The 57,671-nt window shown below is 31.0% G+C and carries 57 protein-coding genes and 1 tRNA gene (1 of these 58 only partly in view); 41 read left to right on the top strand and 17 right to left on the bottom strand.

From position 1 onward, the window contains the following. The 13 genes from mraY to EG240_RS04810 form a co-directional block, all read left to right on the top strand. Positions 1 to 56 carry the 3' end of a phospho-N-acetylmuramoyl-pentapeptide-transferase gene (mraY, locus tag EG240_RS04870; protein ID WP_125018017.1) on the top strand. It extends 1,153 nt beyond the left edge of the window, so the window shows 56 of its 1,209 coding nt (coding positions 1,154-1,209); the start codon falls outside the window, past its left edge; its stop codon occupies positions 54 to 56. A gap of 1 nt (position 57) precedes the next feature. Next, on the top strand, positions 58 to 1,389 hold the full coding sequence (murD, locus tag EG240_RS04865; protein WP_125018015.1) for a UDP-N-acetylmuramoyl-L-alanine--D-glutamate ligase: 1,332 nt from the start codon (positions 58 to 60) through the stop codon (positions 1,387 to 1,389). A 9-nt stretch (positions 1,390 to 1,398) separates the two neighbouring features. Further along, positions 1,399 to 2,667, top strand: a complete 1,269-nt coding sequence (locus EG240_RS04860; RefSeq protein WP_125018012.1) for an FtsW/RodA/SpoVE family cell cycle protein — start codon at positions 1,399 to 1,401, stop codon at positions 2,665 to 2,667. A gap of 4 nt (positions 2,668 to 2,671) precedes the next feature. Further along, the gene (murG, locus tag EG240_RS04855) at positions 2,672 to 3,763 is read left to right on the top strand and encodes an undecaprenyldiphospho-muramoylpentapeptide beta-N-acetylglucosaminyltransferase (RefSeq protein ID WP_125018010.1); all 1,092 of its coding nucleotides are present in this window, start codon (positions 2,672 to 2,674) and stop codon (positions 3,761 to 3,763) included. A gap of 1 nt (position 3,764) precedes the next feature. Beyond that, positions 3,765 to 5,120 carry a UDP-N-acetylmuramate--L-alanine ligase gene (gene murC / locus EG240_RS04850; protein WP_125018008.1) on the top strand — a complete coding sequence of 452 codons (1,356 nt, stop codon included), beginning with the start codon at positions 3,765 to 3,767 and terminating at the stop codon, positions 5,118 to 5,120. A gap of 4 nt (positions 5,121 to 5,124) precedes the next feature. Further along, positions 5,125 to 5,850, top strand: coding sequence for a cell division protein FtsQ/DivIB (locus EG240_RS04845; protein WP_125018006.1), 726 nt, complete (start codon positions 5,125 to 5,127; stop codon positions 5,848 to 5,850). Between the two features lie 7 nt (positions 5,851 to 5,857). Beyond that, positions 5,858 to 7,270 (top strand): cell division protein FtsA, encoded by a 1,413-nt coding sequence (gene ftsA / locus EG240_RS04840; protein WP_125018004.1) that lies wholly within the window; start codon positions 5,858 to 5,860, stop codon positions 7,268 to 7,270. A gap of 15 nt (positions 7,271 to 7,285) precedes the next feature. After that, complete coding sequence (gene ftsZ / locus EG240_RS04835; protein WP_125018002.1) at positions 7,286 to 9,253, top strand: cell division protein FtsZ; 1,968 nt, start codon at positions 7,286 to 7,288, stop codon at positions 9,251 to 9,253. 91 nt (positions 9,254 to 9,344) lie between these two features. Next, entirely contained in the window at positions 9,345 to 9,794 is a 450-nt protein-coding gene (locus EG240_RS04830) for a GatB/YqeY domain-containing protein (RefSeq protein ID WP_125018001.1), read from the top strand. Between the two features lie 5 nt (positions 9,795 to 9,799). Further along, a tRNA-Arg gene (locus EG240_RS04825) sits at positions 9,800 to 9,872 on the top strand. 321 nt (positions 9,873 to 10,193) lie between these two features. Continuing rightward, positions 10,194 to 10,397: a hypothetical protein gene (locus EG240_RS04820; protein ID WP_125017998.1), complete on the top strand. Its 204-nt coding sequence runs from the start codon at positions 10,194 to 10,196 to the stop codon at positions 10,395 to 10,397. 194 nt (positions 10,398 to 10,591) lie between these two features. After that, the gene (locus EG240_RS04815) at positions 10,592 to 11,146 is read left to right on the top strand and encodes an REP-associated tyrosine transposase (protein WP_125017996.1); all 555 of its coding nucleotides are present in this window, start codon (positions 10,592 to 10,594) and stop codon (positions 11,144 to 11,146) included. A 69-nt stretch (positions 11,147 to 11,215) separates the two neighbouring features. Next, positions 11,216 to 11,755 carry a hypothetical protein gene (locus tag EG240_RS04810; protein WP_125017994.1) on the top strand — a complete coding sequence of 180 codons (540 nt, stop codon included), beginning with the start codon at positions 11,216 to 11,218 and terminating at the stop codon, positions 11,753 to 11,755. 142 nt (positions 11,756 to 11,897) lie between these two features. Here the strand turns inward: EG240_RS04810 and EG240_RS04805 are convergent, their stop codons facing one another. After that, the gene (locus EG240_RS04805) at positions 11,898 to 13,007 is read right to left on the bottom strand and encodes a DUF4407 domain-containing protein (RefSeq protein ID WP_125017992.1); all 1,110 of its coding nucleotides are present in this window, start codon (positions 13,005 to 13,007) and stop codon (positions 11,898 to 11,900) included. A gap of 189 nt (positions 13,008 to 13,196) precedes the next feature. Between EG240_RS04805 and EG240_RS04800 the strand changes: the two genes are divergently transcribed. The 4 genes from EG240_RS04800 (at position 13,197) to EG240_RS04785 (ending at position 15,626) form a co-directional block, all read left to right on the top strand. Then, positions 13,197 to 13,667, top strand: coding sequence for a hypothetical protein (locus EG240_RS04800; RefSeq protein ID WP_125017990.1), 471 nt, complete (start codon positions 13,197 to 13,199; stop codon positions 13,665 to 13,667). 128 nt (positions 13,668 to 13,795) lie between these two features. Continuing rightward, entirely contained in the window at positions 13,796 to 14,179 is a 384-nt protein-coding gene (locus EG240_RS04795; RefSeq protein WP_125017988.1) for a hypothetical protein, read from the top strand. Between the two features lie 186 nt (positions 14,180 to 14,365). Then, the gene (locus tag EG240_RS04790) at positions 14,366 to 15,139 is read left to right on the top strand and encodes a zinc-dependent peptidase (RefSeq protein ID WP_125017986.1); all 774 of its coding nucleotides are present in this window, start codon (positions 14,366 to 14,368) and stop codon (positions 15,137 to 15,139) included. 61 nt (positions 15,140 to 15,200) lie between these two features. Then, positions 15,201 to 15,626 carry a CBS domain-containing protein gene (locus EG240_RS04785; protein WP_125018107.1) on the top strand — a complete coding sequence of 142 codons (426 nt, stop codon included), beginning with the start codon at positions 15,201 to 15,203 and terminating at the stop codon, positions 15,624 to 15,626. Positions 15,627 to 15,824: 198 nt separating this feature from the next. Here EG240_RS04785 and rpe read toward each other — a convergent pair whose 3' ends face one another. After that, entirely contained in the window at positions 15,825 to 16,487 is a 663-nt protein-coding gene (gene rpe, locus EG240_RS04780) for a ribulose-phosphate 3-epimerase (RefSeq protein WP_125017984.1), read from the bottom strand. A 362-nt stretch (positions 16,488 to 16,849) separates the two neighbouring features. On the opposite strand from rpe, the gene EG240_RS04775 reads away from it, so the two are divergent. The 3 genes from EG240_RS04775 to EG240_RS04765 all read left to right on the top strand — a co-directional run bounded on the left by EG240_RS04775 (position 16,850) and on the right by EG240_RS04765 (position 20,295). Further along, the gene (locus EG240_RS04775) at positions 16,850 to 17,308 is read left to right on the top strand and encodes a LexA family protein (protein WP_235830332.1); all 459 of its coding nucleotides are present in this window, start codon (positions 16,850 to 16,852) and stop codon (positions 17,306 to 17,308) included. 3 nt (positions 17,309 to 17,311) lie between these two features. Then, entirely contained in the window at positions 17,312 to 18,574 is a 1,263-nt protein-coding gene (locus EG240_RS04770) for a Y-family DNA polymerase (RefSeq protein ID WP_125017980.1), read from the top strand. Between the two features lie 119 nt (positions 18,575 to 18,693). After that, on the top strand, positions 18,694 to 20,295 hold the full coding sequence (locus tag EG240_RS04765) for a fumarate hydratase (protein ID WP_125018105.1): 1,602 nt from the start codon (positions 18,694 to 18,696) through the stop codon (positions 20,293 to 20,295). A gap of 79 nt (positions 20,296 to 20,374) precedes the next feature. Here the strand turns inward: EG240_RS04765 and EG240_RS04760 are convergent, their stop codons facing one another. Further along, positions 20,375 to 21,754, bottom strand: coding sequence for a hypothetical protein (locus EG240_RS04760; protein ID WP_125017978.1), 1,380 nt, complete (start codon positions 21,752 to 21,754; stop codon positions 20,375 to 20,377). Positions 21,755 to 21,959: 205 nt separating this feature from the next. Here EG240_RS04760 and EG240_RS04755 point away from each other — a divergent pair, with 205 nt between their 5' ends. The 11 genes from EG240_RS04755 (at position 21,960) to EG240_RS04705 (ending at position 34,243) form a co-directional block, all read left to right on the top strand. Then, positions 21,960 to 23,126: a serine hydrolase domain-containing protein gene (locus EG240_RS04755; RefSeq protein ID WP_125017976.1), complete on the top strand. Its 1,167-nt coding sequence runs from the start codon at positions 21,960 to 21,962 to the stop codon at positions 23,124 to 23,126. Position 23,127: 1 nt separating this feature from the next. Next, complete coding sequence (locus EG240_RS04750) at positions 23,128 to 23,841, top strand: 3'-5' exonuclease (RefSeq protein ID WP_125017974.1); 714 nt, start codon at positions 23,128 to 23,130, stop codon at positions 23,839 to 23,841. Between the two features lie 388 nt (positions 23,842 to 24,229). Then, entirely contained in the window at positions 24,230 to 24,691 is a 462-nt protein-coding gene (locus tag EG240_RS04745; protein WP_125017972.1) for an OsmC family protein, read from the top strand. Between the two features lie 133 nt (positions 24,692 to 24,824). Beyond that, positions 24,825 to 26,510, top strand: a complete 1,686-nt coding sequence (locus EG240_RS04740; protein WP_125017970.1) for an ABC transporter ATP-binding protein — start codon at positions 24,825 to 24,827, stop codon at positions 26,508 to 26,510. Positions 26,511 to 26,612: 102 nt separating this feature from the next. After that, positions 26,613 to 27,212 (top strand): CDP-alcohol phosphatidyltransferase family protein, encoded by a 600-nt coding sequence (locus EG240_RS04735; protein ID WP_125017968.1) that lies wholly within the window; start codon positions 26,613 to 26,615, stop codon positions 27,210 to 27,212. After that, positions 27,205 to 28,008, top strand: coding sequence for a phosphatidate cytidylyltransferase (locus EG240_RS04730; protein WP_125017966.1), 804 nt, complete (start codon positions 27,205 to 27,207; stop codon positions 28,006 to 28,008). The genes EG240_RS04735 and EG240_RS04730 overlap by 8 nt, the downstream gene beginning before the upstream one ends. A 3-nt stretch (positions 28,009 to 28,011) precedes the next feature. Then, the gene (locus EG240_RS04725; RefSeq protein ID WP_125017964.1) at positions 28,012 to 29,058 is read left to right on the top strand and encodes a patatin-like phospholipase family protein; all 1,047 of its coding nucleotides are present in this window, start codon (positions 28,012 to 28,014) and stop codon (positions 29,056 to 29,058) included. A 7-nt stretch (positions 29,059 to 29,065) separates the two neighbouring features. Further along, on the top strand, positions 29,066 to 29,824 hold the full coding sequence (locus EG240_RS04720; RefSeq protein ID WP_125017962.1) for an SDR family NAD(P)-dependent oxidoreductase: 759 nt from the start codon (positions 29,066 to 29,068) through the stop codon (positions 29,822 to 29,824). Further along, complete coding sequence (locus EG240_RS04715; RefSeq protein WP_125017960.1) at positions 29,806 to 31,116, top strand: phosphatase PAP2 family protein; 1,311 nt, start codon at positions 29,806 to 29,808, stop codon at positions 31,114 to 31,116. Before EG240_RS04720 ends, EG240_RS04715 begins: the two co-directional genes overlap by 19 nt. Further along, positions 31,113 to 32,810, top strand: coding sequence for a bifunctional alpha/beta hydrolase/class I SAM-dependent methyltransferase (locus EG240_RS04710; protein ID WP_125017958.1), 1,698 nt, complete (start codon positions 31,113 to 31,115; stop codon positions 32,808 to 32,810). The genes EG240_RS04715 and EG240_RS04710 overlap by 4 nt, the downstream gene beginning before the upstream one ends. Before the next feature lie 71 nt (positions 32,811 to 32,881). Next, the gene (locus tag EG240_RS04705; protein WP_125017956.1) at positions 32,882 to 34,243 is read left to right on the top strand and encodes a TlpA family protein disulfide reductase; all 1,362 of its coding nucleotides are present in this window, start codon (positions 32,882 to 32,884) and stop codon (positions 34,241 to 34,243) included. Positions 34,244 to 34,292: 49 nt separating this feature from the next. Here the strand turns inward: EG240_RS04705 and EG240_RS04700 are convergent, their stop codons facing one another. Next, positions 34,293 to 34,496 carry a hypothetical protein gene (locus EG240_RS04700; RefSeq protein ID WP_125017954.1) on the bottom strand — a complete coding sequence of 68 codons (204 nt, stop codon included), beginning with the start codon at positions 34,494 to 34,496 and terminating at the stop codon, positions 34,293 to 34,295. A 157-nt stretch (positions 34,497 to 34,653) separates the two neighbouring features. Next, on the bottom strand, positions 34,654 to 36,009 hold the full coding sequence (locus EG240_RS04695; RefSeq protein WP_125017952.1) for a saccharopine dehydrogenase family protein: 1,356 nt from the start codon (positions 36,007 to 36,009) through the stop codon (positions 34,654 to 34,656). Between the two features lie 128 nt (positions 36,010 to 36,137). Here EG240_RS04695 and EG240_RS04690 point away from each other — a divergent pair, with 128 nt between their 5' ends. Together EG240_RS04690 and pckA are read left to right on the top strand one after the other, a co-directional pair. Beyond that, on the top strand, positions 36,138 to 36,530 hold the full coding sequence (locus tag EG240_RS04690; RefSeq protein ID WP_125017951.1) for a DUF423 domain-containing protein: 393 nt from the start codon (positions 36,138 to 36,140) through the stop codon (positions 36,528 to 36,530). Between the two features lie 63 nt (positions 36,531 to 36,593). Further along, positions 36,594 to 38,207 (top strand): phosphoenolpyruvate carboxykinase (ATP), encoded by a 1,614-nt coding sequence (gene pckA / locus EG240_RS04685; protein ID WP_125017949.1) that lies wholly within the window; start codon positions 36,594 to 36,596, stop codon positions 38,205 to 38,207. Positions 38,208 to 38,293: 86 nt separating this feature from the next. Here the strand turns inward: pckA and EG240_RS04680 are convergent, their stop codons facing one another. Together EG240_RS04680 and EG240_RS04675 are read right to left on the bottom strand one after the other, a co-directional pair. Next, positions 38,294 to 39,037 (bottom strand): uroporphyrinogen-III synthase, encoded by a 744-nt coding sequence (locus tag EG240_RS04680; RefSeq protein WP_125017947.1) that lies wholly within the window; start codon positions 39,035 to 39,037, stop codon positions 38,294 to 38,296. Between the two features lie 12 nt (positions 39,038 to 39,049). Next, positions 39,050 to 39,718 (bottom strand): DUF4271 domain-containing protein, encoded by a 669-nt coding sequence (locus tag EG240_RS04675; protein WP_162497956.1) that lies wholly within the window; start codon positions 39,716 to 39,718, stop codon positions 39,050 to 39,052. Between the two features lie 103 nt (positions 39,719 to 39,821). Between EG240_RS04675 and EG240_RS04670 the strand changes: the two genes are divergently transcribed. Genes EG240_RS04670 through EG240_RS04660 form a run of 3 tightly spaced genes read left to right on the top strand, consistent with a single transcriptional unit; the run spans position 39,822 to position 42,285 of the window. Continuing rightward, positions 39,822 to 40,544, top strand: a complete 723-nt coding sequence (locus EG240_RS04670; RefSeq protein ID WP_125017945.1) for a polyprenol monophosphomannose synthase — start codon at positions 39,822 to 39,824, stop codon at positions 40,542 to 40,544. After that, positions 40,545 to 41,882: a dihydroorotase gene (locus EG240_RS04665; RefSeq protein ID WP_125017943.1), complete on the top strand. Its 1,338-nt coding sequence runs from the start codon at positions 40,545 to 40,547 to the stop codon at positions 41,880 to 41,882. Position 41,883: 1 nt separating this feature from the next. After that, positions 41,884 to 42,285, top strand: a complete 402-nt coding sequence (locus tag EG240_RS04660) for a DUF4296 domain-containing protein (protein ID WP_158611985.1) — start codon at positions 41,884 to 41,886, stop codon at positions 42,283 to 42,285. Here EG240_RS04660 and EG240_RS04655 read toward each other — a convergent pair. Both EG240_RS04655 and EG240_RS04650 read right to left on the bottom strand, forming a co-directional pair. Beyond that, the gene (locus tag EG240_RS04655; protein WP_125017939.1) at positions 42,266 to 43,264 is read right to left on the bottom strand and encodes an NAD-dependent epimerase/dehydratase family protein; all 999 of its coding nucleotides are present in this window, start codon (positions 43,262 to 43,264) and stop codon (positions 42,266 to 42,268) included. The genes EG240_RS04660 and EG240_RS04655 overlap by 20 nt on opposite strands. 48 nt (positions 43,265 to 43,312) lie before the next feature. Then, the gene (locus EG240_RS04650; RefSeq protein ID WP_125017937.1) at positions 43,313 to 43,921 is read right to left on the bottom strand and encodes a hypothetical protein; all 609 of its coding nucleotides are present in this window, start codon (positions 43,919 to 43,921) and stop codon (positions 43,313 to 43,315) included. Between the two features lie 97 nt (positions 43,922 to 44,018). On the opposite strand from EG240_RS04650, the gene tyrS reads away from it, so the two are divergent. After that, positions 44,019 to 45,311, top strand: a complete 1,293-nt coding sequence (tyrS, locus tag EG240_RS04645; protein WP_125017935.1) for a tyrosine--tRNA ligase — start codon at positions 44,019 to 44,021, stop codon at positions 45,309 to 45,311. A gap of 42 nt (positions 45,312 to 45,353) precedes the next feature. On the opposite strand, the gene EG240_RS04640 is transcribed toward tyrS, so the two are convergent. From EG240_RS04640 to EG240_RS04620, 5 genes are all read right to left on the bottom strand, one after another. Beyond that, positions 45,354 to 46,337 (bottom strand): LuxE/PaaK family acyltransferase, encoded by a 984-nt coding sequence (locus EG240_RS04640; protein ID WP_125017933.1) that lies wholly within the window; start codon positions 46,335 to 46,337, stop codon positions 45,354 to 45,356. Between the two features lie 79 nt (positions 46,338 to 46,416). Next, positions 46,417 to 47,274 carry a T9SS type A sorting domain-containing protein gene (locus tag EG240_RS04635; protein WP_125017931.1) on the bottom strand — a complete coding sequence of 286 codons (858 nt, stop codon included), beginning with the start codon at positions 47,272 to 47,274 and terminating at the stop codon, positions 46,417 to 46,419. A 141-nt stretch (positions 47,275 to 47,415) separates the two neighbouring features. Next, entirely contained in the window at positions 47,416 to 47,754 is a 339-nt protein-coding gene (locus EG240_RS04630) for a T9SS type A sorting domain-containing protein (protein ID WP_125017929.1), read from the bottom strand. Between the two features lie 107 nt (positions 47,755 to 47,861). Continuing rightward, positions 47,862 to 49,034 (bottom strand): hypothetical protein, encoded by a 1,173-nt coding sequence (locus tag EG240_RS04625; RefSeq protein ID WP_125017927.1) that lies wholly within the window; start codon positions 49,032 to 49,034, stop codon positions 47,862 to 47,864. Between the two features lie 172 nt (positions 49,035 to 49,206). Continuing rightward, positions 49,207 to 51,954, bottom strand: a complete 2,748-nt coding sequence (locus EG240_RS04620) for a TonB-dependent receptor (protein WP_125017925.1) — start codon at positions 51,952 to 51,954, stop codon at positions 49,207 to 49,209. Between the two features lie 180 nt (positions 51,955 to 52,134). On the opposite strand from EG240_RS04620, the gene EG240_RS04615 reads away from it, so the two are divergent. The 4 genes from EG240_RS04615 to EG240_RS04600 all read left to right on the top strand — a co-directional run bounded on the left by EG240_RS04615 (position 52,135) and on the right by EG240_RS04600 (position 55,232). Further along, positions 52,135 to 52,818, top strand: coding sequence for a response regulator transcription factor (locus tag EG240_RS04615; RefSeq protein WP_125017923.1), 684 nt, complete (start codon positions 52,135 to 52,137; stop codon positions 52,816 to 52,818). Continuing rightward, positions 52,818 to 53,867 carry a sensor histidine kinase gene (locus tag EG240_RS04610; RefSeq protein WP_125017921.1) on the top strand — a complete coding sequence of 350 codons (1,050 nt, stop codon included), beginning with the start codon at positions 52,818 to 52,820 and terminating at the stop codon, positions 53,865 to 53,867. Before EG240_RS04615 ends, EG240_RS04610 begins: the two co-directional genes overlap by 1 nt. 70 nt (positions 53,868 to 53,937) lie before the next feature. Beyond that, on the top strand, positions 53,938 to 54,612 hold the full coding sequence (gene trmB, locus EG240_RS04605; RefSeq protein WP_125017919.1) for a tRNA (guanosine(46)-N7)-methyltransferase TrmB: 675 nt from the start codon (positions 53,938 to 53,940) through the stop codon (positions 54,610 to 54,612). Next, on the top strand, positions 54,612 to 55,232 hold the full coding sequence (locus tag EG240_RS04600) for an amino acid permease (protein ID WP_125017917.1): 621 nt from the start codon (positions 54,612 to 54,614) through the stop codon (positions 55,230 to 55,232). The genes trmB and EG240_RS04600 overlap by 1 nt, the downstream gene beginning before the upstream one ends. Before the next feature lie 55 nt (positions 55,233 to 55,287). Here the strand turns inward: EG240_RS04600 and EG240_RS04595 are convergent, their stop codons facing one another. The 3 genes from EG240_RS04595 to EG240_RS16800 all read right to left on the bottom strand — a co-directional run bounded on the left by EG240_RS04595 (position 55,288) and on the right by EG240_RS16800 (position 57,544). After that, positions 55,288 to 55,602, bottom strand: coding sequence for a hypothetical protein (locus EG240_RS04595; protein ID WP_125017915.1), 315 nt, complete (start codon positions 55,600 to 55,602; stop codon positions 55,288 to 55,290). A gap of 124 nt (positions 55,603 to 55,726) precedes the next feature. Then, the gene (locus EG240_RS04590; RefSeq protein WP_235830330.1) at positions 55,727 to 56,656 is read right to left on the bottom strand and encodes a hypothetical protein; all 930 of its coding nucleotides are present in this window, start codon (positions 56,654 to 56,656) and stop codon (positions 55,727 to 55,729) included. A gap of 84 nt (positions 56,657 to 56,740) precedes the next feature. Next, positions 56,741 to 57,544, bottom strand: coding sequence for a hypothetical protein (locus tag EG240_RS16800; RefSeq protein ID WP_125017911.1), 804 nt, complete (start codon positions 57,542 to 57,544; stop codon positions 56,741 to 56,743). Positions 57,545 to 57,671: the final 127 nt, after the last annotated feature.

Below are 57,671 nucleotides of genomic sequence, written 5' to 3'. Positions count from 1 at the left end.
GGATTGTGGCTATTTTCTTAGCAATTTTTTGTGTGATTTCATTAAAATTAAGATAGTATGAAGTTAGTTGTACTAGGTGGAGGCGAAAGCGGTGTTGGAACGGCAATTCTTGGAAAACAAAAAGGATTTGAAGTTTTCTTGTCAGATGCAGGTTCGATTAAAGAACATTATAAAAATGTTTTGAACGGACAAGGTATTGAGTGGGAAGAGAATCAACATTCAGTTGATCGAATTCTTCAAGCCGATGTGGTTATGAAAAGTCCTGGAATTCCTGATAAGGTTCAGATTGTAAAAGATTTGTTGTCTAAAGGAGTTAAAGTGATTTCTGAAATCGAATTTGCTTTTCCGTTTGCTAAAAATATTTCAATTGGAATAACCGGTAGTAATGGAAAAACAACAACTACTTTGCTAACACATCACGTTCTTAAACAAGCCGGATTAGATATCGGAATTGCTGGAAACATTGGAGATAGTTATGCACAACAAATTGCAGAAAATCCTGACCGAGCTTATGTACTTGAATTAAGTAGTTTCCAATTAGATGGAATCGAAAATTACAAACCACATATTGCAATTATTACCAATCTAAGTCCAGATCATTTAGATAGATACAATTACGAATATCAAAATTATATCGATGCCAAGTTCAGAATCACTATGAATCAAACCGAAGAAGATTATTTGATTTATGATGCTGATGATGTCGAAATTCAGAAATGGTTAAAAAATAATAAAACAAAAGCACAATTAGTACCTTTTTCATTAACACAAGTTTTAGAGCAAGGTGCATTTTTAAAAGATAACAACATAATAGCGATGATAAAAGAAGAAAACGTTACAATTCCAACTAATGAAATTGCTATAGAAGGAAAACATAATGTAAAAAATGCTATGGCAGCAACATTAGTAGCGCAGATGATGCGTGTACGTAAACAAACTATTCGTGAGAGTTTATCAAACTTTGACGGAGTTCCGCATCGTTTAGAAAAAGTAAATCGTGTAAACAAAGTTTTATATATCAACGATTCAAAAGCAACAAACGTAAACGCAACTTATTTTGCTTTAGAAAGTGTAAATGCGCCAACGATTTGGATTGTTGGAGGAGTTGATAAAGGAAACGATTACGATGAATTGATGTCGTTCGTTAACGAAAAAGTAAAAGCGATTATTTGTTTAGGTTTGGATAACGAAAAAATAAAACAAGCATTTTCAAGTGTTGTTGATGTGATGTTAGAAACAGCTTCTATGAAAGATGCGGTTTCGTTAGCAAGCAAAATGGCAGAACAAGGAGATACGGTTTTATTATCACCTTGTTGCGCAAGTTTCGATTTGTTCAAGAGTTATGAAGATCGTGGAGATCAATTTAAAGAAGAAGTAAATAAATTATAAAAACCAATTATGAGAAAGTTATTATCCCGTTTTGAAGGTGATAAAGCTATTTGGGCCTACGTTATTTTGTTGGCTCTGTTCTCGTTTATGCCTGTTTTTAGTGCCAGTTCAAACTTGGTACACGTCGTAGGAACAGGTTCTATTATTGGTTTGTTGATGAAACATTTCTTTCATATTCTTGTCGGAATTGTGATTGTTTTTGTGTTTCATAGAATGCCTTTTGATCGATTGAAATATTTTGCACCAATTGCTTGGATTCCTGTTGTTGGTTTGTTGTTTTTAACAGCCGCTCAAGGAATGATGATTGGAGGAGCAAATGCAAGTAGATGGTTAAATATTCCTGGAATTAATTTGTCATTTCAGCCTTCATCTATCGGATGGATTTCATTAATGGCTTATTTATCTTGGTTTCTGTGGAAATTTAGTGATGAAGAATATTCGTTCAATAAATCATTACTTTGGGTTTGGGCTCCTGTCGGATTAATTATATTGCCGATTTTCCCATCCAATTTCTCAACAGCGGCCATCATTTTTGCATCGGTTTGTATGTTGTTATTTATTGGGAAATATCCATTGAAATACCTTGGTAAAGTTCTTGGATTTGGATTGGTAATGGGAGTTATGGCATTTTTTGCAGCTAAGGCTTTTCCAGATTATGCACCATCTCGATTAAGTACTTGGGTGGCTCGTATTGACCGTTTTGGTTCTGATGATAAAGATATTGATCGTTATCAAATTGAAAATGCTAAAATTGCAATTGCTCAAGGTGAAGTTTTTGGAGTTGGTCCCGGAAAAAGCATTCAAAAGAATTTTCTTCCACAATCATCTTCCGATTTTATTTATGCAATTATTGTTGAAGAATTCGGATTTATTGGCGGAATGTTGATTTTAGGAGTTTATGTTCTTTTGCTCTTCCGTTTTTTAGTGGTGAGTAACAAAGCTCCAAATCTCTTTGGAAAGTATCTCGTCATCGGACTTGGATTTTCTATCATATTCCAAGCGATTATCAATATGGGAGTTGCCGTAGAAATATTTCCAACAACTGGTCAACCTTTGCCTTTAGTAAGTAGTGGAGGAACCTCAATTTGGATGACCTGTCTTTCTTTAGGAATCATATTAAGTGTTTCTCGAAAAGAAGACGAAATTAAAAGACAAATGGCAGATAATGCTGCAAAGCAAGAAGCTTTTAAACGATTGTTAGAAGAACAAGAATTAGCAGATAAAGAAGAACGTGAATTAGAAGGAGATAATCCGATGAACGCAGTTCTTAATAAATAATAAAATGAAAACGAATCCAAGATTTATAATTAGCGGTGGTGGAACAGGCGGACATATTTATCCGGCGATTGCTATTGCGAACGAACTTAAAGCTCAGTTTCCTGAGGCTGAAATTTTGTTTGTTGGTGCGCAAGATAAAATGGAAATGCAAAAAGTTCCTGCGGCTGGTTATCAAATCCAAGGTTTATGGATTGCTGGAATTCAGCGTAAGTTAACTTTAAGTAATTTAATGTTTCCTGTTAAGTTTCTTTCGAGCTTGATTAAATCGCGCGGAATTATAAATAAATTCAAACCCGATGTAGTAATCGGAACGGGTGGTTTTGCAAGTGGAGCTGTGGTTAAAGTTGCAGGTTCAATGAATATTCCAACGGTAATTCAAGAGCAAAATTCATATCCAGGAATTACAAATAAAATGTTGGCTAAAAAAGCTAAATCAATTTGTGTGGCTTATGAAGGATTGGAACGTTTTTTTGATAATGAAAAAATTCAATTAACAGGAAATCCAGTGCGTCAAGATTTGTTATCGATTGATTCAAAAAGAAATCAAGCGATTGAAAGTTTTAAATTGAATCCGAATAAAAAAACGGTCGTTGTTTTAGGGGGAAGTTTGGGAGCTAGAAAAATCAATCAGTTGATAGAACAAAAATTAAATTTCTTTACTGAAAATAATGTGCAAGTGATTTGGCAATGTGGGAAGTTTTATTTTGATGAATATAAAAAATACAATACAGAAAACGTTCAAGTAAATGCTTTTTTTGAACAAATGGATTTGCTTTATGCTGCAGCTGATGTGATTATTTCTAGAGCAGGTGCTTCATCTGTTTCGGAATTAGCAATTGTTGGAAAACCAGTGATTTTTATCCCGTCGCCAAATGTAGCTGAAGACCATCAAACCAAAAACGCTAAAAGTATTGCAGATAAAAACGGTGCGATTTTAATCAAAGAATCTGAATTAGACCAACGTTTCGAATCAGAATTCAAAAAAATTGTTGCAGATGAAAATCATACAAAAGCACTTTCAGAAAATCTGAAAAAACTTGCAAAACCAGATGCAACAAAAGATATAGTAAAACAAATAGTACAATTAATAAAATAAGATGAATATAGCAACTTTAAAAAATGTGTTTTTTATCGGAATCGGAGGAATCGGAATGAGTGCTATTGCACGTTATTTTCATCGATTAGGAAAAAATGTTGCTGGTTACGATAAAACACGAACGCATTTGACTGATGAGTTAGAAGCAGAAGGAATTGCGATTCATTTTGAAGATAATTTAGAATTGATTTCAAAGGCTTTTTTTGATAAGGAAGAAACTTTGGTTGTTATTACACCAGCGATTCCAAAAAATCATAGCGAATGGAATTATTTTATTGATAATAATTTTGAAATAAAAAAACGTGCCGAAGTTTTAGGACTGATTACTGAAAATTCATTCTGTTTTGCAGTTTCAGGTACACACGGTAAAACAACGACTTCGAGTATGTTAGCTCATATTTTGTTTCAAAACAAGGTTGATGTAACTTCTTTTTTAGGAGGTGTTTTAGAGAATTATAATTCAAATTTAGTTGGCGAAGGCAAGACAGTTACTGTGGTTGAAGCAGACGAATTTGACAGATCTTTCTTACATTTGCACCCCAATATTGCTTGTGTGATTTCGAACGATGCGGATCACCTTGATATTTACGGAACTAACGATGAAATCAAGAAATCGTTTCAAGAATTTGCAGATAAAGTTTCTGATAAAGAAAATCTTTTTGTAGCCGATCACGTTGCGATTGAAGGTACAAAGGTTGGAATCAATTCTGATACAAATATTGTTGCAGAAAATTTGAAAATTGAAAATGGAATGCGTGTTTTTGATTTGCGTTTTGAAGGCGAAACAATCAAAGATATTCACTTACAAATGCCAGGAGAACACAATGTGCTAAATGCAAGTTTGGCTATTTCTATGGCAAGAAAATACGGATTGACTGCCAAACAAATCAAAGATGCGTTAGCAACTTTTAGTGGAGTACGACGTCGTTTTTCATTTAAAGTTAGAAACGAAGATTGTGTTTATATCGATGATTATGCACATCATCCAACAGAAATAAATGCGGTTTATGATGCGGTTCGTGAGTTGTATCCAAACAAAAAAATAGTTGCTGTTTTTCAACCCCATTTATTCAGTAGAACAAATGATTTTATGGATGATTTTGCAACGAGTTTATCAAAGTTCGATGAGATTTATTTGTTAGACATTTATCCAGCTCGTGAATTACCGATGGAAGGCGTAACTTCTCAAGTTCTTTTAGATAAGATGAAAAATGAAAATAAATTTTTAATTTCAAAAGAGCAATTGATTCAATTCGTTTCTGAAACCAATGAAGAAGTTTTGGTTACTATTGGCGCCGGAGATATTGGAGAAATGGTAGATGAAATTAAAGAGATTTTAGAAAATAGATTAAAATAAGAAAATGTTAAAGAAAATCAACTGGTTCGATGTGTATTTAGTGCTAAGTATTTTTGCGCTAATTGGACTATTTGTTTTTGCGCAATCGCGTTCAAAACAAAGAACAGTTGATGCTATTGAAGTGAAATTTTTGAGCAATAATAACCATTTTATAACACAAGAAATGGTTAATAACTTGTTGAAACAAAATTTCCCAAATGCGAACAACGTATTTAAAGATGATTTAGATTTGAATAAGTTGGAGCAAGAACTGCAAAAAAATGAAATGATTGCTTCATCGCAAGTGTATTTTGATGCGAATGGAGTTTTAAATGCAGAAGTAGTTCAGAAGACGGCAATAGCAAGAGTTCTTACAGGAAATGGTTCATATTACATTGACACGCAGGGTGGAAGGATGCCGTTGTCAGATCATTTTAGTGCGCATGTACCAGTGGTTTTAGGCAAGGTTTCTGATCGGAATAGACAAGAGTTTATTCGGATGTTGAATGTGATTTTTGAAGATGATTTTCTTAAAAAAAGTATTACTGGAATTAAAATAAATCCAGATCAAAGTTTGAATTTGACGGTTCGTGAATACGATTACAATGTTGAGTTTGGTAGATTAACAGAAGTTGAAAAGAAATTTAATAATTATAAAGCTTTTCTTCACTACTCAAAAAACGACACAATCGTACCGTATTACAAGAACGTTAATTTAAGATTTACTGAACAAGTTATTTGCACGAAATAAAATAGTTATGAACAAGAACAATATCGCTGTAGGTTTAGACATCGGAACAACAAAAATTGTTGCGATGGTCGGAAAGAGAAACGAGTATGGAAAACTCGAGATCTTAGGAGTTGGAAACGCCAAAAGTTTAGGTGTTAAGAGAGGTGTTGTTAATAATATTACACAAACAATTCAATCGATTCAGAATGCGGTTGCTTTAGCAGAAGCAGAATCGGGATATAAAATTAAAGATGTGGTGGTTGGTATCGCTGGTCAACATATCAGAAGTATTCAACATCACGAATATATCAGTAGAGAAAATCCAGACAATGTGATTTCTGATGCAGATATTGAATTATTGATTAATCAGGTTCAGAAATTAACGATGTTACCTGGCGAAGAAATCATTCACGTGCTTCCTCAAGAATTTAAAATCGATGACGAAGCGGGTATCAAAGAACCAATCGGAATGTATGGACGTAGATTAGAAGCAAGTTTCCACGTAGTTGTTGGACAATCTTCTTCTATCCGAAATGCAGGACGTTGTGTTAAAGATGCTGGATTAGAACTTTCGGGTTTAACTCTTGAACCACTTGCTTCAGCAGAAGCTGTTTTAAGTAATGAAGAAAAAGAAGCTGGTGTTGCTTTAATCGATATCGGTGGAGGAACAACAGATTTAGCTATTTTCAAAGACGGAATTATTCGCCATACGGCTGTGGTTCCATTCGGAGGAAATGTGATAACAGAAGATATAAAAGAAGGTTGTTCGATTATTGAAAAACAAGCTGAGTTATTAAAAACACGTTTTGGTTCGGCTTGGCCGGGAGAAAATAGAGATAACGAGATTGTATCAATTCCAGGTTTACGTGGTCAAGATGCAAAAGAGATTTCTCTAAAAAATCTTTCAAAAATTATTCATGCTCGTGTAGTTGAAATTATTGAAATGATTTTCTCTGAAATCAAAGCTTATGGATATGATAATCCAAGAAAAAAATTAATTGCTGGAATCGTTCTTACAGGTGGTGGGTCTGAATTGAAACACATCAAACAGTTGGTAGAATACATTACTGGAATTGACACACGAATTGGTTTTCCAAATGAACACATCGCAGGAGATTCTGCAAAAGTTGTAGCAAGACCATTGTATGCAACTGGAGTTGGTTTAACAATGGAAAGTGATTTGAATAATTCTAGAAGTCAGATTTATGTAAAAGGACATGAAAATGATGATTATTATCAAGTTGCAAAAACCAATGTTGTTGCTCAAACGGTTAATGCCGTTACAGAAATTGAACAAGAACAAGTTGTTATAAAAGAAAAAGAAACAGAAGTAATTATCGAAAGCGAAGTTGAAAAGCCTTCGACTGTAGATAATATAAAAGGAAGATTTTTTGGTAATTTTTTATCTAAGTTTAAAGAATTTATCGATAAATCAGAATAAATAAACCGCATAATAATGGATAACACATTTGAAAACATCACATTTGATTTACCAAAAAATCAATCAAATGTAATTAAAGTAATCGGAGTTGGAGGTGGCGGTAGTAATGCCATTAACCACATGTTTAATCAAGGGATTAAAGGAGTTGACTTTGTTGTTTGTAATACAGACGCTCAGGCACTTCAAAACAGTACTGTTCCAACAAAAATTCAGTTAGGTATTGCGTTAACTGAAGGTTTAGGAGCTGGTGCAAATCCTGATGTTGGACAACAATCTGCATTAGAAAGTATAGAAGAAATCGAACAATTATTAGACTCAAATACTAAGATGGTTTTCATTACCGCTGGTATGGGTGGTGGTACAGGTACAGGTGCTGCTCCGGTAATTGCTCAATTGTCTAAAGAAAGAGATATATTAACAGTTGGTATCGTTACGATTCCTTTTCAATTCGAAGGTAAAGTTCGTCAAGAACAAGCTTTACGTGGAGTTGAAAAATTAAGAAAAGTAGTAGATTCATTAATTGTTATCAATAATAATAAATTAAGAGAAGTTTACGGAAACTTAGGTTTCAAGGCTGGTTTCTCTAAAGCTGATGAAGTTTTAGCAACTGCTTCTCGTGGTATTGCTGAAGTTATTACACATCACTATACACAAAATATCGATTTAAAAGATGCTAAAACTGTTCTATCTAACAGTGGAACTGCAATAATGGGTTCGTCTTTAGCTTCAGGTGAAAATAGAGCAAAAGAAGCAATTGTTTCTGCTTTAGATTCTCCGTTATTAAACGATAATAAAATTACAGGTGCTAAAAACGTATTGTTGTTAATTGTTTCTGGTGAGAATGAAATCACGATTGATGAAATCGGTGAAATCAACGACCATATCCAAATGGAAGCTGGACATAATGCAAACATCATTATGGGAGTTGGTGAAGATGAATCTTTAGGAGATTCTATCGCTGTAACAATTATTGCAACGGGTTTTAATGTTGAGCAACAACAAGAAATTGTGAGCTCATCTGAACCAAATAAAATCATTCATGTTTTAGGAGATGAACAAAGAGTAACGGCTAATTTAACTCAGCCAAATGTACCAACTTTCTCTGCGCCATCACCAGAACAACCTTTAATGAATAATGGATTTTCCAATTCAGGAAGAATCGTTTACGGATTAGATGATGATTTTCAAAACACATCTAATACCGACGTTGAAAAAAAAACAATAGTTCAAACTACTAATCCAGTTGCTCATGCGGTTGCAACTCCAGTAGTGGAACAAGTTGTTAATCCAGCGGTAAATGAGCAACCTCAGTTTGAAATCAAACAAATTAAAACGCAAGATATTCGCGACATTCAGGTAATTGACCCACAATTTATTATTGTGAAACCAAAAGCTGTTGTTGAAGAAGCTCCAATGCAATTTACGTTTGATATTGTTCAACAAGAACGTGAATTTGAGGGGCAGCATGAAATGTTTTCAAACAAAGAATTAAATTTCTTTACGAACAATGAACCAGAAATGGCTAAACCAGTTCAAGAAGAAAAAATCGAAGAAGTAAAAAATCCAAATGAAGTAATTCGTTATTCATTGGATGATTATATGGATGTTGAAGAGAAATTAAATAAGAAGGTTGTAGTTGAGGAAGTTGAAGAAGATTTCGGATTTACAGTTCGTACAGAAACTTCTATTCCAAATTCAATCAGAACTTCAGATGAAATTTCGCCAATCGATTTATCTATTAACGATATTTTAAAAGGTCGTGCAGAAGAACGTAAGCGTAAAATGAAAGACTTTAACCATAAATTCAATAACGTGAATGCACAATTGAATGATTTGGAAAAAGAACCTGCTTACAAAAGAATGGGAGTTGATTTATATTCGAATCAAACTTCTCAGACTTCAAGAATGTCTTTAGGAACAGATAGCAACAATGATATGCAATTGCGTTCAAATAATTCATTCTTACATGATAATGTAGATTAGTTATAGATTAGATTTATATTTACTAAACCCAAAATAACATCGCTTATTTTGGGTTTTTTAATACCTTTGTACAAACTAAAAAAATAGAGAAATGAGTTTACAAGCTAAAATTATGGACGCATTGAAAACAGCTATGAAATCTAAAGACCAAGTGGCTTTAGAATCTTTAAGAGCTGTGAAATCTGAATTGTTATTAGCACAAACTTCAGGAACTGGTGTGGAATTAACAGAAGAAGACGAAATAAAAATTTTACAAAAGTTGGTTAAACAACGTAAAGATAGCGCAGCCATTTTCACAGGTCAAAACCGTGCAGATTTAGCTGAACCAGAATTAGCTCAGGCAGCGGTTATCGAGCAGTTTTTACCAGCTCAGTTATCAATAGAAGAAGTAGAAGCAATCGTTGCTCAAATCATCTCAGAAGGCGGATTTGCCGGAATGGGTTCGATGGGACAAGTGATGGGATTAGCAAATGCTAAATTGTCTGGTTCTGCAGATGGAAAAACAATCTCAACGGTAGTTAAAAAATTACTTACAGCATAATAATTGGCTGCGTAGTTCAATTGGATAGAATATCAGATTCCGGTTCTGACGATGTGGGTTCGAATCCCGTCGCGGTCACGAAACCTTCCTTTATCGGGAAGGTTTTTTGTTTTTTTATGATTTAGATATTGCAGGTTTAATTTTTGGATAAATAGATGGATTGTAAATCTGTGTAATTTGGTTATAAAACTAAATGTATTCACAAAATTTTGTATATTCGTTAAATATAACTCGTGTTTTATTGGTTAATTTGTGTTAGTGTCAAAACTTTAACACATTGATTTAAATGAAGTGTAATGATAATTTGAAAACTACGTTTAGATAATGCATCACGATTTAAATTGAATAAATTTATTATTAATTACGGACAATCATAAAATTCTTTTAAAAACAAAAATTATGAGATCAACTTACACCGTGCTTATTTTTACAAGCATATTTTTAGCTAGCGCATTATTTTCTTTTAGACTTTCTCAAAAAAACGGTACAGAATTTCGATACAACCCAATTTTGTTATTAGTTATATTCGTTTTATTTTTAGTTTCATTATATGGTAGCATAACAGGAACACCTTATGATGAAATAGTTCCTTTTATAGGATAAATATAATGAGAAAAGCAATGATTAAAGAAAACACATCGATCAACAGCAGTTTACTTCCATACTTTTATTAGTTGTGAAACCCGATAGCGCGGATTTGCAATCCGTGCTTTTTTATACTAATTTTAGAAAAGCGAATTTATTCGGTTTCAAAGTTTTAAATTAAATATGTTGTTCTTCTTTTAATCTTTTTAAATATGTCCACAAAATATAAAGCTACAGATATTAACAGCGCATATTTTATAACACTAACAACCGTTGGTTGGATTGATATTTTTACTCGTTTAAATCAAAAACATGTTATGATTAATGCATTAAAATATTGTCAATCAAATAAAGGTTTAGAAATTTATGCATTTGTTTTAATGCATAGTCATTTACATATACTTTGTAAAGCTACAGCCAATCTAACAATTGCTGAAATAATGCGTGATTTTAAAAAATTCACAAGTAAAAAAATAATTGAAACAATACAAAACGAACCAGAAAGCAGACGTGAATGGATGTTGGAATACTTTCAAGATTCTTGTGTACATTTAAAACGAACGCAAAATTATAAAGTTTGGCAAGATGGGTATCATGCTGAATCTGTTTACTCAAATAAATTTATTAAGGAAAAAATAAACTACATTCATCAAAATCCTGTAAAAGAGAAAATAGTAGCTAATGCTGAAGATTATTATTTTAGTTCGGCTCGAAATTATGCAGGTTTAGATAATGATTTACATGTAGTTGTTTTATTTATGGGTTAAATGTCACAGATTGTAAATCCGCTCCATCTGAAATTTAAACTTCTTGATAATTAATAAATAACATCTAATATGCGAATTCATTATGTAATAATTTTTTTTGTTTTTATTTCATGTAAAACTCAAAAATCACAATCAGAATTTGATAAATGTGATTTTATTGTTACTGAAAATGAATCTGATTTTGATGAATTGGTTTCGAATATCGATGAAACTATTTTTTATAAAAATGTTTTAGATAGATTTGAAAAACTTAATAAAGGAATTTTGTTATACACGAAATATTCGAACCATAAATACGGGAAATTTATCTTAATTGAATTTACGAATAACGAAATGCACTGTACTCAGGTTTATCCAAATTCAGAAAAAAATATTCATCTTGATAAATCACAGGAAAAATGGTTTCAATCTAATATTCTATTAATGGAACAAGCTTATTATTATGAAAACTGTAAGAGTTCATCAGATAGATTAAATCTTTTGATTGTCAAACAATCTGATTCTGTTCTTTCAAAATATTTTTCTATGGGTGAATTGTATTTTAATAAAACAAGTTCAAACAAAAACTTTATTCGACTGAAAGAATTTTGGAAAACACAGCTTCTTTGAATTAGTTGTTTTAGTTAATAAAGTAATTTGGATCAATAGGTGTAATCAATTTAAAATACCGATAGTACGGATTTGTAATCCGATCCTTTTTTTAAAATTTAATTGTAAAAAAAATGCCCTACTATTTAGCAGGGCATTTCAATTAAGTTATATCTTCATTTTCCGAATATTCTTTTTCTAATTGATTGGTTCGTCTTCTAACCGACATTTCCGTTCTTTTTTCAGTTAATTGGTCTAAAGCATTTTTTTCAATGTCAATATCCGATGTCGACTCGTAACTGTGGATAGTTCTTTGTTTTGCAGTTTCAATATCATACGAATCTTTACCACTCATCAATTTTACAAATACAGGTAAACATTCAAAAAAGATAAACAAACAAGCGATAAAAATCACCGCATATTTTGTTGAATCGTTACTACTTCCATCCGGATTCAGGTGTAATTTACTCAATGCTGTATTACGGTCAGAAAATCCTGCGATGTTCACTACGCTGTCTAAAGCAGCATCCGATAAAATCTTGGTGTCCAGTAAACCTTCTTTTTCTTTTCTTTCAAACAACTCGGTTTCTTTTTTCTGAATCTTAGAACGCAACGAATCTAAATAGATTTCTTGTTTGTTTAAAAATTCTTCCTTTCTTTTTGCAAACGGACCATATCCCATTACTCCTGAAGTTTCGGCAGTTTTAGTACCAAATATTTCATGATTTAGTTTCTGTCTGTCATCCTTAATACTAACATCTAACGAATCAGCTTCGGTTTTGAACTTGTTTAATTGTGTGTATTCTATTTGATATTTATTCTCAAAAGTACTGTTCAATGTATCTATCGTAGCTTGTTGTTTTATTAAATATTCGGTTCGTAGATGTTCGCGAATTTCCTTGTCAAATATTTTTAGCTCTAAAGGTCTTGATATTACAATACCAATGATAACAGCAAGAATAATACGAGGTAAAGCTTGCAGAAATTGTTTGTAATTGCTTTTTGATTTATCAATACTCAGTACAATATATCTATCCATATTAAAAATAGCCAATCCCCAAATCAATCCAAAAAGGGCTGCATAGAAAACGGCAAAGTCACTTCCGCTAAAAATAAAATATAAGGCATAACCACCAGCTAATGCTGCAAAAAGTCCTGTGAAAAATATAGTAGCTCCAATGCTAAAATATTTACTATGTTCTTCTGGATATTTCTGAAGCGTTTCTTTATGAACTCCAGCGCACCACCAAAAGAAGTTTTTTATTGTATTCATTGTTTTCGATTATAAATTATGCAAAATTAGATTAGTTTGTTACGTTATCTAGTTAAATTTCAGTTAAATGCTTTATCTCGCAGAAATAAATGAATTGTCTAAAAGTAATCAAAAATAGTATCGATTTTGAATTAGCAGTCTTTTGTTTGAATAAAGATGTATATTTATGGAATATGAGCTAAATGGATTATGAAAAAAAATATTGTTTTAAAACTTTTAATAATTTCGTTTTTTCTAAGTTCTTGTAATTTAGAAAAGAAGAATAGTTATACGGGTTACGCACTATTATCTTACATAACTAATTCTGATTTTAAAACTCTACGAATTATAATGTTATCAGAATACGATGCAAATCAGAATGTCGAGAATTATTTAGCTAAACATTCAACCCTTAATGGTATTTTAATTTCAGTTAAATCGGACAACCCTAGTTATTTCAAAATTTTGAAAAACGCTGAATTGAAAAAACATAAAGTATATGATAGTTTTACTTTAGTTAAAATTGATTTTGAGATTGAAAATGTTGATCAAAAATGGATTAGGGAAGAAGAATCTATTTTATATAATTTCGAAAAAAAGAATAAATTCAAATATGTTTTATATAGCAATTTTAAAGAAAACGTCAATATGCTAAATATACAAGAAATAATATATTTATGATGTTGATAAAAATGTAATTGTTTAGATTCGAAAACGTATTTTCAATTGCATTTAGATAAAAAATAAAGCTTATTTGAATTATTTAAACTTCAATCTCTTTTTAATGTTTCAATTATTAATTTAAATTTATGAAGTATATTTATTTTGTATCGTTTCTTTTAATTGGGATTCTATTATTTGGCTGTAAAGCAAAAAAATATCCTTATAAATACGTTACTTACATGTCTGATCCTAAACTTAAATTACCTAGTGATAAAATTGAATTGTTTTTTACTAACGATTCCACAGGATATTTTTTAAATTATTTATCTAAAGATGATGTTTTTAAGCAAGAATTTATTTATAACAATTCAGATATTAATTTTGTATGTATTAAAAGAGTAGATACAATTAATCAAAATGTTGTTTCTTTAAAACCTAATGATACAATTGTCTATGTTAAAGATAAAATGTATTTTTTATTTAGAGGAGAAGAAAAATTTCTCTTATATTTTAAAAAAGAAAAAAACTAAAGATAATGTTTCAAATACGTTTTTGTTAGAAAACAATCTTCATTGTGCAGATTTGAAACTCGTACATTAAAAACCAATTTAAAAAAGCAAATCCATACAGCCTGAAATGAAACGGAGTTGAAGACTTTCACAAAACTGAATTTGTTACTTAATTACATTTTTAGTATCTTAACAAGAAATTTAAATATGTTTTTTTCTGGTTCAAGACATTTTTATGATCGTTATCGATTAAATTCTCCTAAAGGAAATTTTGTTTTAAAAATTACCGAAGAACAGTTGATTTATCAGTTTTCAAACGATATTCTAAAGGTTTTTCCTGAGTTTGTTTCTTTGCCTCATAAATTCAAATTAAATTTTGCCAAACGTATCTTGAATTTCTTACGACAATACGAGTTTGTTGAAAAAGAAAATGTACAGTTAACCAATGCGCATAAAATTTCAATTGCGGCTAGTTATATCAAGTTGACCTTAGGTTTTACGAATTATTTAGTAAATACGTTTCATTCGATACTTGTTTATCCAACGGCTCAATATTTTCCACATTTAAACGAAACACATACCGGACATTTTAATCCAAAAATGAAAGTAATTATGTTGGCTTTGGATGAATATGAACGCGATATTTATTTCAATGCTGATGGTAAGGACGTGGCGTTACATGAATTTACGCATGCGCTTTGTTTTGAAATGTTACAAACAAATGCAAAACATCCAAATGCTGAAAATTTTCAAAAGTTTTTTCAACGAATTCAAAAATGGTTTTCTGTACCTGAGAATCGATTTTCTGTAGAACAATCTAATTTTTTACGAACATATGCATATACGGATCGTTTAGAATTAATTTCGGTTTTGATTGAATTATTCTTCGAAAAAGCGAATATATTTAAGCAAACTTTCCCTGATTTATATCTTTTAACAGGAAGTATGATTAAACATCCAAAAATAAATTCAAAAACATGATATTCGTCATGTTTTTTTTTATTCCATAAATATATATTTGACCCAACAAAACATGATAATGATGAAAGAACGTATTTTGATTTCAGCCATAATGACTTCAAATGTGATTAAGTTGAATATAAATGATTCTTTGACAAAAGCAGAAAAATTATTTAAAGAAAATAAGATTCGTCACATTCCAGTAGTTTCTGGAAATTCGATTGTAGGTATGTTAAGTTATACCGATATGTTGAAAATTGCCATTCCAGATGTGGATGATAACGATGAATGTGTAGTTTCAACCGTTTATAATATGTTCACGCTAGAACAAGTGATGACCAAAAATGTTGAAACGTTATATTTTTATGATTATGTAAAAACAGCAGCAAAGGTATTCTCTGAAAGTGAATTTAGAGCATTGCCAATTGTTGATGAAGATAAAAATTTAGTAGGTATTTTATCTACAACCGATTTGATTAAGTTTTTACTTTCTCAATTTAACGGGTAATTACGATTTTTTATTTATTCTTTTGGGCGATTGAATAAATAGATATTTTTTCTAGTATTTTGTTGAATTCAAATTAAAATTTACTCAATTTTTTTTAGTAGATTTTTAACTGACATGTATTTATTTTGGGCGATTTAAATGCAAATTTGTTAGATTGAAAAAAAAAGGAGCTTCAATATCGAAGCTCCTTTTTGTATTTTATAAAGTTGTAATTTTCTTTAAATCAGCAATGGTTTCAATTGGGTTTTCTGCATTGAAAACAAAACTTCCAGCAACCAAAACATCAGCTCCAGCTTCGGCTAATTGTTTTGCATTTTTACTAGTAACGCCACCATCGATTTCAATTAAAGTATTTGCGTTATTTCTAACAATGATTTCCTTTAATTGTTTTACCTTTTTGTATGTGTTTTCGATGAATGATTGACCACCAAAACCAGGATTCACACTCATGATACAAACCAAATCAACATCATTAATCACATCTTCCAATAAAGCAACGTTTGTGTGCGGATTAATAGCAATCCCAGCTTTCATTCCTTCAGCCTTAATAGCTTGTAACGAACGGTGTAAATGGTTGCAGGCTTCGTAATGAACCGTTAAAATATCAGCACCTAAATCTTTAAAAGTTTTAATGTATCTGTCCGGATCAACAATCATTAAATGGACATCGATTGTTTTTTTTGCGTGTTTAGAAATGGCTGCTAAAACTGGCATTCCAAAAGAAATATTCGGAACAAAAACACCATCCATAATATCAATATGAAACCAATCTGCTTCACTTTTATTGATCATCTCAACATCGCGTTGAAGGTTTGCAAAGTCTGCGGCTAACACAGACGGAGCGATTAAAGTATTTTTCATTTGTTGTGTTGTATATTCTGCAAAGGTACAAATATTTCAGGTTGTTTTTATCTTAGAATTTTCTTAAAACCTAATTTCAAAACAGCTATTTTTTTATAATAATCTTTATTTGGGTGTTCCCTTCGGGCGGGCTTTCCGCTGTATCTTTTTTGTTTCGTTCAAGAACGAACAAAAAAGGATGTCGCTTCAATCCCTAACACAATGGCGTTGTTGTATTACATCCCGATGTTTTACACGATTCATACTTCTTCAATCATCATTCGAAAATCAAATAAAAAGATATTCACAATTATTTTTTGGCGACATCTTCTGTCATTATTTTAGACTAATTTTGTGTTCTTAATAAGACTTTCGATATGCAAATGAAATCACTTCACGCTTCAGAAAATTTAGAAATATTCGGATTAGAAACTTCCGAAAACAACGAAATTGCTCTAGTAAACGCAGGAGTAAAAGCTGGATTTCCAAGTCCCGCAGGAGATTTTATTTTCGATACAATTGATTTAAATCGCGAGTTAATCAAAGATCCAGACACCACTTTTCTGGCTCGTGTTTCTGGAAGTTCAATGCAAGATATGCGAATTTATGATGGCGATTTAATTTTGATAGATCGTTCTATTGCACCTTCAAACGGAAAAATTGCAGTTTGTTATATCGATGGTGAATTCACTTTGAAACGTTTAGAAATTATTAAAGAAGCTGGTGAAATCAAGAAGATTTTACTTTGCCCAGAAAATGCTGATTTTTCTCCGATTGAAGTTTCTCCAGAAAACGATTTTCTAATTTGGGGAATTCTAACTTATGCTATAACTAAATATTAAGCCGTGTTCGCACTATTAGATTGCAATAATTTTTACGCCTCGTGCGAACGTGTTTTTCAACCGCATTTAAACGGGAAACCAATTTGTGTTTTAAGTAATAATGATGGTTGTGTAATCGCACGTTCTGAAGAAGCTAAAACTTGCGGCATTCCGATGGGCGCTGTTGCGTTTGAATATGAAGAAGCTTTTAAACAACATCAAATTCAGTTGTTTTCTGCAAACTTTATTTTATATGGCGATTTAAGTAATCGAATTATGAATATCATTCGTCGTTATTGTAACGATGTAGAAGTATATTCGATAGATGAAGCGTTTATGGATTTTTCTTCTTATCAAAATATCGATTTAAAAAAACATTGCGAAAATTTACGTGCTTTTGTAAAACAAGGAATCGGAATTCCAACATCAATCGGAATTGCGCCAACTAAAACCTTGTCTAAAATTGCGAACCGAATTGCTAAAAAATATCCAACTCAAACCAATCACGTTTATGTTTTAGATTCGGACGAGAAAATTCAAAAAGCATTAAAATGGATGAAAATTGGTGATGTTTGGGGAATTGGTCGTCAGTTAGAAAAACGTTTTTTAGCTAAAGGAATTAAAACCGCTTGGGAATTTTCGCAACTTCCAGAATCTTTGGTTCGTAAAGAAATGGGTGTGGTTGGTGTTCGTATGTTGTATGAATTACGTGGAATTCCACAGTTGGATTTAGAACTTCCTAAAACCAGAAAAAACATTGGTGTCAGTAGAACTTTTGCTAAAGTTTGTAAAACTCAAGAAGAATTGGAAGAACGGATTGCAACTTTTGCAGTTCACGGAAGTGAAAAACTTCGAAGTCAAAAATCGTGTGCTTCTTTGTTAACCGTTTTTATTCGAACCAATACCAAAAAAGAAGGACAACAACAATATGTAAATCAGTTTACGGTGAGTTTGCCCACGCCAACCAATTCGGCAATCGAGTGGAGTAAGGCGGCAAAATTAGCTTTGAGTAAAATTTATTTAGACGGATTTTTATATAAAAAAGCTGGAATCGTAATTGGCGGAATCGTACCAGAAACCGATCGTCAAATGGATTTGTTTACCGAAGATCAGTACATCAAACATCGTCCGATTATGAAAGTGATGGATATTCTGAATAAAAAATATCGCGATAATAAAATTAGATTAGGTTCGCAATCTTTAGGTGAAACTTGGGTAATGAAACGTGCCTATTTGTCCAAATCCTATACAACAGATATTAAAGATTTGATTAATGTGAAGGTTTAATTCTAATTTGAATTAAATTCATAACTTTTGTTAAATTCAGATAATTTAGACAAGTTCTAAATCATTAATGATTTTTGATTTTGTAAATTTGTATGTCTTACACAAACTAAATTAAAATGATCGATTTTATATATCAGGATTCATTTCCTATTCAAAAAGACGATACACAATATCGCAAAATATCTTCAGATTACGTAAAAGTTGAAAAATTAGGTGATCGCGAAATCTTAACAGTTGATCCAAAAGGATTAGAATTGTTAGCTGAAGTGGCGATGTCTGATGTTTCTTTTATGTTACGTACCTCGCATTTAGAAAAATTACGTGCGATTATTGATGATCCAGAAGCAACAGATAACGATCGTTTTGTAGCTTACAATTTATTACAAAATGCTGCGGTTGCTGTAAACGGTGAATTACCTTCTTGTCAAGATACCGGAACTGCAATTGTTATGGGTAAAAAAGGTGAAAACGTTTATACCGGAGCTGATGATGCTGAAGCTTTATCAAAAGGTATTTTTAATACGTATGTGAACAAAAACTTACGTTATTCTCAAATCGTTCCAATTTCAATGTTCGAAGAGAAAAACTCAGGCTCAAACTTACCTGCGCAAATCGATATCTATTCTAAAAAAGGAAATTCTTACGAATTTTTATTCTTAGCAAAAGGTGGAGGTTCTGCAAACAAAACATTCTTATACCAACAAACAAAATCGCTATTAAACGAAAAATCATTAGAAGCTTTCGTTAAAGCTAAAATTATGGATTTAGGAACGGCTGCTTGTCCTCCTTACCATTTAGCTTTAGTAATCGGTGGAACTTCTGCAGAAGCTACTTTGGCAACTGTGAAAAAAGCATCTGCTGGATATTACGATAATTTACCTACTACAGGAAATATGGCTGGTCAAGCTTTCCGCGATTTAGTTTGGGAAGAAAGAATCAAACAAATTTGCCAGGAATCTGGAGTTGGAGCTCAATTTGGAGGGAAATATTTAGTGCACGATGTTCGTGTAATTCGTTTACCTCGTCACGCTGCTTCTTGTCCAGTTGGTTTGGGAGTTTCTTGTTCTGCTGATAGAAATATCAAAGGAAAAATCACTTCGGAAGGAATTTTTGTTGAGCAATTAGAAACAAATCCAGCTCGTTTATTACCAGAATCGGCTCCACATTTAGAAGCTCCAGTTGAGATTGATTTAGATCAACCAATGGAAAGTATCTTAGCTGAGTTAACGAAACATCCAATCAAAACTCGTTTAATGTTAAACGGAACGGTGATTGTTGCTCGTGATATCGCTCACGCTAAAATCAAAGAAATGTTAGATAATGGTTTAGGAATGCCAGATTATTTCAAAAACCACCCAGTATATTACGCAGGTCCTGCTAAAACTCCAGACGGAATGGCTTCAGGTTCATTCGGGCCAACAACTGCCGGACGTATGGATTCTTATGTTGACCAATTCCAAGCAGCTGGCGGATCTATGATTATGTTAGCAAAAGGAAATCGTTCACAACAGGTTACAGATGCTTGTGCAAAACATGGAGGTTTCTATTTAGGATCAATTGGTGGGCCAGCAGCAATCTTAGCTCAAGATAATATCTTAAAAGTTGAAGTAGTTGATTTTGATGAATTAGGAATGGAAGCCGTTCGTAAAATTACAGTTAAAAACTTCCCTGCATTCATTATCACTGACGATAAAGGAAATGATTTCTTCCAAAATTTATAATCTAAATAATTAGTTTTAGACATAAAATCACAAGCTCTATAAGGTGAAAACTTTATAGGGCTTTTTGTTATGAAAGTTTTTATTGATACTCTGAAAAAATTATGTCATTGTTTTTATTTAGTTTAATCAATGGGAAATTTGGGTGATTATATAATGTAAAATAATTTTCATTTATTCCTTCCTTAAACTTAAAATTATCAAATCTGTACATATTCAGAAGTTTTTGATTGATTAGCTTTTCTCCTTTTTGATTGTAAAAATTTGAATAAATTCTTTCATAATCGCTTACTTCATATATTCCTTTGTAAATTTCTTCAATTTTGGTATCTTTTTTATCAATCTTAAAAATGGTATTTCCCATATAATCCATAACAAACGATTTTTTCCGATTAGAAACAATAATCTGTCCGTAATCATTAAAATAATCGTTATATCTATTAGATTCTAAATGTTCTCTTTGCTCGAAAGTTTCTAATATTTTTATGGTTTCAAATTGTTCATTTATAATTTTAACTGTGTTTGTTTCCTTGCGATACAATGGTTCTCCATAATAATTAAATTCTTGTTCTTCCAAAATCTTTTCTAAAACGATACCATATCCTTTATAAAAATTCGTCAACGGTATTAAGTCACTTTTTATTTTTTCTCCATTTATATCCATAAAAAGAGCATTTTTTCTGGCTTTTACATTCGTGAAAATTGAACTTTCGATAGGCAATCCATCTAAATTGATAAACTCTTTAGGAACTTTTTGCTTTTTAGATTTATAGACAAGATAGTATTTATTATTAGATTTTTTTATCAAGTAATTTTCTGCATTCCAGTATTTCACAATGCTATCTTTTGTAGCAAACACTTCTTTCCCAGTAAATTTATCTAATATAACAGTAACTTTTTTACCTTTTTTTGTTCGTTGATTAAAAAGTAATTTTCGATCACGGTAAAAGCCATAAGGGCTTTCCCTTTCGTCAAACCAACTAGGCCTATCATACTTCGGTTCAGTAACAAACACTCCTTGTGGATTTGCCATTGCGTATTTTTCATTTTGTGAAATCCATCCATAATCACCTGATAAACCGTCTCTTATATTACTGAAAGTTAATTCTCTTTCAAAATGATAATCATCTATTGTACCTAATTCTTTCATCAATTCAAAAACATGATAATTTCTACGATTTGAATTGCCATTTACATAACATCTATTTGTAGATTCTCTAAAAATTATTGCTTTTGGGTCAAAAGGAGTAACAATATTCGTTTCAATAATTCCATAGTCTTTAAGATATACATACGTATATTCTTTTGAAATTTTGCCATTAGAGCCAATAAAAACGTAACCTTTTTCGGTCTTTTTTAATGAAATAAGTTCGTTCAATTTTATAACATCTCCACTTTTATTGAGTTGTGCATTGGATAAAAATGAATTTATAATGATAAATAATAGAAAAATATTTTTCAAAATATGCTGATTTAGTATGAGTTGCTAAAATAATCAAAAGTTGTTCTTAATTCTATGTACTTGAATAAAATTGATTATTTAAATGGAAATTACTTGACTGGTAGTTCTGAGAATGTCCAAAATGTTTGGTGTGACCGTAAATGAATTATTTCAGTTAGATGATGAATAATTTTTTATTATCTTTAGTACTTTAACCTTTATCGTTATGAAAAAAATCTTTAAGATTTTATTAAAAATCATCAAGTGGTTTGTAATTATATTAGCTATAATTATTGCGCTTTTATATATTTTCGGATATGGATATTTAGTTCGTGGTGTGCGTGTAACCTATTTGACAGGGCACAAAACTGCCTTTTTAGAGGATTATGAATATTTCGATAATCGTACTATTGAGAAAGGAACCGCTCAACCTTGGAAGATTTCCAAAGGTTATAACAAAGTTCCAACAACTGAAAAATTAAATCAAACTAATAAAGATTTAGGAACTACTTCATTTTTAATCATTAAAGGAGATAGCATTTGGCACGAAAGTTATTATGATATTGGAAGCGAAACGGCTAAGACCAATTCGTTTTCTATGGCAAAAAGTATCGTTTCTTCTGCTTTAGGGAAAGCGATTGATTTGAAAATGATTCCAAATCTTGATGCTAAGGTAATCGATTATCTTCCAAAATTAAAAGGTCAATATGCAAAGGATTTGACGGTTGGAGATTTGTCTTCAATGGCTTCTGGTCACAGTTGGGTTGAAGATTATTACGGTCCAACTTCTTTAACATCTCAAGCATATTTTAAGAAGGATATTCGTGAATTGATGTTAAGTTTAGGTGTCGATAAAAAGCCAGGACAGGAATTTATTTATCAAAGTGGCGATACACAATTATTGGCAATGGTTCTTGAAAAAGCTACGAATATGAAATTGTCAGATTTTGTTTCAAAGTATTTTTGGCAGCCGATGGGAATGGAGCAAGATGCGCTTTGGCAACTTGACCACGAAGGTGATGGAATCGAAAAAGCGTATTGTTGTATTGCTAGTAACGCAAGAGATTTTGCGAAATTCGGAAAGTTGTTTAGACAAAATGGAAATTGGAATGGAGAACAAATTCTTTCTGAAGAATTTATTCAAAAATCAATAAATCCTCGTTTTACTGAAAGTCCGCAATATGGTTACGGTTGGTGGTTATCAAATTATCAGAACAAACAAATTTATTATATGCGTGGTCATTTAGGACAGTTTGTAATTGTGATACCAGAAGATGATTTGATAATTGTTCGATTAGGACATTTAAAAGGTTTACAAACCAAAACTGACCCACACAGCGAAGATTTTTATATTTATATTGATGAAGCACAAAAAATGATTAATCAGAAGTAAAATGTTAGACAAAATCCACCTACAAAATATTCTTTTTTTAGATATTGAAACAGTTCCAGAAGTTCATAAATTCAATGAATTAGATGAAACTACGCAATCACTTTTTGCTGACAAAACAGCTTATCAGCGTAAAGAAGATGTTTCTCCTGAGGAATTTTATCATCGGGCTGGTATCTGGGCTGAGTTTGGTAAAATCGTATGTATTTCTGTTGGATATTTTGTTATTAAAAATGACATTCGACAATTTAGAACGACTTCTTTTTTTGGTGATGAAATTAAGATTTTACAAGATTTTACGAATCTTTTGCAAAATCATTTTAACAGTCCTCAAGTTGTCTTATGCGGACATAATATAAAAGAATTCGATTTACCATTTATTGGTCGTCGTATGATTATTCACGGACTTGAAATTCCAAATAAATTAAATTCAATTGGCAAAAAACCTTGGGAAATTCCTCATTTGGATACGATGGAATTATGGAAATTTGGCGATTACAAACACTTTACGGCTCTAAAATTATTAACGCATATTTTAGGAATTTCTTCGCCAAAAGATGATATTGATGGAAGTCAAGTAGCAGAAATTTATTATGTAGAAAACGATATTGATAGAATAATTATCTATTGCGAAAAAGATGTTCTTGCGGTCGCTCAAGTTCTTTTAAAGTTTAAAAGACTGCCTATTTTAACAAATGATGAGGTAATTTCTGTATAAGTTTAAAAGTTAAAGAAAAGTTAAAACTTGGATTTTTTATCTATTTTTAAAAAATGTTATAGAGCTTTGTAACATCAAATAACAAGAGAAAAATGAATTTTATTAAACATCATACAATGAAGAATATGTGGGTTTTTACCGACAGAGGTTTTGTATGTGCTAAATAAATATCTAAAATATAGCTAATCGAAAAAATCCTCTGCATACGTAGAGGATTTTTTTTTTGCACTAAAAATAAAATTATGATAAAAAATAATAAAAATATTATGATGATGTGGCATTGTTCGAAATATCGAATGTGATGTTCAAATGTGTTGTGATTTAATCAGTTAAGTGTTTAATACAATCCTTTTGAGCTTTTTCAAAAGGATTTTTTTTATAAAGTAAAATGAGTTTAAGAAATATATCAGTTTTAGGTTTTTCAAATAATGATTCGCAATTCATAGTGAAATCAAAAGACTTAAACATCAAAATAAACAATCAATTAAATGGGGCAACTTCAGACCAAGGAAATGGACCTCTTGAATTTTTATTAGCTGGTATTGCTGGAGCTATAAATGCGATTGGTAATCAAGTAGCTGCCGAACAAAGTTTTGATTTAAAATCAATTCAGGTCGAAATTACTGGAGTGATTGAATCTAAAAAATCAGATGGTTTAAAAACCCGTTCTCGTGCTGGCTTCAAGTCAATCGATGTGGTGATAAAACCTTCTACAAATGCTTCATTAACAGAAATCAAATCTTGGATGGATGAAGTAAAAGCACGTTGTCCAATTTATGATAATCTAACCAACGCAACGCCTGTTGTGATGACGGTTGTCAAAGATTACAACGTTCCAAAAGTGGCATAATGTTGTGTATTTGCACATAAAATAGTGTTTAGTTTGTTTTTTTAGAACTGCCTTTGAGATTAGTCACCTTAAAGGCAGTTTTTTTATGATTTTTGATAAAATAGAACTAATTTAGATTCGTAATTTTTTATAGATGAATAAATTAATTGAGGTCGAAAATGTTGTAATTTCTTTTTTGCGTGATAACGAATGGAATCCCGTTATAAAAGGAAGTTCATTCTGTGTTTATGAAAACGAAATTGTTGGAATTGTTGGTGAATCAGGTTCTGGTAAATCCGTTACTTCATTGGCTTTAATGGGATTATTACCAAAAGAAGTTTCTCAAATTTCGGAAGGAAAAATCATTTTCAATAACCAAGATATTACCCGTTTTTCCCAACACGATTTCAGAAAATTACGTGGAAATCAAATGGCAATGATTTTTCAAGAACCAATGAGTTCGTTAAATCCATCAATGAAATGCGGAAAGCAAGTTGCCGAAATGCTTGAAGAACATACAAAACTTTCTGAAAAAGAAATTAAAACAGAAGTTTTGTCGTTGTTTGAAAAAGTAAAACTTCCGAATCCAGAAGAGATTTTTAATAAATATCCACATCAAATTTCAGGCGGACAAAAACAACGTGTAATGATTGCGATGGCATTGGCTTGCAAGCCAAAATTACTAATCGCCGATGAACCAACAACCGCTTTAGATGTAACGGTTCAGAAAGAAATTATTCATCTTTTAAAAGAAATTCAAGCAGAAACGCAAATGAGTATTTTGTTTATTTCTCACGATTTATCTTTGATTTCTGAAATCGCAAATCGAGTTTTGGTTATGTTTAAAGGAGAAATTGTAGAACAAGGTTTGAGTCAAGAAATCTTTAAAAATCCAAAACATATTTATACGCAAGCTTTGATTGCTTCTCGTCCTTCGATGGATGTTCGTTTGAAACGTCTAGCTACGATTCAAGATTTTTTAAACGATTCGGTGCAAACCGAAATCATCACTTCAGAACAACGTCAAAATCATTTAGAAGAATTATATAGTCAGCCGCCTTTATTGGAAGTGAAAAATCTGGAAAAAGAATATTTTTCTAATGTTGGGTTATTCGGAAAAGAGAAAGGTTTCAAAGCGGTCAACGATGTAAGTTTTAAAATCTATGAAGGCGAAACTTTAGGATTGGTTGGTGAAAGTGGTTGTGGAAAATCAACTTTAGGAAATGCGATTCTTCAATTGGATAAACCAACTGCTGGTGCTGTTTATTATAAAGGAGTTGATATAACCAAACTTCCAGCAAAAGAAATTAAAGCGTTACGTAAAGAAATTCAGATTATTTTTCAAGATCCATTTGCGTCTTTAAATCCTAGAATTACTGTCGGAAAAGCGATTATGGAACCGATGCAAGTTCATAAATTATATAAAAATGATAATGAACGTAAACAAAAAACAATTGAAATTCTAGAACGTGTTGGTTTAGACGAATCGTATTTTGACCGTTATCCGCACGAATTTTCTGGTGGTCAACGTCAGCGAATCGGAATTGCAAGAACGGTTGCGCTTCAACCAAAATTGATTGTTTGTGACGAATCGGTTTCAGCTTTAGATATTTCGGTTCAAGCTCAGGTTTTGAATTTATTGAATGAGTTAAAAGAAAATTTTGGATTTACTTACATTTTTATTTCGCACGATTTAGCTGTTGTAAAATATATGTCAGACCAAATTGTTGTGATGAATAAAGGGAAAATCGAGGAAATGGCAGATGCCGATATTATTTATTCGAATCCTCAGAAAGATTATACCAAGAAATTAATTGATGCGATTCCGAAAGGGATTTAATTGCTATAGTTTGTAAGTGTTAAATTTTTAATTTGTTTTTAGAATATTAAGATAAAAACCAAGTGTTATTTTAGTTATATTTGATTAATATAATAAAACAGCATGATTTCTGTATATAAATTTAAATCAAAATTTCAGCAATTACTTACGCCGATTTTGATTTTTTTTCACAAAAATAAAATAACTGCAAACCAAATTACAATCGCATCTATTTTACTTTCGATTGTGATTGGATTCTTATTTTGGAACGCAACTTGTTCGAGATGGTTATTTTTAAGTTTGCCAATCGGATTATTAATTCGAATGGCAATGAATGCGCTTGACGGAATGATGGCGAGAACTTACAATCAAACAAGCAAATTAGGTGAAGTCTTAAATGAAATTGGAGATGTTGTTTCAGATGTCATTATTTTTTTTCCATTATTGATATTCCAACCAGAAAGTTTATATCTAATAGTTGTTTTCATTGTTTTGAGTGTGATAAATGAATTTTGCGGATTACTTGGCAAAATTGTTGGAAATGAAAGACGAAATGATGGACCGATGGGAAAAAGTGACAGAGCTTTAATCCTTGGTTTATATGGAGTTTTGATGTTTTTTGGTGTTTCTATTTCGGCGATTTCTAATTATGTTTTCGGAGTTCTAATAATTCTTCTATTAATTAGCTCTTTTGTCAGATTAAAAAAGGTACTGAATGAATAAATCCGAAAACAAATTTGCAGATGTTCCCATAAGAGTTAAAACGTGGGTTTTTATCATCATTGCTTTTGCGATTGGAATTTCACATCCAATTGCAATGACTTTTTTTGTTTCTTGGTTAATATTTCAAAGCTTTTTTGAATTTCTTAGAATGTTCAAAGTAGATACAAATCGATTGATGATTTCCGTTTTTGTTGGATTTACTCAACTTCTGTTTTTGAATTTCCTAGATTTTCAAGCATTTTTTCTTTGTAATGCTGCATTGATGTTGATTATTTTGAGTTGCTTTTTATTTTCGAAAGTTTCATTTTCTAAAATTTTCAATATTGGTTTAGCACTAGCAATTTGCCTTTTTTCTTTTCCGTTTTTATATTTTATCCGAACGAATTTACAAGGATTAAATTTGATTATTGTCATTGTAGTTACCACCGAATTAAATGATGTTTTTCAATATTTAATGGGAAAGTTTTTCGGTAAACATAAAATTACTCCAAAAATAAGTCCAAATAAAACACTTGAAGGTTTTCTTGGAGGTGTTTTTTTAACCATTGTTTTATGTAATATTTTAGGTTTTTTAATATTAAAATCAAGTATTATAACTAATTCAATTTTAGGATTAATTATTGGTCTTTTTGGTTTTTTTGGAGATGTTTTCATGTCTTATTTAAAACGTAAAGCAAACATAAAAGATACAGGAAATCTTCTGCCCGGGCACGGCGGTTTGTTAGACAGAATGGATAGTTTGGTATTCAACGCACCCATCTTTTTTTGGATTTTACCTTATGTTTTAAAATTGTAAAATATGAATCAAAAATTCAATAATGCCGTAATTTTTTCTGGAGGAGGAACTCGATTGGTTGTTTATCTCGGAATGTTTGCTGCTCTTGAAAAGCTCGGAATAAAACCAGATGTGATTATTGCTTCTTGTGGCGGTGCTTTTGCAGCAACAGTAATTAATGCTTTTCCAGATAATTTTTCCAGAAAACAATATGTACAATCGGAAGAATATTATCAATTTGTTTCAAATACAAAACTTACTAATTTTCGAAAGCTTCACAAAATTGGACTTTTAACGTTGAGTAAAATTCGAAATAATACAAATGCGCCATTTATCGAAGATGTTTTCTCAAGATATTTGGTTGAAATGAATCAAGATTTGTCAGTTTATTTTCCAAGTTTAAAGAATGTGAGATTTTCTCAAGAAATTCCAACGGTAATTGTAGGTTCAGAAATTCTATTTAATCCTTCTGAAACTTCAAAAAAGCGAAATGAAAGAAAATTATATAGGAAGGTCTTTTTTACAGATTCTGAAACTGAAAATCGAATTAATCCTGAATTAATTTTTGAAATTTCTGATATTTATAAAAAAAGTACCATCGACAATAATCCTAAAATTGAAACGAAATTTTCGATGTTAGAAAGTACTCGGGTTTCCATTTCGGATATGTTTTATGTTGCTCCTGCTTTTTTTGACAATCGTTATTTTGCTGGAGGTGCGATTGATTTAATTCCGATTGAACTTGCAAAAAGTTTTTCGAATAACATTTTTTATGAAAAAAAACAGATTTATAGTAAAACCGAATTAGCTTTTGTTCGTTCTGTTTTAGGTTATGATGGAAATCAAAGATTGCAAGAAATTGAAAATGCTTTTCCTGATTTTCAAATTGATATGAGTTCTATTAAGTCGGATTTGAAAGGACATTATTTAGAAAAAAATATCGATTGGAAACGATTTCAAATTGATTTTTTATATCCGAAAAATTATCAAAGTTTTAAAGAAGATATTGAAAAACAATGGCAATATGGTTTTAATCTAACCATAAAAAGTTTAAAAACATATAATCAATAATTTGAATATGAAACATGTTTTTATTGTTGGCGGAACTTCAGGAATTGGATATTCTCTGGCGCAACTTTATCTTGAAAAAGGTTTTGTTGTGGGAATTTGCAGTCGCGATATTTCAAAAATTTCAGATTCACAAAAGTCAAATTTTCAAGTTTTTCAAACCAATGTTTCCAATTATATTCAACTTCACGAAACTATTGAATCATTTATTTCTAAAGAAAAAAAAATAGATATTTTTATCAATTGTGCAGGATGTTATACCGAAGATGTTGCCGATTCTATTTCATATCAACAGGCTGAAGAAATGTTACAAACCAATGTTTTAGGAACAGTAAATGCTTTTGAAGTGGCTCGTAAAATTATGAAAAATCAACAATCTGGAAAAATTGCTGTGATTGCTTCTGTTTCTGGAATTTTGGATTATGAAAATTCAAGTTTATATACAAAAACAAAACGGGCTGTTATTCAAATTGCAAAAGCATATCATCGGGCTTTAAAACCTTTTGGAATTTCAGTGATTACCATCGCTCCAGGATATGTAGATACTCAGAAATTGAGAAATTTGAATGCTAATGATTTAAGTAAAAAGCCATTTCTAGTTGATGAAAAAACAGCTACTAATATCATTTTTAATGCAATTGAAAATGATAAAAAGTTTGTCATCTTTCCATCAAAAATGAAATGGTTAATGCTTTCACTTTCTGTTTTGCCTTCTGCGTTGTTGAATGTTATTATGTTTAAAAAAGCGAAATGGATGAAAAGCAAATAAATATTAAGCAAAAAATTTTTGGATTAATTTTATGTTCTATCGTCTTTGCGATAGTTTATAATTTTACTGCTTGGTATGCAGCAAGTTTTGAAAATGTTCCGTCTTTTGTTTTTGAAATAGAAAAAAATATTCCCTTTATAGCTTCGAGTATTATTCCGTACATGACAAGTGGAATCTTTTTTTGTGCTGTTTTTTTTGTCGTTCAAACCAAAGAACAATTGATTGTTTTAACCAAAAGAATGCTTTTCATAATCTTGATTAGTGGCATTTGTTTTATGTTATTTCCCTTGAAATTTTCAATTGCAAAACCAGAAATAAACAATTCGATTTTAGAAATTCCGTTTCTGTTTTTACAAAAAATGGATTCGCCTTTCAATCAATCGCCATCCTTGCACATTGCATTTGCTTTTGTTTTTTGGTCGGTATTTAGAAATTTTAAAAGTGGAAGAAGATATATCATCATTTGGTTAATTCTATTAGGAATTTCTACATTGACAACCTATCAACATCATTTAATCGATGTTTTTTCTGGTGCTATTTTAGCTCAATTAACTTTTGTGATTTTTCCATTTCGTAAGAATGATTTTCAATTTCGAAATTTTATAGTTGCTAATTTTTACTTTTTATTTGCTTGGATTTTTGCTTTTTTGGCATTAATAATTCAGCAATTTGTAACTGATTTTGGGTTTATTTTCCTTTGGATTTCGTTGATGAATTTCGTTATTGGTTTTCATTATCAAAAAAATCAAACTCGTTTTCTAAAAGATAAATTTGGAACGATTCCTTTACTAAAAAAACTTTTTTATTTACCGTATTTGATTGTTTATTGGTTCTTCTGGAAGTTTTTTCGAAAGAATAAAATACCTGTTGAATTAATTTCAGGTTTGTATGTTTCATCGAGATTAAATCAATCCGATTTAAATGAATTCAATAAAGATGAATGTAATATTATTGTTTATGATTTGTCTGCCGAACTTGAGGAAATCAAAGAGTTAAAAGTTAATAAAAAATATCATTCTGTTCCGTTTTTAGATATTGGAACTTTTGATTTAATCACTACTCAAAATTTAGTCAATCAGATTTTTATTGAATATAAGCAACGTAAGTCAAACGATAAAATATTGATTCATTGTACGATGGGTTTTACGAGAAGTTCTGTAATTGGAATTTTGGTAATGAAAAAAGTTTTATCTTTAACTTTAGAAGAAGTTTTGATAATTGTGAAAAGTAGAAATAAATACGTTGTCATTCATTCTTATTTATTCAATTTTATGAAAAAAGTTAACATATGAAAAACGAGGGCTTTTTTAAAAGTTTTGACGGAAATGAATTATTTTATCGTAAATGGAATTTTCAATCCAATCAAAAAAGTATTATTATCATTCATCGGGGTCACGAACATTCAGAAAGATTGAATGAAATTGCACAATCAAAACCTTTTTCTAAATATAATATTTTTGCATTTGACCTTCGAGGACACGGTTATACCAAAACGGCAACATCTTCTGTTTTTATGGATTATGTTCGAGATTTAGAAGCTTTTTCTAAATTTTTAAATAAAAAGTATGAAGTAAAAACCAATGATATTTTTGTTCTAGCGAATAGTATTGGAGGTGTTGTTGCATCTGCTTGGGTACATGATTTTGCTCCAAAAATTGCAGGAATGGCTTTGTTGGCTCCAGCTTTCCGTATTAATTTAATTGTTCCTTTAGCTAACGAAATGATTACTTTGGGAACAAAATTAAAAAAAGGTTTGATTATCAAAAGTTATGTAAAATCTAAAATGCTAACTCATGATTTAGAGCAGCAAAAAGCTTATGATTCGGATTCGTTAATTACGCGTTCTATCGATGCTGCTTTGTTGATTGATTTGGCAAAAGCAGGAAAGCGAGTTGTTGAAGATGCATGTGCAATTGATACGCCTACCTTGATTTTGGCTGCAGAAAAAGACCATGTTGTTTTTAATAAAGACCAAAAACAGTTTTTTGAAAAGTTAGATACGGAGCTTAAACATTTTGAAGTTTTGCCTAATTTCTTTCACGGAATTTTATTCGATACAGAAAGAGAAAAGGTGTATGACATGATTGTTGATTTTGCAGAAAAATGTTTTGATAAAATTCCTAAAAAGCCATCGCTTTCTCAAGATTTATTTTCGGTTAATGAATTTCAGGATTTGCAAAATAATGTTGGGAATAATCTGAATTTCAAGATGCAAAAAATGATGTTGAGTAGCTTAGGGAAAATGAGCAACGGAATGGCAATTGGATTAAAGTATGGATTTGATTCTGGAGCTTCTTTAAATTATGTATATCAAAACAAACCAAAAGGGAAATTAGGTTTTGGAAAAATTATGGATAAAAATTATCTCGAAGCAATTGGTTGGACTGGAATTCGTATCCGTAAACAACATTTGATTCAGCTTTTAGAAAAAAGTATATCCAAATTGAAAGAAGAAGGCAGAGCGGTTAAAATTCTCGATATTGCTGGTGGAACAGGAAATTATCTTTTTGATATCAAAGATAAATATCCCGATGTTGAAATTGTGATTAACGAATTTGTTACGTCAAATATTGAGATAGGAGAGCAAGTAATTAAAGATAAAAAATATCAAAAAATACGTTTTACGAATTTCGATTGTTTTGATTTTTTTACTTATCAGAAAATTAATTTTGAACCAAATATTACCATAATTTCTGGAATTTTTGAGCTTTTTGGAGATAACGAATTGGCAAATAAAGCCATTCAAGGTGTTGCTTCAATTTCTGAGAAACAGTCGGTTATTGTTTATACGGGACAACCTTGGCATCCGCAATTGAAAATGATTGCGTACGTTCTAAACAATCATCAGAATAAAGATTGGATTATGAGAAGACGTTCACAAAAAGAGCTGGATAGTTTATTTGCTTTTAATAATATCGAGAAGCAACAAATGTTGATTGATGATTTTGGAATATTCACGGTTTCATTAGCTTATTTAAATTTTTAGTTTTTAACTATTTGGTGTTAAGTTATTTATTGTTGATGTATTTTCGTAAATTCATTTAAAATTTTAAAAATATGAAAAAAATAATCGCCTTCATTTTTGTTTTAGGATTGTTCGCATGTGAAAAAGATTCTAAAACTACAGAACAAACCATAATTTCCGGAACCGTAACTGGAGCTACTGATGGAAAATTTTCTATTACAGGAAATGCTTTCGAAAAGGAAATTACATTAAATCAGGATGGAACTTTTACAGATACTTTGAGTTTGCCTTACAGTGGAACGTATCAAATTCAAGGTGCAAATCAATCCATTTATTTAGAACCTAATCAAACTTTGAATTTTGTTCTTGATATTGAAAATCCAGATGCAATAACGTTTACTGGAGATTTAGCTGCAGAAAATGGATATATTGTTAAGAAAAGAGCTATTCGTAAAGAAGTTTTAGGAACTAAGCGTCAAGATTTATATGCTTTAGATGAAAAATCGTATTTAGATAAGGTTAATGATGTAACCAAGAAATCTACCGATTTACTTAACACTTCAACTTTCAAATCAAAGAATTTTAAAAATTTAGAAACGAAAAATATCGATTATGGTAAAGCTTCGTTGTTGCAAACTTATCCAGTATATCACGGATATGTAACAGAAAATGAAAGTTTTGTAGTTTCTGAATCGTTCCCTAAAGTTGATGCGAATATCAATTACGATAACGCAGAAGATTATAATTTCTCTTCGGCTTACCGTGATTTAGTTCAATTTAATTTTGATGAATCAGTTCAGGATGAAGTTGACAAAGGTGGAAAAAATGAAGATGTTTTGATTTCGAAATTGAAAACAATTAAGAGCGAAAACATTAAAAATGATTTGGTAGAAAAATCAAGTTATTATGTTTCATTGTCAAGTGAAAACTTAGACGGAATGTATAATGCGTTTTTATCACTTTCTACGGACGAAACTTTCAAAAAGGATTTGACCGAAAAATACAATAAATTGAAGTTGGTTACAAAAGGAAAACCTTCTCCAAAATTTAATTATGAAAATCACAAAGGCGGAACAACTTCTTTGGACGATTTAAAAGGAAAATATGTTTATGTAGATGTTTGGGCAACTTGGTGCGGACCTTGTATTGCAGAAATTCCTGCTTTGAAAGAAGTTGAGAAAAAATATCACGGAAAAAATATCGAATTTGTGAGCATTTCTGTTGATGACAAAAAAGATTATGACAAATGGAAAAAATTTGTGACAGATAAACAATTAGTTGGAACGCAATTGTATGCTGATAATTCTTGGCAATCTCAATTTGTACAAGATTATGTTATCGAAGGAATTCCAAGATTTATTTTGATTGGACCTGATGGAAATATCATTTCAGGCGATGCACCACGACCATCTGATGAAGCGTTGATTAAATTGTTTGATGAATTGAAGATTTAATAACCTAATATAAATTCCCGATTCAAACAAATCGGGAGTTTTTATTTAGTTAGGCTTCAGTAGAAGTATTACTTTTTTTACCTCCTGCAAAATATAAAATTGCTCCAACAACAACGATACCAATCTTAATTCCCCAAGCTGTGTTTTCGCCCCAATTGTAAATCCATGTAAGAATTCGAGGTACGTAATTCGCAAATCTCATTACAATGGTTATAGCGCCTAAAATCATTAAATAAGAACCAATTTTTCTCATAACTATTTTTTTTGATTTATTAAATTTCTTAATTGTACAAATTATTAAAATCAAAATAATTGCAAATAGCTGATTTCAGGGGTTTTTCTGTTTCAATTTGCTTAGGGAGTTTCTTTTCAAAAAAAAAACCAATTCAAATCGAATTGGGATTTTTACTTTACATTATTTCGCCTTCATACGGAACTTCAATTTCTTTAAAGATGATTCCATATTTTTCAAGTTCATCTAATATCGGATTGTAAACTTCTTTTTCAATTGGCATAATCACACCTTTTGTAGAAATTTTATTGTTTAAGATTAATAAAGTAGCAATTGCAACTGGTAAACCAACTGTTTTTGCCATCGCTGTTTGTACTTGATTTTCTCCAATACAAACCATTGTTGCATCAATTTGTTTTGCTGAACCATTCATTACATATCCAAATTTATGATACATAACAATCATATCTTTATCATCTGGTTCAAGGGTCCATTTGTCTGCCAAAATTTTCTCAAGAATTTGAGCCGGAGTTGCATTTACTAAACCGATTTTATTCGTATCATTAAATAAATCTAATTCAACCAATTTATCCCAAATTAAATCATCTTGAGGAATACTTAAAGTCAAACGGAATTTAACTTCGACAGAATCCGTTGGATGATAATATAAAAAGGAGTTGATGAATTCACGATTGGTCATGTTTTCTGAACCTTCAATTTGATAAGTGTCATCTGTCAATCCTAATTGAACAAATAAATTCCAAGCTCTAGAATATCCAACTCTTCGAATGGTTCCTCGATAAATAGTATGTGCGTTTTCTAAACCATAAACTTTTCTGTAGCTTAATGAATCTCTGTTTGCATAAGCTTCAAAACGTCCGTAACCTTCAATATCTAGAAATTCTGTTCTACGGAAAATACGTTGGTACGGAATGTATTTAAATGATCCTTGTTGTAAAAATTTTGCGGCTCCACCTTGTCCAGCAAGAACAACATTTCTTGGATTCCATGTAAATTTATAATTCCATAAATTGTTATCAGACTCAGGAGCTACTAATCCACCGCAAAACGATTCGAAATGAATTGGTTTTCCACCTTCTTCTCGAATCTTGTCAAGAACTTTCATTGCGCTCATATGGTCGATTCCTGGGTCCAGTCCACATTCGTTCATGAAAATCAAACCTGCGTTTTTAACTTCTTCGTCAAGTTCACGCATTTCGTTACTGATGTATGAAGCAGTAACTAAATTTTTCTTGAAAGTAATACAATCTTTTGCAACTTCAATATGCATAAAAGCAGGCAACATGGAAATTACAATATCAGCTTTTTCGATTGCATTTCTTCTTTCGATTTCGTCGCTAATATTTAATGAAATTGCTGTTGCATTCGGATGATTCAAAGTGCTTTTTTTAGCAAGCTCAATATTTAAATCAGCAACAGTTAGTTTTAAGTTTTCTGTTTCAGAATGATCAAGTAGGTATTTAATTAATGCAGTGGCCGAGCGCCCTGCGCCAATTATAAGTATGTTTTTCATTATGATTTTATAGTTTGTTTGGTTTTGGGTTGCTAAAATAGGAATTTTATATTTAATAGGGGTGTTTTTTACGTTATTTTTAATTCTCTTGCTGTTTGAAATAGTTATATTTACAAAAAAAATCAACGATGAGTATCAAGCTTATTAGAATCGCAATTGTATTTGGATTAATTTCAATTATTTTAGGTGCTTTTGGAGCTCATGCTTTAAAAGCAGTTTTATCAGAACAACAATTAACTTCTTTTGAAACGGGAGTTCGATATCAAATGTATCAAGCTTTGTTTTTGTTATTTGTAGCAACAACCAATTTTTTAACGGATAAAGCAAAGAAAATAACTACAATTATTTTATCTATTGGAGTGTTGTTTTTTTCAGGTTCAATCTATCTTTTGGCTACACAAGAATTATCTGGAATCAATTTTAAATTTTTAGGTCCGATTACTCCGATTGGAGGCCTTTTAATTATGATAAGTTGGATTTATGTGGCTTTTTGTGTTGGAAAACAAAAAAATAATAATTAATATAAATTTATTTAAATAAATTCATAAGTTTGTAGCAAAATAACACAACACATAATTATAGATATGAATGTTTTAAATACATTATCTTTAGATAAATACGGAATTACTGATGTAGAAGAAATAATCTACAATCCTACTTATGACGAATTATTTGAAGCAGAAACAGCAGATGGTTTAGTGGGATATGAAAAAGGTCAAGTTTCTGAATTAGGAGCAGTGAATGTTATGACTGGTGTTTTTACTGGTCGTTCACCTAAAGATAAATACATCGTTAAAGATGCTGTTACAGAAAATACCGTTTGGTGGACTTCTGAAAAAGCGGTTAACGATAATAAGCCAATTTCTCAAAATACTTGGGATGCATTAAAAGAAAACGCAGTTAAAGAATTATCAGGTAAAAAACTTTACGTTGTTGATGCATTTTGTGGAGCAAACGAGGATACTCGTTTAAAAGTTCGTTTCGTTATGGAAGTGGCTTGGCAAGCACATTTTGTAAAAAATATGTTTATTCGTCCAACAGAAGCTGAATTAGAAAACTTTGGAGAGCCTGATTTCGTTGTTATTAACGCATCGAAAACTTCTTTCAAAGATTATGCAGCTCACGGATTAAATTCAGAAGTTTACGTTGCTTTCAACTTAACTGAGAAAATGCAATTAATCGGTGGTACTTGGTACGGCGGTGAGATGAAAAAAGGTTTGTTCTCTATGATGAACTACTATTTACCTTTAAAAGGAATGGCTTCAATGCACTGTTCTGCAAATAAAGGTAAAGATGGAGATGTTGCTGTTTTCTTCGGATTGTCAGGAACAGGAAAAACAACTTTATCTACAGACCCAAAACGTGAATTAATCGGTGATGATGAACACGGATGGGATAATGATGGTGTTTTCAATTTCGAAGGAGGTTGTTATGCTAAAACCATTGATTTATGTAAAGAAAACGAGCCAGATATTTTTGGTGCTATCAAGAAAAATGCTTTGTTAGAAAACGTTACTTTAGATGAAAATGGAAAAATTGATTTTAAAGACGGTTCTGTAACACAAAATACACGTGTTTCATATCCAATCGAACATATCGAAAATATTGTTAAGCCAGTTTCCAAAGCAGGTCATGCGACAAAAGTTATTTTCTTAACTGCTGATGCTTTTGGAGTTATGCCTCCAGTTTCTATCTTAACACCAGAACAAACTAAATATTATTTTCTTTCTGGATTTACAGCAAAATTAGCTGGAACTGAAAGAGGAGTAACTCAACCAGAACCAACTTTCTCAGCTTGTTTCGGAAAAGCATTCTTATCTCTTCATCCAACACAATACGGTCAAGAATTAGTTAAGAAAATGGAAGAGCATAAAGCTACGGCTTATATGGTAAATACAGGATGGAACGGTACAGGAAAACGTATTTCTATTAAAGATACACGTGCTATTATCGATCGTATTTTAGATGGTTCAATGGAAAAAGCTGAAACAACTATAATTCCAATTTTCAATTTTGCAGTTCCAACAAATTTAGAAGGTGTTGGTACTAATATTTTAGATCCTAGAAATACTTATGCTGAAGCTACTGAATGGGAAGTTAAAGCAAAAGATTTAGCAGAACGTTTTATTAAAAACTTTGTTCAATATACAGATAACGAAGAAGGTAAAGCTTTAGTTGAGGCAGGTCCTAAATTATAAAATAAAAGCCAATCGAATTTTTTTGATTGGCTTTTTTCTTGTTTAGAAAATAAAAAATCGCTCTTAAAATATTAAGAGCGATTTTTTTATTTATTTACTTTGGCTAAATATTTATCTAATGCCATTGTCATAGAAGGTGATTCGGCACTTGGTGCCATGATATCAACTCTAAGGTTGTGGTCTAAAGCTTCTTTTTGTGTTGTACTACCAAAAACTGCAATTCGAGTTTCGTTTTGTTCAAAATCAGGGAAATTCATGAAAAGAGAGTTGATTCCTGTTGGGCTAAAAAATGCTAAAACATCATATTTAACATCTCTTAAATCAGATAAGTCGCTCATTGCAGTTCTGAAAAATACTCCTTGTTTCCAATCAACATTAAGTTCGTTTAATGTTTGAGGTACATCGTCATTTAATTTGTCAGAAGCTGGTAATAAAAATTTGTCATCTTTGAATTTTTTAATTAAAGGTGATAAATCTTTAAAATCTTTCATTCCAACATAAATTTTGCGTTTTCTGTAAACAACGTATTTTTGTAAATAATAAGCAATTGCTTCTGATTGGCAAAAATATTTCAGAGTTTCAGGAACTTTATAACGCATTTCTTCTGCAACTCTAAAAAAATGATCGACAGAATTTTTACTAGTTAAAATAATCGATGTGTAATTATTTAAGTCAATTTTCTGTTGACGAACTTCTTTTGCTGTTGCGCCTTCAACGTGAATGAATGGTCTAAAGTCGATTTTAACTTTATACTTTTGTTGTATGTCAAAGTATGGAGAGTTTTCTACTTTAGGCTCTGGTTGAGAAACCAAAATTGTTTTCACTTTCATGATAAAAATTCTTTAAAACTTTGAAGTAGCTAGTAATTTATAAATTAATAAATACGGAGCTATTTCTAAAGTGCAAAGATACAAAATAAAATACAAAATATGTTTTAGTATTAATTTTTGATGATTCTTTAAAATAACACTGTACATTATTAGGTTTGTTAGTAAAATAATAGATAAAACAACGTAAATGATGTATATTTCTTGTGTTTTTGTGTAAAAAAGAAACATTGATACAGGTAGGATTAACAAACCTAGATATGTTCTGTAATTAACTTTTATTAAATTATATTGATCTGTAAATTCATTAATATTGAAAAAGTTAGCTATAATTTTTTCTATTAAATATTTTCCAACTATGAAAAAGGTTAAAAAATTAAATATTTTCAAAAAGTCAATAAAAGAATTTATATTACTGTAATCTAGATAGCTTAAGGTTATATGTATAAAAAAGGAAAAGGATATCAGTTGAATAAAAAACAGAGAAATCGTAAACCAGCTTTTTAGGTTGCTTGAATCCTTGTAGATTTTCAAGTATTTATCCGAATATATCAATCGGATATAATCATTAAAACGCATTGCAAACACATTTCTGTTTACAGTCAAAAGTACAAATGTTAAAATGAAAAGTAAGGTTGCCCAATCTCCAGAGCTCGTTAACCTTGGTATAAAATCTATATTCATAATTCGATGTAAAGTTAATAATTTATTAGACAAGTTTTTATTGCATTGATATTAAGATTTAGTTGTAATAAAAGTTTATTTTTGCATGTAAATATGATATTAAATGAGTAGAAATATTGTTGTAATTCCAACTTATAACGAGATTGAAAATATATCGGACATTTTATTGGCGGTTTTGAGTTTGCCAATTTCGTTTGATATTTTAGTGGTTGACGATAATTCTCCTGACGGAACAGCTGAACAGGTTTTGAAGTTTGCTACCATTTATCCGAATCGTATTTTTCTAGAGAAACGTCTGAAAAAAAATGGTTTAGGTACTGCTTATGTTCACGGTTTTTATTGGGCGATTGAAAAAAAGTACGATTATATTTTTGAAATGGATGCCGATTTTTCTCATAATCCAAATGATTTACTTCGTTTGTTGGAAGCTTGTCAAAATGGGGCAGATGTTTCCATTGGTTCTAGATATGTGACTGGAGTGAATGTTGTAAACTGGCCGTTAAGTCGCGTTTTGATGTCTTATTTTGCTTCAGTTTACGTACGATTTATTACAGGAATGAATATCCAAGATACGACTGCTGGTTTTGTTTGTTACAAACGAAATGTTTTAGAGCAAATCGATTTAAAGAAAATCAAATTTGTTGGTTATGCATTTCAAATCGAAATGAAATATCGTGCTTATTGCAAACAATTTAAAATCGAAGAAGTTCCAATTATTTTTACAGACCGAACAAAAGGAGAATCGAAAATGTCTAAAGGTATTTTTAAAGAAGCTGTTTTTGGTGTACTACAATTAAGATTTAAAAAACTACTAAACAAAATATAAATGAAATCAATTTTAATAAAAAACGGAACGATTGTTAATGAAGGTTCTGTTTTTAAAAGTGATATTTTAATAGAGAACGGGCGAATTTCTAAAATTTCGGATAACATTGATTCGATTGCAGATTGCGAAGTTTTTGATGCAACAAATAAAGTAATTCTTCCTGGAGTAATTGATGATCAAGTTCATTTTAGAGAACCTGGTTTAACGCATAAAGGAAATATCAATTCAGAATCTAGAGCCGCAATTGCTGGAGGAACAACATCGTTTATCGAACAACCAAATACGGTTCCGAATGCGGTTACTCAAGAAATTTTAGAAGAAAAATATTCGATTGCAAGTCAAACTTCTCATGCCAATTATTCATTTATGATGGGCGGAACTAATGATAATTTAGAGGAAGTTCTTAAAACAAATCCAAGAAATGTTGCTGGAATTAAATTGTTTTTAGGTTCTTCAACTGGGAACATGTTGGTAGATAATCAAGATGTTTTAGAAAAGATTTTTTCTTCTACTAAAATGTTGATCGCTGTACATTGTGAAGATGAGCAAACGATTCGTGAAAATTTAGAGAAAGCTAAAGAACAATTTGGTGATGATATTCCGGTTACGCAACATCCCGTAATTCGTAGTGCTGAAGCTTGTTATAAATCTTCTTCAAAAGCAATTGAATTAGCTAAAAAAACGGGAGCTCGTTTACATGTTTTTCATTTGAGTACTGGAATCGAAACGGATTTGTTTAGAAATGATATTCCGCTTGAAGAAAAAATGATTACTGCAGAAGTTTGTGTGCATCATTTGACTTTTTCTGATGAAGATTATTTAACTAAAGGAAATTTTATCAAATGGAATCCTGCTGTAAAATCAGCTTCTGACCGTGAAAAAATTTGGGAAGCTTTACTTGATGATCGTATCGATGTAATTGCAACTGATCACGCTCCACATACAATTGAAGAGAAATCAAAAAAATATTCAGAAGCTCCATCAGGTGGACCTTTAGTTCAGCATAGTTTAGTTGCGATGTTAGAATTTGTGAAAGAAGGTAAAATTTCAATCGAGAAAGTGGTTGAAAAAATGGCTCATAATCCTGCAAAACTTTTCAAAATCGAAGAGCGTGGTTTTATTAAAGAAGGTTATTTTGCAGATTTAGCGATTGTTGATTTAAATGATCCTTGGGAAGTTACAAAAGAAAATGTAGTTGCTAAATGTGGATGGTCCCCTTTTGAAGGTAAAACATTTTCTTCAAAAGTTGATTCAACGATTGTAAATGGAAATTTTGCAATGAAAAACGGCGTAATTTCTGATGGAAAATTCGGACAGCGTTTATTATTTAATAGATAAAATGAAAAAGATAACTATATTTCTGTTTTTACTTTCATTGTTTGGATGCAGTAAAAAAATCGAAAAACCTGAAAAGTTTTTGGAAAAAGACGAGATGACAAATTTAATGTTTGAATTGTCTTTGCTTACGGCATCACGTTCAAACTATTCACAAGATTCAATTTTTAAAACTGTATTACCTCAGAATGTTTTAGGTAAATATAATTTAGATAGTTTGTCCTTCGTTGAGTTGAATAATTATTACATTCAGCATCCAGAAATCTATGCGGAAATTTATGATTCAATTAATAATCGATTGCAAGATAGAATCAAATATTTCGAAGGTTTACCTGAAGATCCTCGTGATACAATTACCAATAACCAAATTATTAAGATTAGTAAATTTAAATCGATTTTGAAATAATCTCTTTTAGGAATTTATCAGAAGATTCAAACTCAAAATTCAAGGTTTGTTTTATCAAATCATTTTTATATAAATCTTTAGTAAAAGAAGCTGTGGCAAGATCTCTTGTTAGGCTTCTTTTTTTATTTGGAATGATTGCGGTTAACAACCAATCCATTCGCCATGCAATTGCTAACATCCATTTTTTTGCTTCTAAGAAATTTGTTTTTTTGTTTAATAATTCACAGATTTTCTCAAAAAGATCTTTGTAGGAAATATTTTCTGAAACGATTATAAACCGTTGATTAAAAATATTATTTTTCATTAATTCAATCATGCAATTAACTAGATCATTTACAGAAACAATTCCGGTTTTTCCATCGGTATAAAAAGGAAATCCACTTTTCATTTTTGTGATGATTTCTCCTGAACCTTGATCTGGAAATCCAATTCCAAAAATAACTCCCGGATTTACAATAACCACATTTAGTCCTTCTTGTGCAGCACGCCAAACTTCGGTCTCAGCGCCAAATTTAGAAATAGCATAATCGCTGTGATTTCCATTCGGATTCCAATTGCTGGTTTCGTCAATTAAATTCGTTCCAATAATTGTTTCATCTAAAGTTGCAATTGAACTGATATGACAGAATTTTTCAACACCAAAAACCAAAGAAAGATTAACCATATTTGCAGTTCCTTCAATATTGATTTTTTGCATTTTCTCGTTTTCAGAGCTTGTGAAAGTTACCATTGCTGCACAATGATAAACTTCTTTGATATCAATAAAAGCTTCTTCTAATGCAGGGATGTCATTTATATCAGCTTCAAGCCATTCAATTTGAGAAAACAAATCTAACTTATTCATCAGTTTGAATAAGTTTTCTGTTTTGTAAATGTTTTTCTCGTTTCTGTAAATAGCTCTAACTTGATTGTTCTTCTCAACCAAACGCAATAATAAATGTGCGCCAACTAAACCGGTTCCGCCTGTAACTAATATCATAATGCAAATTTAGATTTTTGGAATTTAAAATAATTGAGTTTAACGATTTTATTGTTTGATGTAAATCTCGTTTTCAGTAAATCCGTTTTTCTTTACAAATTCTTTAAACTGTTTTTTGTTTAGATTATAGGTTTTTGGATAAATCGAATCTGTCGCTGTTTGATTGGTGATTTCGTTCAATAATTCAATTTCAGATTCATTTGCTATTTCGCTTAAAGATAAATAGTTTCGTTTGAAATTTATTTTTGAAACATTCCAATTTTCGTCTGAGTTTTTTACATTCAGAAAATAATTTTGATTTAATTTTCTTAAAACATCACCATTCTTTAAACTAAAAAGTGTATCCTTAATGTTAAACTCTGCAATGTAAAGTGTGTCTGAAAGTTGGTTTAAAATGGTTATGTTTTCTTTATCTGTACTGTTTAGCTCGTTCAAAGAAACTGTATCTGTATTTGAAAAAGTTCGAATAATCATTTCATTTTCAATAGTCAGTTTATAACCCAATTCCGGATTTGAATAATTTCCTAAAAATTTTTTTGGAAATTGTGAGATGTTTTTCTTTTCACTCGGTTGTGGTTCGGTAAAGTTCGCTAATGGTTCTTTACAAGAATTTAAACCAAGGAATGAAATTAAGATTGCGTATTTTATGTTTTTCAAAGTGTTGCTTTTTAAGTTTTTTTTCTTTGCCTAAAATACACATAATCTTTTTATGCTTTTTTATTTTCGGTTATATTTGCATAAAATAATTTACAATATGAAAAATTTTATTGAAGAAGTGACTTGGAGAGGTATGCTCCACGACGTAATGCCAGGCACAGAAGAACATTTGATGGAGCAGATGCGTGTTGCGTATGTGGGAATTGACCCAACAGCGGATTCATTGCATATTGGACACTTAGTAGGTGTGATGTTATTAAAACATTTTCAGATCGCTGGGCACAAACCTTTAGCGTTAATTGGTGGGGCAACTGGTATGATTGGTGATCCATCAGGGAAATCAACAGAGCGTAATTTGTTAGACGAAGCTGCTTTACGTCACAATCAAAATGCGATTAAAGAACAATTGTCTCGTTTCTTAGATTTTGAGTCTGATGTACAAAATGCTGCTGAACTTGTAAATAACTACGATTGGATGAAAGAATTTTCATTCTTAGAATTTATTAGAACTGTCGGAAAACATATAACAGTAAATTATATGATGGCAAAAGATTCTGTGAAAAAACGTTTAAACGGTGAAGCACAGGACGGAATGTCGTTTACAGAATTTACATACCAACTAATTCAAGGTTACGATTTCTTACATTTATATAAAGATAAATCGTGTACTTTACAAATGGGAGGTTCAGATCAATGGGGTAATATTACTACCGGAACTGAATTAGTTCGTAGAATGGAATCTGGTAAAGCATTTGCTTTAACTTGTCCATTAATTACAAAAGCTGACGGTACAAAATTCGGAAAATCGGAAGGTGGTAACATTTGGTTAGATGCAGAAAGAACTTCTCCATACAAATTCTACCAATATTGGTTAAATACTTCAGATGTTGATGCAGAGAAATACATTAAGATTTTTACATTCTTATCTAAAGAAGAAATCGAAAAGTTAACTATTGAACATCAAGAAGCTCCACATTTACGTGCTTTACAAAAGAAATTAGCTGAAGAAATTACGGTTATGGTTCATTCTCGTGAAGATTTCGAAAACGCTGTTAAAGCTTCAGGAATTTTATTCGGAAATGCATCGACTGATGATTTAAAACAATTAGATTCTAAAACGTTTTTAGATGTGTTTGATGGAGTTCCTCAAGCTGAAATTACAAAAGCAGATTTGGAAGCCGGTTTGGATATTGTTACGGTTTTAAATGAAAAATCAGGCTTTATGAAATCAAACGGAGAAGCGCGTCGTTCATTAACAGAAAATTCAATTTCTGTAAACCGTGAAAAAGTTCAAGAAGGATTTACTTTAACAACAAACGATTTAATTAATAATGAATTTGTTTTATTACAAAAAGGAAAGAAAAACTATTTTGTATTACGTTTCGTTTAATTTATAAAAAAAAAGAGTTTCAATTGAAACTCTTTTTTTGTTTTATTCTAAAACTAATAGATTGCAACCACGAATATCGGAACTGTCAAAGCGTCCCAAAACTTCAAAGCTAAAATCTGAATATTTTTTACCTAAATCTTGTGTTGCAATAAATGAACATGAATTAAAATTAGCTAAATCAATAACGTTAATTCCACCTGTTCTTTCATCTTCAAGAATCGTTAATGGATCTTCGGTATCGCGAATTAAAATATCCATCCAAGGTGGACATTCAAAAATGCCGTCTCCTAATGAATATGCTTGTGAAAGTAATTCGGTCATACCATATTCTGAATGAATTTTTGGAACTCCAAATCCTTCGCTCAAAATTTGATGTAGTTCTTCACGAATTATTTCTTTACGTTTGCCTTTCATTCCGCCAGTTTCCATAATTATGGTGTTCTTTAAATTGAATTTTTGTAATTCAATTAAATCAAGTAGGGCATAAGTAACACCAATTAAAATTACATTTTGTCCGTCTGAATCTAACTCGATTAATTTCTGAGCTAAAGCTTCGTAATCGTTTAAATAGAAACCGCTGTCAGGATGATTTGATCCTTCAATTAAATCGTTTACCATGTAAATTAATGAAGACCCATCTCGTTCTAAATAAGATGGCAAAAGTGCTAAAACAGCATAGTCTTCAATGTTTCCATAAAATTTAGAAAAGCCATTTCTGAAACTATATTCGTAAAAAGATAAATCAGTTACATAATGTTTAGATGCTGCGGATCCTGTTGTTCCACTGCTTGTAAATGTTTCTTGAATAGATTCGTTTGAACTAAGAATTTCTTTTGATTTAAAGAATTCGATAGGTAAGAAAGGGATTTCGTTTAAATGCTTCACATTTGAAGGGTCTTTCTGAAGAAGCAAACAATATTTTTGGTAAACTTCGTTATGTTCAAATTGATAACGAAAGATTTTCATGGCTGTTCTATGAAATTCTTTTGTTGTATGTATAGATATGATATCTTCGGCTGTAAACACGATGTTGAATTTTTTACAAAAGTACAAATAAAAAAAGCATCAACAATTGTTGATGCTTTTTAAGTTATGATAAATTTAATTATTTGATAACTAATTTTCTAGAAGCTTTTTTACCATCTTGAGTAATGTTCATGATGTAAACTCCAGAAGTTAAAGTAGAAACGTTTACTGTTTCTTCAGTAGAAGTTTCTAAAACTTTTTTACCTAACATATCATAGATAGCAATCGTTTTAGTCCCCATTTCGTTAGAAACGATGTTTACTAAATCTGAAGCTGGGTTAGGATATACTTTTAAACCTTCGATGTTGTTCTCAACGATTGAAGCAGTGTCGTCAATTTCTTCTCCACTAATTGTTAAATTGTCAATTCTCCATGCTCCACCTACACCATATGATGTTCCAACAGGGGCGTATGCTTGTGTTTCAGGAGCGAAAATAGAAACTAATTTGAATGTTACTGTACCTTGGTTGTTAGCCGTTGCAGGTAAAGTTAAAGAAACTGGATTATTGAAATTGTTTGCTAAAGCTCCATTGTTATTACCTAAAATTGTCCAAGTTGTTCCGTCTGTAGACATTTCATATTGCATCCATTTTGATCCTGTATTTGAAGATCTAGGGTCAAATGTAAGTGTTAAGTTTTCATAACCACTTGTGCTTAATGAAAATTGATAACCTGCTGTTCCGCTGTTTTCACCTTGAGCAGGAAAGGTTTTAATACTATATGCTTTTCCTTGAGCATTAAAGCCTTCTGGCATTGCACCTGAAGTTAAATTAACTTCAACACCACCAATAATGCTAAAAGTTCCTGTTCCAGTTGTAGGGTTAACAGCTAATGTGTAATCTGTTGCATCAAAATTCCATTGAGTAATGATTTCTGATTGTGCATTTGCCGTTAATGTAGCAGCTAAAACTGCAACTAAAGAGTAGATTTTTTTCATGATCAATTTGATTTAAATTTTATTATACAAAAATAATTTATTTTTTTTAAATGACATAAATTTAATATAAAATAATGTTAAGTAATTGTTATTAATGAAATCAAACTTCCTATGATGTTCTTGTCAATAAGAATTCAGTAATTATTTAATAACTAATTTACGAGTAGCGCTTGTGTTGTTCTCTTTAACCTTAATTAAATAAATACCAGGATTTAGATTGCTGATATTAATTTCTTTGTTATTACCGTAAAGTGTAACTTCATAGACTTTTTTACCTAACATATCATATATTTCTACTTCTCTTGAATTCGAGTTTTGATCTGTTGAAATATAAATTCGACCATTAGTTACAGGATTTGGAAAAATCTGTAAACCTTCAATACCGTCAGTTTTTGTGGAGGTATTCTTTTTTTCTTGTGCGATTCCGCTTACAGAAATGAATAAAGAAAAAAGTATATATAGGATGTATTTTTGTTTCATAGTTGAAATTTTCGATATAAATATAATAATTATTTTTCAAAAAACATACCAAAAAAATAACTCGCTAAGAAAATTAGCGAGTTAAATGAAAAATAAATATAACTATGTTATAAACCTACAGTCCAACCTTGTGCCCAAGTTGGTAATGAAGATCCGTTTCCTGCTCCTGTTGCTGAAGCACTTTCGGTATAAACTCCAGAAACATCTACAGAAGTTCCTGCTGTGTTTTTACCTTTTGATTTTGTTGCAATGTTTTCAAACTTTACGTTTGTAATCTTTAAAGTTCCGTTTTCAATTCCTGCGATCGATTCGTCATGTTCTACGTTAAATCCTACAGAGAAATCTTTTAAAACAACATTGTTAATTGTAGCTAAAGTTCCAACTCTTAATTTGAATGCATCTGGCTCACTTCCTTCACCTCTTCCAATTAAAGTTACATTAGAAATTACTGGATTTGAAATTGGTGTAGCTGTATGATTACTTGAATTATTGTCAGCTTCAACTCCGCGATTTCCGATGTCAGCTCTTTGTTGTCCAAACCAATATTCATTTGTTCCGTTCCATCCTTCTGTCCAGTCAAATGAATCATCTTCACTTCCTGTCGAAACGATGTATTTTGTATCAACCGTTCCTCCAAAAAATTCAATTCCATCATCAGAACAATTGAAAATCTGAACGTATTCTATTTTTGTACCTTTACCAACTCCGAATAAAGAAAGTCCATTAAATTCTTTTTCTGAACTAAAATTAGCTCCAGCATATTCAATTCGTAAATATTTAATTGAACCTGAATTGTCATTTGCATCATTTCCGCCATAAGCCAATCCTGTTACTTCTGCTTGTGATGGAATTGCTTTGTTAATTGGTGCTTTTCCACAAATTACTAAACCTCCCCAACTTCCTGGAGTTGTATTAGAACTTGTCATAACTACTGGATTTGTAGCTGTTCCGTTAACTTCGATTTTTCCTCCTTGAGCAACTGCGATGTATGATGAAGTTCCACCTGTTCCTACGATTTTTGTTCCTGCTGGAATTACTAATGTAGCTCCGTTTTCAATGGTGATTGCTCCCGTTAAATTATATGTTTTTGTTGCATCTAATGTTACTTTTCCAGATTTGATATTTCCTTTGAAATCTTGTGGATTTGCAACAAATTCTGATCCTGTTCCAGGTTGTTCTTGATTGTTGTCTGACGAATTGTCATCACTACTACAGCTTACAAATGTTACTGCTGACATTAATAATAAAAGTCCGAATGCGTTTCTGATTGATTTTTTCATTGTTTTTTTGTTTAAATATTTTATTGTGTTGTGTGATACAAAGATGTAAAAGTTTGTTTCTTTTGGAGTTATCTAAACTTTATTGAATTTTTAATTAAATGCTTTATTTGTGTAAATAAATTGTTAGGTATGTAAATAAAAAAAAGCAACTCATTGTCGAGTTGCTTTTAGATTAGAATGTGTATTTTACTGAAGCACTTATGAAACGTCCTAATTTGTAAGATCTTACTAAGATGTCTTCGTTCGTGTTTTCTTGCATTCTTTTAATTGCTGGATTTGTTAAGTTTTTAGCATTTAATCCTAAAGTGAAATGCTTGTTTAATTTTGTTTTGAAAATTAAATCTAAACTTCCGAAACCTTTGTCAACTAAATTTCCTTTTTGCTCTGTTCCGATACTGTATAAACGGTCTGAATTGTAATTATATGCTAAAGTTGCTATAATGTTTCTTTCGTTCCACTCTTTAAAATAAGTAACATCAGCATTTAATAATAGGTTTGAAGCTCCTGTGAAACCACTTGTTGAATTAGTAAATTGAGCCGAATAATTTGTTTCTTGCTTAATTTTTTCGTTGTCTAATTCTTGGTGTGTTTTCATAATTGCTAAATTAACTCCAGCAGATAATTTATTATTATCATCATCGTTAAAATAGAATAGGTTTTTACGTGCTTCAATTTCAAGTCCATAAACATATCCGAAGTTTCCTGAGTTTACAAATGTTAAGTCATTTGCAGAAGAAGAAATTGTAACTTTGTTAATTGGATTTTGAATGTATTTACCAAAAGCTGTTGCAGATAGAACTTCATCATTTTGTGGGAACATTTCCCATTTTAAATCAAAATTATAATCGTCTGATGCATATAAATTTGGATTTCCGCTTTCTACTTCATCAACTTCCTCATAAATAAACGGAGCTCTTTCTTTGAATTGTGGTAACGTATATGTTTTTGAGAATGCAAAACGTAAGTTCTGCGTTCCATTTAATTCATATTTTAAATTTAAACTTGGTAAAAAGGCATTTTTCTTCAATGTGTTTTCTCCTCCAGCAAAATCTAACTGTGTTTTCCAGTCAATTTTTTGATTGATGTTTTCATAACGCAATCCTAGAACGGCAAATAATTTCGAATTTAATTGATATTCTAAATTCACAAATCCAGCATTGATTGATTGCTTACCATTGTAATATTGCGGCTCTAAAGCATTTGGATTGTTTTTGTTTCCTCGGAAAGTTTCAATATCAAAATATCCAGCTTCGTAATTTTGTTGATTGAAGAAACCGTCTAAATTATTTTCGTCAACTAAATAGTTTTCTTTGTATGCATTTGCTAATCTCAAAATAAACTGATTTGCTTCGAAATTGCGTTCTTTGAAACGTCCGTTGTAACCTAAAACTAATTTTCCTTTGTAAGAATCATCTTCATTTTTTGCAAAATTGTAATCAAGTGATGCATTGAAAGCATATTCTTTTTCTGTTAAATTTTGGAAATATCTGTGATTGTCAGATGCCGTTTTTCCTACCAATCCATATCCACCAATGTTTTCATTGAACATCAATTTGTTTTGAGTTCTGTCTGGCATATCACTTTTGATGTGATTGTATGCAGCTCCCCAATTGAAAGTTGTTTTTTCTGACAAGATGTGTTTACCTAATAATTGGTTAACCATTAATTGGTTTTGTTCGTAAGTATTTCTGTTTAAAATTCCTCCTTCTTCAGTTTCTGCAATATCGCGCATATAACCTCTTAAATTGTCATTCTTTAAAGATGAAGTATTTACAAATAAAAAGTTGTAAGAAATGTTATTGTTTGAATTGATGTCGTAATTTGCATTGAACATTCCTGTTGTATTGGTATTGTAGCTCGATGTTTTTTGATATAAATCGTTAATGGCAATTCCTTGTGCATTAACCGTTTTGTTAATTCCTTCTTTGAATCCGTAGTCATTAGAAAATGATAAAGTTGCAAATGTGTTTAAAATTCCTTCTGTTCCAATAAAGAATTTTTTCCCGCCACTTAAACCTAAATTACCAGCATACGGAGCAACTGATTTTAATTTATATGGATGATTGAAATTAAATCCTTGTAAAGCATTTGCAGGTTGACTGTTTTTCGAGAATCCAAAATAATTTCTTCCGCCTTGCAATGCAAAATCTTTTTGACCAACTGCATTTGTGTTAATATTTGCACCTAAATCAATTGTGAAAAAGCCGTTCGAATTATTTTTCTTTGAAATAATATCCACATTTCCTCCAGCAAAATCTCCATAGTTTCGAGCTAAATATGTTTTGTCGATTGAAATATATTCAACGATATCCGTAGAAAAAATGTTCAAATCGATGTTTTTTGTGTCTGGTTTATTTGATGGAATTGGCAAGCCGTTCATTGTTGTGCTGTTGTAACGATCACCTAAACCACGCACAAAAATACCACCTGAACTTTCTTGTTTACTGATTCCAGACGTTTTTGTAACAGCAGTTGCAACATCACCAACTCCTTTTCGAGATAATTCCTGCGAACCGATGTTTTGTTTAATTTCTAATGATTTGCGTTGCTCGTTTAGCAAAGCTGATTCACTTCCTTTGTTTGTTTTTACGGTAATAATAATATCTTCAAGACTATTATCTTCAGCTTCTAATGAAACTGTAATAATTTGGTCTTTTGCTGTATTGATTAAAACTTCTTTTGTTTTGTATCCAACATAAGATATTTCTAAAGTGTGAATTCCTTCTGGTGCATCTAAAATAAATTTTCCATTTTCGTCAGAGCTAGCTCCAATTTCCGTACCTTTAATTACAATTGTTGCGTAGGCTAAAGGTTCATTGTTAGAACCTTGATCTGTAATTGATCCTTTTATTGTTTTGACGTTTTGTGCGTAAGTTGCAAAACATAATAAAAGAGTTAATAATAAAAATCTAAATTTCATGTGTGTGTGTTGTTAATTTTGAAGCAAAGGAATTGCATATTTATTATTACAACGTTACATGGAAATTAAGAGTTTGTTCAGTTAATGTAAGGTTAATGTTACTATATTAAATAATTGTAAACTCACTTTTTGAAGCATATTTATCTCTAACTTTACAATCAAATAACAACACTAAAACGAATGAAGAATAAAGATATTAAGATATTATTAGTCGATGACGATATCGATATTTTAGAAATTGTAGGATTTAATTTAGAAGCAGAAGGCTACGAAATTATCAAAGCTCATAATGGTAAAGAAGCGGTTCAAATAGCTAAAAAAGAAATTCCTAACTTGATTATTTTAGATGTGATGATGCCAGAAATGGATGGTATCGAAGCTTGTGAAAATATAAGAAAGATACCAGAATTGAAACGTACAATAATTACGTTTTTAACTGCTAGAGGTGAAGATTATTCTCAAGTTGCAGGTTTCGATTCGGGTGCTGATGATTATATTACTAAACCGATTAAACCAAAATTATTAGTTAGTAAAGTTAAGGCCTTATTAAGAAGAGTTAAAGAAGAACAACCAATTAACGATGTTTTAAACGTTGGTAATATTGAGATAAACCGCGAAGAATATAAAATTGTTAGCGATGGTAAAGAAATTATTTTACCAAGAAAAGAGTTCGAATTATTCTATTTGTTGGCTTCAAAACCAGGTAAAGTTTTCAAAAGAGAAGAAATTTTAGATAAAGTTTGGGGTAACGAAGTAATTGTTGGTGGACGAACGATTGATGTTCATATCAGAAAGTTAAGAGAAAAAATTGGTGACGACTTATTTAAAACGATAAAAGGAGTAGGTTATAAATTAGAAATTTAATGACGTTAAAATATAAAAAATCTTATCGCTTTGCGATTAAATCAACTTCACTAATCACAATTTTTTCAATTGTGATTTTGTTGTTTTTGCAATATTTGTTTTTTGAAATTAATTTCTTTTTCACATTAGTTTTCGCTGTCTTATTTTTTGTTTTTTCTTTTTTTGTGATTCAATTTAGGGTTGAAAAATTTATTTATCACGGAATTGAAAACATTTTCAATAAAGTTTCAATTCTTGATAAATCTGTACTTAGAAGCAATCCAATTACAACAGATATGCAAACCTTAATGAGCGAGGTAAATAAATTTGCTACCGATAAAAAAATTGAAATAGAATCATTAAAAGTTCGAGAAGAATACCGTCGAGAATTTATTGGGAATGTTGCTCACGAACTTAAAACGCCTTTGTTTACTGTTCAAGGTTATATTTCTACATTAATTGATGGTGAAATTGAAGATGAAAAAATAATTGAAAAATATCTGAAACGTGCTGAGAATGGGGTAGAGCGATTGATTGAAATTGTGGCCGATTTAGATATGATTACTAAATTGGAATCGAGCGAATTAAAATTGGATGTTACCCGTTTTGATATCGTTGAAGCTTTCAAAGATGTTTTTGATATGTTTGAACTAAAAGCAGAAGAAAAAGATATCGCTTTAATGTTTGATAAAGAAAATTATCGCAAAATTTTTGTCAAAGCAGATAAAGAAAAAATCAGTCGCGCTATTGTTAATTTGGTTGAAAATTCGATTAAATACGGAAAACCAAAAGGAACAACAGAAGTTAGTTTTGTTCATTTGACCGATAATAAATTAATGGTTCGAGTTACCGATGATGGTTTAGGAATTGATAAAAAACACATCAATCGAATTTTTGAACGTTTCTATCGAATCGAATCGAGTCGTTCTCGTGAAGTTGGTGGTTCTGGTTTAGGACTTTCCATTGTAAAACACATTATCGAAGCCCATGATGAGCATATTTATTTAGAAAGTAAACTTGGTTCGGGCTCAGAATTTTCCTTTACGATTCAAAAATCAGCAATGTCATAAAATTCAGAGTTTTTTGTGACTTCAATTAAATGCGAAATTTATTTTATATTTTTGCATAAAATTTAAAAAAGTGGGAAGTAAAAATAAATTAAAACGATTCAGAGAAAACGAAACATTCGGAAATGTGTTTCAACCAACTCGTGAAGATATCGTTGATACTGTTTTTCCTTTAAAAGGAAATTGGAATAAAGATGTTTTTAAAAACGATAATCCGATAGTTTTAGAATTAGGTTGCGGAAAAGGTGAATATTCTGTTGGATTGGCGGCTCGTTATCCGGAGAAAAATTTTATCGGAATTGATATCAAAGGTGCACGTTTTTGGAGAGGTGCAAAAACAGCGGTTGAAAACGGTTTAAATAACGTTGCTTTTATTCGTACACAAATCGAATTAATCGAAGATGTTTTTGCAGAAAACGAAGTTTCAGAAATTTGGATCACTTTCCCAGATCCACAAATCAAATACAAAAGAACCAAACATCGTTTGACTAACGCTGAATTCTTACAACGTTATAAAAAAATTTTAAACGAAACGGGAGTTGTAAATTTAAAAACGGATAGCGAATTTATGCACGGTTATACGTTGGGATTATTGCATGGTGAAGGACATGAAGTGATTTATGCAAATCACGATGTATATAAGAATGAAGGTGCACCTGAAGTAGTTACCACAATTCAAACGTTTTATGAATCGCAATATTTAGAAATAAATAAAGCGATAACTTATATCCAATTCCGTATAAAATAATGTTATATGTTTATCCATTTTTAGTTGGATTATTTGCTTCCATTGTTGGTACAGCTTTACCAGGTTTGCTTAATGCTACCATTGTAAAAATTGCTGCTAATGAAGGACGTAAAAAAGCATATATATTTACTTCGGGTGTTTTATTGGTTATTTTTTTTCAAACCTATTTAGCTGTAAATTTTGCTCGATTAATTGATAAAAGCGAAGTTGCATCAGAAATTATCCAAGAAATCGGATTAGCCATTTTTACGATTCTTACTTTGTATTTTTTGATTTTTGCAAGAAGACCAAAAAAAGTAAAAATTAAAAAGGAAAAAAGTGGAAAAAGGCGTTTTTTTTACGGAATGTTTTTGGCAACAATAAATATGTTTCCGATTCCGTATTATGTTTTTGTGAGCATTACTGCTGATCAATATATGAATTTTGAATTTAGAAATCCCTTTACATCTTTGATTTCATTGGGTGTAACTTTAGGTTCAGGTTTTGTTTTTTTAATGTATCTTAATTATTTTAAAAACAAGTCAATGGAAGAAAGTTTTATTCTCAAGAATATTAATTTTATTATTGGTTCGATTACTGGTTTTATATCCATTTTTACAGCATTTAAAATATTTAATTAAAAGAAAGTTTCGGCTTTCTTTTTTTTGTTTAAATCGTTTTATAAGCTAAATGTAATCACGAGTTTTGGTTTTTATTTTTTAAATATTTTTTACGAATATAGAAAATTGTTGGAATCACAATCGCACAAGCAACTCCAAATGAAACGAGTTCTATAATTTGATTGAACCATTTGTACGAATACAAGATTTGGACATAGATAAATCTAATTATAAATAAAACATTAATTCCTGATATAAAATACCATAAACATCCTTCAACCCAAAAAATTGAAGTATCGCTAGCGCTAGAGGTATAAAGTTCTTCGCTAGAAATAAATTTGTAATAAAAAACTAAACTTACAAATTGAAAAAACAATATTAATACTCCCATGATTTGATTTACTTTATAATTAAAAAAAGTTGTTGTTTAATGTCAGGTTTTGACTAGTATAAATAATTTTGCTCACAACTTTGCAGGCAAAACAATAAATTGAAAAACACTGATATATTCTTCATTATCTAATAACTTCTAATGGACCTCCTGCTTTGGGACGATGGAAGTATAAAGTATATAAAGTATATTTATCAATTCCTTGTTTATCTTTAAAACTTACCCAAAGTGTTGATTTTTTATACGAGTTGTTAATTAGTTCAATAATTTTCCCGTTTCCGTAATATTTTAAAGAATAATTCTCTAACGGTTGTGTTCTGGAGTTTTCTCTTCCCCATGTATCAATAAAATTATCAACATATTCTTTATTCAAATTTGCATTAAAAAAATTTACATTAGCAAATTCTTTTTCAGATTTTAAATTAGATTCTGCAATTTTATCAAGTTCACGGTTTTGAATCCACTTTTTATATTTTTCATACTCTTTAAGTAGTTCAGCTTGCAATAGCTTAGGATCTTCTTTAGATAAATCTACACTCTTTTGCCAACCTTCTACCTCATAAGGTACATCTGCATAAAAAGTTCCTGAATATTCTACATAAGGTTTACCCGCGTCTGCAAATACATTCTTCCCTGTTTCTTCATCTTTTTTTAATGGAGCTTCAAATTCAAAGAGTTTTCCGAATCTTTTTTCTATATCTCCGTTTTCTTTAAATTTTATGCCTTCTATTGCCAACTCAACTCTTGCACCATCTTGTATTGCTGGTCTTGTTATAGATACTACTTTACCATCAATCTCTTTCTTATCATGTACAGGATACACTCTTATTTTCCATGTTTGTTCTCCTTTTTTTAAAATAGCTGTATTAATGGGTGCGCTTTCGCTTAGAGATCCGTCTCCTTCACCATAATAGGTCATAATAGGAAAATCGTTAATTAAAAGTTCAAAATTACACCCCCCTATAAAATAGATTGCTCTATAACTAATTGCTTTATCTCTATGTTTTACTTCTTTATATAGGTTTCCTAAAATATCATTTACTTCTTTGTTCATTGATTTTGTATTTTGCGCACAGCTTTGTAGGCTGATTACACTGATGATTAAAATTAAAAATTTGTACATTATTATATTGATTATTTATTCTTTATTGGAAGAGAAATAGAATTTCTCAAATTTTTTAGGTTCTTTCCAAGCATCTATTGCCTGCCATTTAAACTCATTTTTACTTGAAACAGAGCCTATTGGTGTTCCATTACCTGTTTCTGTCTTACCCTCTAAATCCAAATATCCTTTTACTTCCAAACCTTCAAAGGTTAACTCAGGGTCTATATACCAACCATTATCATCCGCATCTATCGGTGCCTTACCTGTCCATTTGGCAGTTGCTTCTGCTCCTAGTTTACCTTCACCTGTTAAAATTACTCTAACAAAAGGTACTTTTCTTTTAATTTTTATTTCAATGGCTATTTTCAGTTTAAACTCGATATCGCATTTTAATTCACCTACTTGTTTATCGTTGGCATTGCGGTCTTCTTTATTAAAGCTATTCTCTTTGGTTTTGGTATTCAAGAAACCTTGTATTTTGCCGCCAAAAGAGCCTTCTGCGCTAAGTTCGCAAGTAATTTTACTCCCATCTCCCATTATAGCCAAGGTAATGTCTGCAGCGGCGATTACTGCCATCGCTACAGGATGGGCGCGCTGTGCCAATGCCAAAAAATCTAGAGTTATTTTTAGCCCCACCAGAGGAGAAAGCTCCAAAACTCCCTGCAAGATCACGCCTGTCTGGTTGTAGTAAGGGCCGTGGAGATCTATATTTTCTAAAAACCACTCGAACTGGGCTTCTATGTTAGGTTTCTCGACCTCTTTACTCGCAATAGAACGGGTAAGGTTTTTTTTATGCTCATTGGATAGGCTATCTACTCTTCTTTGTAGGTTATCCATATCATTTTTTGCTTTTTATCTTTGTCTTGCTGTGGTTGCTTTAGAGTATCGCGATCTTGCCTCATCAAGGTGTCGTCTGGAGGTCGCTAACTCTCTATTACCTCTTTCTGCGGCTCTTTCTGCGGCT

Origin of the sequence: Paenimyroides tangerinum (genome assembly GCF_003865405.1) — a bacterium.
Lineage (GTDB): Bacteria > Bacteroidota > Bacteroidia > Flavobacteriales > Flavobacteriaceae > Flavobacterium > Flavobacterium tangerinum.
This window is presented reverse-complemented; position numbering and strand designations above follow the sequence as displayed.

Bases quoted from the DNA above. Each gene is read 5' to 3' on its own strand.
- murD (WP_125018015.1), top strand. From the start codon at position 58: ATGAAGTTAGTTGTACTAGGTGGAGGCGAAAGCGGTGTTGGAACGGCA.
- EG240_RS04860 (WP_125018012.1), top strand. From the start codon at position 1,399: ATGAGAAAGTTATTATCCCGTTTTGAAGGTGATAAAGCTATTTGGGCC.
- murG (WP_125018010.1), top strand. From the start codon at position 2,672: ATGAAAACGAATCCAAGATTTATAATTAGCGGTGGTGGAACAGGCGGA.
- murC (WP_125018008.1), top strand. From the start codon at position 3,765: ATGAATATAGCAACTTTAAAAAATGTGTTTTTTATCGGAATCGGAGGA.
- EG240_RS04845 (WP_125018006.1), top strand. From the start codon at position 5,125: ATGTTAAAGAAAATCAACTGGTTCGATGTGTATTTAGTGCTAAGTATT.
- ftsA (WP_125018004.1), top strand. From the start codon at position 5,858: ATGAACAAGAACAATATCGCTGTAGGTTTAGACATCGGAACAACAAAA.
- ftsZ (WP_125018002.1), top strand. From the start codon at position 7,286: ATGGATAACACATTTGAAAACATCACATTTGATTTACCAAAAAATCAA.
- EG240_RS04830 (WP_125018001.1), top strand. From the start codon at position 9,345: ATGAGTTTACAAGCTAAAATTATGGACGCATTGAAAACAGCTATGAAA.
- EG240_RS04820 (WP_125017998.1), top strand. From the start codon at position 10,194: ATGAGATCAACTTACACCGTGCTTATTTTTACAAGCATATTTTTAGCT.
- EG240_RS04815 (WP_125017996.1), top strand. From the start codon at position 10,592: ATGTCCACAAAATATAAAGCTACAGATATTAACAGCGCATATTTTATA.
- EG240_RS04810 (WP_125017994.1), top strand. From the start codon at position 11,216: ATGCGAATTCATTATGTAATAATTTTTTTTGTTTTTATTTCATGTAAA.
- EG240_RS04805 (WP_125017992.1), bottom strand. From the start codon at position 13,007: ATGAATACAATAAAAAACTTCTTTTGGTGGTGCGCTGGAGTTCATAAA.
- EG240_RS04800 (WP_125017990.1), top strand. From the start codon at position 13,197: ATGAAAAAAAATATTGTTTTAAAACTTTTAATAATTTCGTTTTTTCTA.
- EG240_RS04795 (WP_125017988.1), top strand. From the start codon at position 13,796: ATGAAGTATATTTATTTTGTATCGTTTCTTTTAATTGGGATTCTATTA.
- EG240_RS04790 (WP_125017986.1), top strand. From the start codon at position 14,366: ATGTTTTTTTCTGGTTCAAGACATTTTTATGATCGTTATCGATTAAAT.
- EG240_RS04785 (WP_125018107.1), top strand. From the start codon at position 15,201: ATGAAAGAACGTATTTTGATTTCAGCCATAATGACTTCAAATGTGATT.
- rpe (WP_125017984.1), bottom strand. From the start codon at position 16,487: ATGAAAAATACTTTAATCGCTCCGTCTGTGTTAGCCGCAGACTTTGCA.
- EG240_RS04775 (WP_235830332.1), top strand. From the start codon at position 16,850: ATGAAATCACTTCACGCTTCAGAAAATTTAGAAATATTCGGATTAGAA.
- EG240_RS04755 (WP_125017976.1), top strand. From the start codon at position 21,960: ATGAAAAAAATCTTTAAGATTTTATTAAAAATCATCAAGTGGTTTGTA.
- EG240_RS04750 (WP_125017974.1), top strand. From the start codon at position 23,128: ATGTTAGACAAAATCCACCTACAAAATATTCTTTTTTTAGATATTGAA.
- EG240_RS04745 (WP_125017972.1), top strand. From the start codon at position 24,230: ATGAGTTTAAGAAATATATCAGTTTTAGGTTTTTCAAATAATGATTCG.
- EG240_RS04740 (WP_125017970.1), top strand. From the start codon at position 24,825: ATGAATAAATTAATTGAGGTCGAAAATGTTGTAATTTCTTTTTTGCGT.
- EG240_RS04735 (WP_125017968.1), top strand. From the start codon at position 26,613: ATGATTTCTGTATATAAATTTAAATCAAAATTTCAGCAATTACTTACG.
- EG240_RS04730 (WP_125017966.1), top strand. From the start codon at position 27,205: ATGAATAAATCCGAAAACAAATTTGCAGATGTTCCCATAAGAGTTAAA.
- EG240_RS04725 (WP_125017964.1), top strand. From the start codon at position 28,012: ATGAATCAAAAATTCAATAATGCCGTAATTTTTTCTGGAGGAGGAACT.
- EG240_RS04720 (WP_125017962.1), top strand. From the start codon at position 29,066: ATGAAACATGTTTTTATTGTTGGCGGAACTTCAGGAATTGGATATTCT.
- EG240_RS04715 (WP_125017960.1), top strand. From the start codon at position 29,806: ATGGATGAAAAGCAAATAAATATTAAGCAAAAAATTTTTGGATTAATT.
- EG240_RS04710 (WP_125017958.1), top strand. From the start codon at position 31,113: ATGAAAAACGAGGGCTTTTTTAAAAGTTTTGACGGAAATGAATTATTT.
- EG240_RS04705 (WP_125017956.1), top strand. From the start codon at position 32,882: ATGAAAAAAATAATCGCCTTCATTTTTGTTTTAGGATTGTTCGCATGT.
- EG240_RS04700 (WP_125017954.1), bottom strand. From the start codon at position 34,496: ATGAGAAAAATTGGTTCTTATTTAATGATTTTAGGCGCTATAACCATT.
- EG240_RS04695 (WP_125017952.1), bottom strand. From the start codon at position 36,009: ATGAAAAACATACTTATAATTGGCGCAGGGCGCTCGGCCACTGCATTA.
- EG240_RS04690 (WP_125017951.1), top strand. From the start codon at position 36,138: ATGAGTATCAAGCTTATTAGAATCGCAATTGTATTTGGATTAATTTCA.
- pckA (WP_125017949.1), top strand. From the start codon at position 36,594: ATGAATGTTTTAAATACATTATCTTTAGATAAATACGGAATTACTGAT.
- EG240_RS04680 (WP_125017947.1), bottom strand. From the start codon at position 39,037: ATGAAAGTGAAAACAATTTTGGTTTCTCAACCAGAGCCTAAAGTAGAA.
- EG240_RS04675 (WP_162497956.1), bottom strand. From the start codon at position 39,718: ATGAATATAGATTTTATACCAAGGTTAACGAGCTCTGGAGATTGGGCA.
- EG240_RS04670 (WP_125017945.1), top strand. From the start codon at position 39,822: ATGAGTAGAAATATTGTTGTAATTCCAACTTATAACGAGATTGAAAAT.
- EG240_RS04665 (WP_125017943.1), top strand. From the start codon at position 40,545: ATGAAATCAATTTTAATAAAAAACGGAACGATTGTTAATGAAGGTTCT.
- EG240_RS04660 (WP_158611985.1), top strand. From the start codon at position 41,884: ATGAAAAAGATAACTATATTTCTGTTTTTACTTTCATTGTTTGGATGC.
- EG240_RS04655 (WP_125017939.1), bottom strand. From the start codon at position 43,264: ATGATATTAGTTACAGGCGGAACCGGTTTAGTTGGCGCACATTTATTA.
- tyrS (WP_125017935.1), top strand. From the start codon at position 44,019: ATGAAAAATTTTATTGAAGAAGTGACTTGGAGAGGTATGCTCCACGAC.
- EG240_RS04635 (WP_125017931.1), bottom strand. From the start codon at position 47,274: ATGAAAAAAATCTACTCTTTAGTTGCAGTTTTAGCTGCTACATTAACG.
- EG240_RS04630 (WP_125017929.1), bottom strand. From the start codon at position 47,754: ATGAAACAAAAATACATCCTATATATACTTTTTTCTTTATTCATTTCT.
- EG240_RS04625 (WP_125017927.1), bottom strand. From the start codon at position 49,034: ATGAAAAAATCAATCAGAAACGCATTCGGACTTTTATTATTAATGTCA.
- EG240_RS04620 (WP_125017925.1), bottom strand. From the start codon at position 51,954: ATGAAATTTAGATTTTTATTATTAACTCTTTTATTATGTTTTGCAACT.
- EG240_RS04615 (WP_125017923.1), top strand. From the start codon at position 52,135: ATGAAGAATAAAGATATTAAGATATTATTAGTCGATGACGATATCGAT.
- EG240_RS04610 (WP_125017921.1), top strand. From the start codon at position 52,818: ATGACGTTAAAATATAAAAAATCTTATCGCTTTGCGATTAAATCAACT.
- EG240_RS04600 (WP_125017917.1), top strand. From the start codon at position 54,612: ATGTTATATGTTTATCCATTTTTAGTTGGATTATTTGCTTCCATTGTT.
- EG240_RS04595 (WP_125017915.1), bottom strand. From the start codon at position 55,602: ATGGGAGTATTAATATTGTTTTTTCAATTTGTAAGTTTAGTTTTTTAT.
- EG240_RS04590 (WP_235830330.1), bottom strand. From the start codon at position 56,656: ATGAACAAAGAAGTAAATGATATTTTAGGAAACCTATATAAAGAAGTA.
- EG240_RS16800 (WP_125017911.1), bottom strand. From the start codon at position 57,544: ATGGATAACCTACAAAGAAGAGTAGATAGCCTATCCAATGAGCATAAA.